Source organism: Dehalococcoidia bacterium, assembly GCA_035310145.1.
Taxonomy (GTDB): Bacteria; Chloroflexota; Dehalococcoidia; order CAUJGQ01; family CAUJGQ01; genus CALFMN01.
In genome coordinates this window covers 1-56,502 of sequence record DATGEL010000054.1, presented here as the reverse complement: position 1 = coordinate 56,502, position 56,502 = coordinate 1, and the positions used below count along the sequence as shown (strand labels likewise).

Below are 56,502 nucleotides of genomic sequence, written 5' to 3'. Positions count from 1 at the left end.
CGCTCACGATGAGGCACGCTCCAGGTATTCGCCGGTGCGCGTGTCGACCTTGAGCACGTCGCCTTCCTTGATGAACAGCGGCACCTGCACGGTGAGGCCGGTTTCCAGCTTGGCCGGCTTGTTGCCGCCGGTGGCCGTGTCGCCCTTGAAGCCCGGCTCCGTATCCACGACCTTCAGATTGACGCTGGTGGGCAGCTCCACGCCGATCGCGCTGTCGCCGTGCGTGAGCACGTCGACCAGCTCGTTCTCCTTGAGGTAGTAGAGCGCGTCGCCGACCTGGTCCTTGGTCAGGGCGATCTGGTCGTAGGTCTCGGCGTTCATGAAGTAGTAGAGGCCGTTGTCCTCGTAGAGAAACTGCATGGGCGAGCGGTCGATGTGCGCCCGCACGAACTTTTCCGAAGCCTGAAAGGTGCGGTCGATCGTGTGGCCGGCGCGCACGTCACGCAGCTTGAGCCGCACCTGGGCGCTGCCGCGGCCGACCTTGTTGTGCTCGTAGCTGAGCACGGTGTAGAGCTTGCCGTCCAGCTCGATCGCGATGCCGCGTTTGAACTCGCCGGGGGTAATCATCCGGAAACTCCTGTCACGCTGGTCAGATCTGAGACATGCAGCTTCGGGGCGTTGCTGAGCACGCGGCAGCGGCCGTTTTCGAGCACGAACAGGTCCTCGATGCGCACGCCGCCCCAACCGCTGAGGTAGATGCCCGGCTCGATCGAGAAGACCATGCCCTCTTGCAAGACCGATTTGGACGTCGCCTTCAGCCAGGGTTCCTCGTGCACCTGCAGCCCAATGCCGTGCCCGAGACCGTGGCCGAAGTTCTCGCCGTAGCCGGCCTCTGCGATCACTTTATGCGCGATCTTGTGCGCCAGCTCGCCGCTCATGCCGGGCTCGATCAGCTCCGCCGCCGTCTGCTGCGCGGTGAAGACGATGTCGTAGATCGCGCTGAAGCGGGCGTCGGGCGTGCCCAGGAAGAGCGTGCGCGTCATGTCCGAGCAGTAGCCGTCGAGCAAGGCGCCCATGTCGATCACCACGCCCTCGCCCTCGCGCAGCAAATCCTGCCCGGCGCGGGCGTGCGGCATGGCGCCGCGGGCGCCGCCGGCGACGATCGGCGTGAAGCTTGTGCCCTCGCCGCCGTGGTCCTTGATGTAGTTCTCGATCGCCCGGGCGGTTTGCAGCTCCGTCCCGCCGGCCTTCAGCTGGGCCGCCGCGTGGTTGAAGGCCGCATCGCCCAGGGCGACAACGCGCTCGAGCGCGGCGATCTCGCCCGCATCCTTCAGCGCACGCAACGCCTCAACCAGGCTCTCGGAGGAGACAAACCGCGGCCGCTCCGCCGCGGGCATCGCGTCGATGATCTTCACGATCTGCTGATAGTCGGCGTAGCTCAGGCTCGCCGCCTCGAAGCCGAGCCGCTGGCCGCCGAGGCCGAAGATAAGGCCGGGAAGCCAGTCCGCCATCGTCCCGACGGTCTGGTAGAGGCGGAACCGCGGACACTGCACCCCGGCCTGCTCCCAGTAGCGGAAGTCGGTGGCGATCACGGCCTCGCCGGCCGTGATCAGCAGGTGACCGGCGCTGCCCGTGAAGCCGGAGAGATAGCGGCGGTTGAACGGGTCGGAGACGAACAGCGCGTCGAACTGCTGCTCGGCGAGCTTCTCCCGCAACCGCGCCAGCCGTGCGTCGATCACCTCGCGTCTCCTTCCGACATCCTGAGATCGCGCGCCGGGCGATTACCCGTTCCGTCGCTCTTCCAGCATGCCGATCAGCGCGTCCAGCGCCGCCAGGTAGCCCCTCCAACCGAGACCCGCCACCTGCCCCAGCGCCACCGGCGCGATCACGGAGGTGTGGCGAAAGCTCTCCCGCGCGTGGATGTTCGAGAGATGCACCTCGACCAGCGGCCGCTCGCAGGCTTCGAGCGCGTCGCGCAGCGCATAGCTGTAGTGCGTGAAGGCGCCCGGATTGATCAGAATCCCGTCCGCTGCGGGCGCCTCGCGTTGAATGAAGTCTAGCAGAGCGCCCTCGTGGTTGGACTGGAAGGCGACGATCTCCGCGCCGAGCGCGGCCGCCCGCTCGCGCACCCGCGACTCGATCTGCGCCAGCGTGGTCGTGCCGTAGACCTCCGGCGCGCGCGTGCCCAGCGTATTGAGGTTGGGGCCGTTGATCAGCAGGATGCGCACGAGTGGCCTCACCCCCCAGCCCCCTCTCCAGTTCCTGGAGAGGGGGAGGCTGCGGTATGAGCTTTTGAAATGGGTCGGGAGGAGCGCCCGGCGTGGGAGGCTTCCTCCTGGTTCCTATTTTCTGTTTCCTTCTTCCTATTTCCCCGTCCTGGCTGCCAGACGTTGTAGAACGCCTCGGTGTAGACCTGGCGCTGGCGGGCCTCGGTGACGTGCGTGTAGATCTGCGTGGTGCCGGCGCTGGCGTGGCCGAGCAACTCCTGTACGACGCGCAGGTCGGCGCCGCCGTCGAGCAGGTGCGTAGCGAAGGAGTGGCGCAACAGGTGCGGATGCGCCGCCAGTGAGACGCCCGCCTGCACGCCGGCCTCTCGCACCATGATCTGCACCGCCCGCGCCGAGAGCCGGCCGCCGTCGCGGTTGAGGAACAGCGCCCGCTGCCGCTCCGGCTTCTCCGTCGCCTTCGCCAGCCCGGGCCGCGCCTCGCGCAGGTAGCGCTGCAACGCCTCGACCGCCGGCACGCCGAGCAAGACCACGCGCTCCTTGCTCCCCTTGCCGCGCACCGTCATCTGCGCCTGCGCGAAGTCCACGGTATCAAGGTCGAGCGCCACCAACTCGGCCACACGCACGCCGGCGGCGTAGAGCAGCTCGAGGATGGCGCGGTCGCGCAGGCCGAACGCGTCGTCGGCCGCAGGCGAAGTGACCAACGCGGCGGTCTCCGCTTCATCCAGCACGCGCGGCAGGCGGTGCTCGCGCTTCGGCGGCCGGGCGCCGTTGAGCGGGTCGTGCGGCAGGATCTCCTCGCTCACCAGCCAGCGGTAGAAGGTGTGAATCGTGCTGACCTTGCGTGCCACGCTGCCGCGCGACAGCCGCGCGTCCGCCAGCGTGGCGAGGTAGGCGCGGAACACCTGCCGGTCGATGGCCAGCAGATCGCGCCCCTCTGCCGCAAGCCAGCGGGCAAACGCGCCGAGGTCGCTCGCGTAGTTGCGCAGTGTCAGCGGCGAGCGCCGGTGCTCGGCGGCGAGCGCATCGAGGTAGCGTTCGATGAACTCAGGCGGCGGCGCATCACGCTGCGCCCGCTCGGCCGTACGCCCGTCGCCTGTGTCCGCGGCCAGTTCGGCAGCCAGATCGGAGAGGACTGACCCCGTGGCGCCGGTCCCCTCCCCTGTTCCTCGCTGTGGCAAGATCGCGCCCCGCGAGATGTTTCGCGACTGCCTATTTCCTATTTCCTGTATCCTATTTCCTCGTTCCCGCCGCTACGCCGAGACCTCCAGCGGTTGCGCGGCGTCATCGCTGCGGCGCTGCTCGCGGTGGCCGCACTTCAGGCACTTGACCGCGTTGGCGCCGTCGCTTGCCATGAGGTAGCCGCAGACCGGGCACTTCTCGCCCGTGGGCCGCGTCCAGCTCACGAAGGTGCAGGTCGGGTAGTTGCCGCAGCCGTAGAAGGTGCGCCGGCCCTTCGTGCGCCGCTCCACCAGCGGCCCGCCGTCTTCGGGGCAATCCACGCCGATCTTCTTCTGGAAGGTCTTGGTGCCCTTGCACTCCGGGTAGCGCTCGCAGGCGAGGAAGCGGCCGAAGCGGCCCATCTTCACCACCATGCCCGAGTCGCAGATCGGGCACTTCTCGTCGGTGACGGCCTGCTGCTCCTCCTGGCCGGCGAGCGGCCGGCTGTTCTTGCACTCCGGGTAGCCGGTGCAGGCCAGGAACTGGCCGAAACGGCCCCATTTCACCGCCATCGGCCGGCCGCACAGCTCGCAAACCTCGTCGGTCAGCTTCATCAGCGCCGGCGCCCGCTCGGCCTCGTCGAGCGACTTCTGCAGCGGCAGGTAGAACTCGTTGACCACGGGGCTCCAGGGCCGGTTGCCCGCCGCGATCTCGTCCAGCTCCTCCTCCATCTGCGCCGTGAACTTGAGATCCACGACGTTGGCGAAGTAGCTGGCGAGCAGGTCGTTCACGTCGCAGCCCAGCTCCGTCGGCTTCAGCGCCCGGCCGGCCTTTTCGATGTAGCCGCGGTCGGTGACGGTGGAGAGGATCGTCGCGTAGGTGCTGGGCCGGCCGATGCCGTTCTCCTCCAGCGCCTTCACCAGCGTCGCCTCGGTGAAGCGCGCCGGTGGCTCGGTGAAGTGCTGCTCCGGCAACAGCTCCCGCAAGTTCAGCGGCTCGCCGGCGGTCAGCTCCGGCAGGGCGCGGGTGTCGGCGTCCTCGTCGGCGCCCTCTTCCGTGCGCTCAAAGTAGACGGCGCGGAAGCCGGCGAAGCGCAGATGGCTCGCCGTGGCGCGGAAGAGGAAGCGTTCGCCGTCCGCCGGCGTGGCAATGATGTCGACGGCGGTTACGTCGAGCAGCGCGTCAGACATCTGCGAGGCGACGGCCCGCTGCCAGATCAGTTGATAGAGCTTCTGCTGGTCGGTGGTGAGGAACTTGCGGATGCGCTCCGGCTCGCGCCAGACGGAGGTCGGCCGGATCCCCTCGTGCGCTTCTTGCGCGCCTTTCTGCTTCTTCGTGTAGCTGCGCGGCTTCTCCGGCGCGAAGCCCTTGCCGAACTTCTGCGCGATGTAGTCGCGGATCTCGGTCTTTGCCACGTCGGCCATCGCCGTCGAGTCCGTGCGCATATAGGTGATCAGGCCGACCTCGCCCTCGGCGCCGAGGTTGCGGCCTTCGTACAACTGCTGTGCCACGGTCATCGTGCGCCGCGCCGTGAAGCCCAGCCGCCGCGATGCCTCCTGTTGCAGCGTGCTGGTGGTGAACGGCGGCGATGGGCGGCGCGCCTGCTGGCGCTTGCGCACGTCGGAGACCGCGTAGGCAGCGCCGCGCAGCCGTTCGACCAGGGCCGTGGTCTGCTCCTCGCTGCCCAGCTCCAGCTCACCGCGCTTCTTCTCGGCGAAGCCCTGCAGGCGGGCGCGGAACGACTCGGCCGCGTCGCGCTGCTGCGACAGGTCGGCTTCGATCGTCCAGTACTCGCGCTTCTGGAACTCCTCGATCTCGCGCTCGCGGTCCACAACCATGCGCAGCGCGACGGATTGCACGCGGCCGGCCGAGAGCCCGCGCCGCACCTTGTTCCAGAGCAGCGGGCTGATCTTGTAGCCCACCAGCCGGTCGAGCACGCGCCGCGCCTGATACGCGTCGACCAGCGGCATATCGATGTCGCGCGGGTGCTTCACGGCGTCGGTGATCGCATCGCGCGTGATCTCGTGGAAGACGACGCGCTGATGCGGCACCTTCTTCAAGTCGGCGGCCTCGAGCAGATGCCAGGAGATCGCCTCGCCCTCGCGGTCGGGGTCCGTGGCCAGGAAGACCGAGCGGGCGTTCTTGGCCGCTTTCTTGATCTGGCCGACGACGTCTGACTTGTCGCGCGGGACGATGTACTGCGGCCGAAAGCCGTGCTCCACGTCCACGCCGAGCTTGGATTTCGGCAGGTCGCGCACGTGCCCGATCGAGGCCTTGACGTCGTAGTCCTTGCCGAGAATGCTGGCCACCGTCTTCGCCTTGGCGGGCGACTCGACGATGACGAGATGCTTTTTTGCCTGTGCCATGTTATTTCCGTTCGCACCGCGGCGTTCCCGCGGCGTGTTCCCCTGCTCTATGGTTCTATCGGCCGTCAGGCGGAGTACGCCTGCCCAAGCTCCCGCAGCCGGACGTACTGCATGCCGCCCACCTGGCGGACGTATCCTTTCAACTCTAACAACGCCAGCCCGCTGCTGACTTCGGCCGCCGAGAGCCGGCTGGCCCGCGTCACTTCATCAATATGCGTCGGCTCGACGCCGAGCAGCCCGAGCAGCGCCGACTCCGCCGCCCCCTCGGGTACCGCGGCCGCGAGCTCGGCCTGCTGAACAACCGCGGAGAGATTCAGCTCCGACAGGATATCGTCCGCCGTGCGCACCAGCCGCGCCCCCTCCTGAATCAGGGCGTTGGCGCCGGCGCTCATCGGCGAGTAGATGCTGCCCGGAACCGCGAAGACGTCACGATTGTCATCGGCTGCCAGCTTTCCCGTCAACAGCGCCCCGCTGCGCTCCGGCGCCTCTGTGATGACGACGCCGAGCGAGAGGCCGGCGATGATGCGGTTGCGCCGCGGGAAGGCATCCTTGATCGGCCGCGTGCCCAGCGGCAACTCGCTGACCAGGGCGCCGTGCTCGACGATCTGCCGCGCCAGCCGTTCGTGCGCCGCCGGATAGACGATATCGACGCCGTTGGCCATCACCGCCAGGGTGCGCCCGCCTGCCCGTACCGCCGCGGCGTGCGCCGTGGCGTCCACACCGCGGGCGAGTCCGCTGATAATCGTGATCCCCGCACCTACCAGTTCCGGCACAAGCTGCTCAGTGACCTGCTGGCCGTAGCGTGACATCCTGCGCGTACCGACCACGGCGAGGGCCAGATCATCTTCCGGCAGCAAGCTGCCCCGTATGTATACCACCGGAGGGCGGTCAAAAGATTCCTTCAGCAGCCGCGGATAGCGATCGTCGTGCCAGGTGAGCGCCTCGACGCCCAGCCGCTGCAGCGCGGCCAGCTCGGCCTCGGGCGAGATGCGCGGTCGCTGCGCTTCGACGGCGGTCACGCTGCGCTCGTCCAGCCCGGCGGCGCGCAGCTCGCCGGATGAAGCCTCCCACGCGGCCGCGAGGGAGCCGAAGGCCCGTTCCAGCCGCTCGTAGCGCGCCCGGCCGATCGTGGAAATGCGGTTGAAGGCGACCCAGTAGGCGGTTTCTGTCAGCACCATCTGAGGAAACAGAGAACGTGGCCGGCTTCCATCGGAGCCTTGGGCGGCCGCGGCGCTCTGGCGCTCTCTTCCCTGTTCCCTGCTCCCTGTTCCATAACTTGGCGCAGTGTAACAGCCGGACCTACAATCCAACCATGATCCGCGGTCGCGGGCCACGCGGTCCTTTCGGCCGGCCCACATAACGCGGACAGGGTGGTCGGGGCCGGAAGGCAAGCGCGGGCGCCGGATGTGCATCCGCAACCCGGATCATCGGCGCCAGCGCGCAGCCGCGGGCGGAGCGGCAGGCCGCGCCACGGCTGGAGCGGCCCGCATGGAGCGCAATCCCTGGCTTCGCCTGCTGATCGTCCTGGGCTGCGCCTTGCTCGGCGTGCAGCTCTTCCTCGTGGTCTGGCACTTCGGCGCCCATTTCGCGCAGACGCTGCTGATCTTCTTCCTCGCCTGGATGCTGTCTTTCATCTTGAACCCCGCCGTCAACTGGCTGGCGCGGCGCTGGACGCTGGGCCGCGCGGCAGCGGTTGCGGCGGTCTATCTCGGCATGTTCGGCGTCGTGGCGCTGGCCGGCGTGCTGCTGGCGCCGCCGCTGGTGAACCAGGTCGAGACGCTGGGCAGAACGGTGCCCGAGTATCGCCAGAACACCGGCAAGCTGGTCAGCGACGTGCAGGACTGGCTGCACCACCGCGGCATCAACGTCGACCTCAGCGGCGTGAACACGGAAGACCTGAGCAAGCAGATCGACAAATCCGGCGCCCAGCTCGCACAGAACGCCGTGGGCCTCGCGCCGAAGATCATCGAAGGCATCTTCGACACAGTGATCATCCTGGTCGTCTCGTTCTACATGATGCTGGACGCGCCGCGGATCACGTCGGCGATGCTCGGCGTCACGCCGGAGCGCTACCGCCAGGACGTGCGCATGCTCTTCGCCAGCATCGATCACAGCTTCGGCGGCTACGTGCGCGCCTCGGTGATCCTGGCGCTGATCTATGCCGTGGGCACCGGCCTGACCATGTGGGCGACGGGCATTCCCTTCGCGCTGCCCGTCAGCCTGTTCGCCGGCTTCATGCTGATCATCCCCTTCATCGGCGACGTGGTTGCGGTGATCCCCACGATCGTGATCGGCGCCGTGACGGTGTCGCTGGTCAACGTGATCATCGCGGTGATCGCGATGGTGGCCCTGCAGCAGCTCGTCTTGCAGATCCTGCGGCCGCGCATCATGGGCAAGAGCGTCGGGCTGCACCCGCTCTGGGTGCTGGCGGCGTTCTTCATCGGCGCCGGCGCCGCGGGCATCTGGGGCGCCCTGTTCAGCGTGCCGATCGCGGCGATCATCCAGTCGGTGGTGCAGCTCTACTACTACCGTGTCACCGGTCGGCCGCAGCCGGCGGCGCTGATGGCGCTGGCGCGCGAATCGGGCGCCGAGCCGTATCCCCTGCGCCGCGAGCCGCGCCCGCACGCCGACGATCACGCGGCGCTCACCGCCGACGGCACCGCCCCCCCCGACGATCGCCCGGCAGCGACCGTGCGCAACCGCGAAAGCTAAGCCGGGCACACACGCGGCCCGGCCCTCGCCACCCCGGGCGTAGCAGAGAGCCGGGGAGCGAGGCATGAGCCTCGCTCCCCGGCCGATCCCGCCAAATCGTGATCCCGCAGCCCTGAACCTGCTTGCTCACGCCCCCGGCTCGGTCAGCGTTGCCGAGGCGTTGACGCAGATGAACACCGCATCCAGCCGGTTCACCGAGGGCAGGTCGGTCGCCTGCGTGGCGCCGGGGAAGAACGCCTTGTACTTCGAGGTCGCGGGGTCGCTCAGCTTCCAAATCCCCAGCAGCGCGGAGGCGGGGCTGATGCCGCTGGCCACTGTCGACGTCGGCGTGTTGTCGGGGAAGGTCAACGCCACGTTGTTGCAGCCCTGCACGAGTTGCACCGTGCGCGGACCGGTCGAGCCGCCGCCGCCGATCGACACGACCGCCGTCGCCGCCACGGCCACGCCGGTCGTGTCGGTCGCCGTAAGCGTCAGCGTGTAGCTGCCGCTGCTGGCATAGGTGTGGCTCGCGGTCTGGCCCGTCGCGGTGCCGCCGTCGCCGAAAGCCCAGACGTACGAGGTGATCGTGGCGCCCGGGTTGGTCGTCGTGGCCGTGCCGGTGAAGTTGATCGCCGTCCCGGCCGTGCCCGTGTAGGGCCCGCCCGTGTTGACGGTAACGCCGCGCTCGCTGTTCTGGCCGATGGTCGCCGTGCCCGAGCCGCCGCTGCTGGAGCCGGAACCGCCGATCGTCGCGGTCGTCGTGTTCGACGACGACTGGCCCGAAGAATCGGTCACCGTCAACGTCACGGTGAAGGTACCGGCGGCGGTGTAGGCGTGTTGCACCGACTGGCCGGTGCCCGTGCCGCCGTCGCCGAAGTTCCAGGTGTAGCTGGTGATCGACGCGCCGGCGTTCTGTGTGGTCGCGAAGCCGCCGAAATTGATCGCCTGGTTGACGGCGCCGGTGTACGGCCCGTTCGGCGCCACCTGGATCTTCGGGTTGGTGCTGCCGCCGGTGCCGCCGCTGCCGCTGCCGCTGACGACGACCGACGACGTGCCGCAGTTCGTGTGTCCCTGGTTGTCGGTCACGGTCGCCGTGACGCTGTAGGTGTTGCCCGAGGAGTAGCTGTGCGACGCCGTATTGGAGGCGGTGGCCGCCTGCGTCGTCCCGTCGCCGAAGTTCCAGGCGTAGGTCTGCGGTGTGCCGCCGCTGACCACGGCGACAAAGGTCACAACCTGGTTCACGCTGGCGCTCGCCGGCTGAGCGATCACCTGCACGCCGAGCGGATTGCCGGTCACGGGGTTCGGCGTACAGGCGCCTGTGCCGCCGCTGCCCTGCCCGATCGTCACCGAGAAGGTCGATGCGCCGGAGTCGCTGGACGGGGCGCAGCTATCGGTGGCGATCACGTAGCCGGCGCCGGTGGTGGTGAAGGCGTAGGAGATCGTGGGGCCGGTGCCGATCTGGGCGTTATTGAAGGACCAGGAAAAGGTGGTGGTCGTCGCGCAGGAGGCGCCGGAAGCCACCGCCCCGAGCTGGATCAACTGGCCCGCGGCGGCGGTGATCGTGTAGTTCGGCGCGTTGCCGCTCACGCCCACGCCGGAGATCGACACCGTAAGCGTGGCGGCCCGCGCGGGCGCCGCGGCCCGCACCCCGGCGGCGAGCAACACGATCGCCGGCAGCAGCAACGCCGTCCGTCGCAGCCACGCGCGCGGGACACCGGCGGCGGCCCGCCGGAGTGCCTGTCCCTGCCTCATTCGTCTCCTCCTGGTTCAGATCGGCGCCACGCGCCCGCGCGGGGCATGAGGGCCAGCCGCATTCCAGACCATCCGAGCCCGCGGCAGATACGCACCAGTTATAGCATAACAAGCGGTCGAGACAAGGGTGTTCTGACACCTTCGCCCGGATTGTAGACAAACGCCGCCGCGGTCGGGGATCATACCGCTGGAGTAGATTGCGGAGATGGCCGTGACCGACGAGCGGGAGGCAAGCGCCCAGGCGCGGTTTGCCAGCGTGCAGGCGCTGCTGGCCGCGCGGGAGCGCGCCCTTTCGCCCTTCGCCGCACGCAGCGCCAGCAGCCGCGGCCGCGAGCGTCCCGAGCCGCCCTCGCTGCTGCGCACGGAGTTCCAGCGCGACCGCGACCGCATCCTGCACTCGAAGGCGTTTCGGCGGCTGAAGCACAAGACGCAGGTCTTCATCGCCCCCGCCGGCGACCACTACGTCACACGCATGACGCACACGCTGGAAGTGGCGCAGATCGCGCGCACGATCGCGCGGGCGTTGAACCTGAACGAAGATTTAACGGAAGCGATCTCGCTGGCGCACGATATCGGCCACGCCCCCTTCGGCCACGCCGGCGAAGAGGCGCTGGCCGAGTTGTTGGGCGTGAGCTGGCGCCACAATGAGCAGGGCGCCCGCGTGGTGGAGAAGCTGGAGAACGACGGCCGCGGCCTCAACCTCACCTGGGAGGTGCGCGAGGGTGTGATCAAGAGCTCGAAAGTGCGCAAGGACATCTTCGCGGAGGCCTGGGGCACCGCCTCCACGCTGGAAGGTCAGATCCTCAAGATCGCCGACGCCGTCGCCTACCTCAATCACGACATTCTCGACGCGATCCGCGCCGGGATGCTCTCGGAGGACGCGCTGCCGCGCGAGGTGCATCGCGTGCTCGGCGCCAGCCACTCCGAGCGGATCAGCACGCTCGTCAACGACATCGTGCTCGCCTCCTGGGCCGCCACCGGCGAAGTCGCCGGCGTGACGGAGCCGCGCATCGCCATGAGCGACGAGGTGCGCGCCGTCACCAACGCGCTGCGTGAGTTCATGTTCGAGCACGTCTATCTGCTGGAAGACCGCCAGGCCGAGGTGCGGCAGGCGCGCGAGATTCTCGGCTTTCTCTTCGAGTATTACGTCGAGCATCCCGAGGAACTGCCCGAAGGCTTCTCGCTGCCCGACGACCCGCTTCGCCTGCGTGTGGCAGACTACATCTCGGGTATGACCGATCCGTTCGCCATTCGCCTGGCCGCGGGCATGGGCTGCGAGGCGGCGCAGCAGTGGCAGAGCCGCACCGTGCTTCCCTGAATCACTGCCGTTTCAGCCCATCTCGCGGCACTTCGCGGCCGAGGGCCATTCGTGACCGTCGCCCAACAGCGTATCCTGCTCGTCCTCGGCGGCGTAGTCGGCATTCTCGCCGTCTTCCTGATCGCGATTCTCCTCGTCGGCGCCGGCGGCGGGCACAACGCGCCGCCGGTGCACGTGGTCACGCAGAGTTCAACGCCTTCTGCTACGCCGACGCCCACGGCTGCCGCCACGAGCACGGCGGCAAGCCCCACGCCCTCCGGGATCAGCGCCCGCACGCGCGGCGCCGTCTCCGTCTTCGCCAGTCCCGATCCGCGCGCCGCCGTCGTGGCACGGCTGCCCGGCGGTCTGACCCTGGCGGTGGCCGGCCGCAGCGACGACGACCAGTGGTTGCTGGTCAACTTCAGCACGCAGCAGGGCGCGCCCAGCAACGGCACCGGCTGGCTGCAGGCCAGCGGCGTCGAAGTCAACGGCGACCTCGCGCAGGCGCCGATTCTCAGCTCGGCCGAAACGCCTTCGCCGTCACCAAGTCCGTCCCCGTCTCCATCGCCGTCGCCATCCCCTTCGCCCACGCCCTCGCCGAGCCCAATGCCAACGCCAGGCCCCGCGCCCACCCGGCCGAGCGCCGAGCTTCCGGACCTGGTGCTGCGCGACTTCAGCGTGTTGCAGAACGGCGCCGGCGCGGGCTCGCTCGTGGTCGAAATCGGCAACGCTGGTCGGGCGGCGCTTTCGCGCCAGCCGGTCGAGCTGATTGGGGTCGATCAGACCGGCGCTACGGTCTTCGACCTGACGACGGGACCGCTGAGCATCGAGCCGGGCGCCCTGCAGGAGATCCGCACGGCCTACAGGCCCACGGGCCGCACGATGCTGACGGTCGTGATCAACCCCAATCACACGATCGCCGAGTCCGACGCGCCGCCGGGCTTTCCCGACACCAATAATTCGTTGACCAAGGCCGTGTTTCCACCGAACCCGTAACTTTTCGCACCCTCACGGTGTTACTACGGGTGAGGGATGCTGCGTGAGCGACAACGCCGTCGAAACGGTGCGCGGGCAGGTGGATATCGTCGAGCTGATCGGCGAGCAGGCGCGGCTGCTGAAGGCGGGCCGCACCTTCAAGGCGCTGTGCCCGTTCCACAACGAAAAGACGCCCTCGTTCGTGGTCAATCCCGAGCGCCAGACCTGGCGCTGCTTCGGGCAGTGCGCCGACGGCGGCGACGTCTTCAGTTTCGTGATGAAGCGCGACGGTGTGGACTTCGTCACGGCGCTGCGCACGCTTGCCGAGCGCGCCGGCGTGGAACTCGGCCGCGGGCCGGACCCGGTGGCGCAAGCGGCGCACGAGCGGTTGTTCGCCGCGAACGAGGCGGCGATCGCCTATTTCAGCCAGGCGCTCGCGGGCAGCAGCGCCGGCGCCGAGGCGCGCGAGTACGTGGCGCGGCGCGGCTTCGACGCGGCGGCGATCGCCGGCTTCGAGCTGGGCTTCGCGCCGGAGGGCTGGGACAACCTGCGCGGCTACCTGCTGGGCAAGGGCTTCCGCGAGGAGGAGCTGCTCGAAGCGGGCCTGCTGACGATCGGCGAACACGGCTCGCCCTACGATCGCTTCCGCCGCCGGCTGATCTTCCCGATCCGCGACGAGCGCGGCCGTGCCGTCGGCTTCGGCGGCCGGGCGCTGGACGACGCGAAGCCGAAGTACCTGAACACGCCGCAGACGCCGCTGTTCGACAAGGGCGGGCTGCTGTTCGCGCTCGACCGGGCGCGCGAGGCGATCCGCGAGGCGGGCGAGGCCGTGGTTGTCGAAGGCTATGTGGACGCGATCACGGCGCACCAGTTCGGCTACAAGAACGTCGTCGCCACGCTGGGCACGGCGCTGACGCCGCGCCACATTCAACTGCTGCGCCGGCTCACCCGCCGCGTGACGCTGGCGATGGACGCCGACACGGCAGGCATCGAGGCGGCGATGCGCGGCGAGGAGGTCGCTCGTGAAGCCACGGGCGACGGCGAGCGCGGCGACGACATCGTGCGCTGGGACGGGCTGGTGCAGCACCAGGCGCGCTCGCCCGTCGAAGTCCGCGTCTTCACCGTGCCCTCGGGCAAGGATCCGGACGAGGCGATCCGCGAGACGCCTGAGGGCTGGACGGCCTGGGTCGGCGGCGCGGTCTCGCCGTTCGATTTCCGCCTGCGGCAGGAGCTGGCCCGCACCACTATGAGCGATCCGCGCGCCCGCATCGAGCTGGCCGACCGCCTGCTGCCGCTGTTGCTGAAGATCGACGATCCGGCGCTGCAGGCGGCCTATCTCTCGCGGCTGGCGCAGGAGGCCTCGGTTCCCGAGCAGACGCTGGCGCTGCACCTGCACGAGCTGACGCCGCGCAAAGATCGCGGCCAGCGTATCGTAGTTCGCGAACGTGTGCGGGATGCGCGGCCAGTCGACGAGCCGGCCGAGGCAGAGCCGGCGGTTCCGGCAGCGCGGCCCGATCCGGTCGAGGCGTTCGTGCTGGCCCTGCTGCTGCGCGTCCCCGAGCTGCGGCAGAGCGGCGAGGCGCTGGAGCCAGGACTGTTTCAGCGGTCCGTCTACCGCAGCCTCTTCGCCCTGTGGCTGGAGGCGCCCGAACTCGTGGATGAGCGCGTGCCCGTCGAACTGCGGCCGGCGCTGGATGAGTTGCGGCGGCAGAACCTGGCCGCCTTCACGCCGCTGAACGCCGAGCCCGCGCTGGCCGATGCCGCCGCAAAGCTGCGCCACCGCGCGTTGATCGAGCAGAAGCGGCTGCTGGACGCGGAGCTGGCCGACGTGCAGAGCCAGATCGACGAGGGCGCAGCCTTCCGGCTGATGCAGCAGTTGGCCGAGGCGGCGGAGACGCCGGACCTGGCCGACGTGCCCGAGCCGGTGATCGCGCACACCAACCACCTGCGCGCCAACCACTATTTGAGCCGCGAGGCGCTGACCGTGGAGTGGGAGCTGCGCACCGGCCAACTGCCGCGCTGGGCCGCCGCTGAACCGGAGAGCGACGCGACGGCGTATTGACGTACGAGCGACAATAGCTTCCCCTGGCGAGACGCCGCAGGCGCGGCGGGCGCGTCACTTGAACGGATGAACGGGTCGAACAGCTGAACGACGACATACGAGAGATCACGGAAGACGGCCTGCAGCGAGCGGCTGGAACGAGAGGCGAGGAACAGATGGCAAAGAACAACACCACCGCGCGGGGCGAGACCGCCCTGGCCCGGCCGGCCCGGTCAACCAGCAACGGCGCTGCGAACGGCAAGAACGGCCACGCCGCCGCCACGCCCGAGCAGGCGCTGGTTGCGGCCGGCGCGGCAACCGCGGCGGAACCGGGTTCGGCCGTCGGCGCGGCGCTGACGCGCGCGGCACGCCAGGCCTCGCTGGCGCCGTTGGACGAGGTGGCCGAGCCGGAGATCGCGGCGAAGCTGGAAGAGGAAGAAGAGGAAGAACCGGAAAAGGATCTCGAGGCCGGCCTGCCCGCCGAGGAGCAGGAGGGCATCGACGACCCGGTGCGCATGTACCTGCGCGAGATCGGCAAGGTCTCGCTGCTCTCCGCCGACGATGAGAAGCGGCTCGCGCGGCAGATGGAGGAGGGCAAGCACCTGCTGCGCCTGGCCGACACCTGGCAGATGAGCATGGGCCGCGTCGCCGGCTCGTCCGAGATCGGCTACATGCTCTTCATGGAGGTGGACGAGCTGCGGCCGATCATGCAGTCGATCTGCGAATACGCCGCCGTTGTGGAGACCGATCTCGCCGGCATCATCGGCAGCGCGGCCTTCCGCAAGGTCGTGGACGCCGAGATGGACCCCGAGGCCGCCGAAAAGGTACGCCAGGACCACGGCTACCCCAACGACGAGCAACTGATCGCCGAGCACAAGATCGTGCAGCTCTCGATCGTGACGCATATCCTCAACCCCGAGCTGGTGCGCCAAACCGAGGCGACCTTGCCGGAGGGCACGGCGATCCTGCCGCCGCCCGACGGCCTGGCGCAGCGCATCGCCGCTACGCCGGACGTGCTGCGCCAGTACGCCGACCTCTTCCGCCGCATCGACGACGAAGGGCGCAAGGCGGAGAAGCGGCTGACCGAGGCGAACCTGCGGCTTGTGGTGTCGGTGGCGAAGAAGTACATCGGCCGCGGCATGTCGCTGCTGGACCTGATCCAGGAAGGGAACATCGGCCTGATCCGCGCGGTGGAGAAGTTCGACTACCGCAAGGGCTACAAGTTCAGCACCTACGCAACCTGGTGGATCCGCCAGGCGATCACCCGCGCCATCGCCGACCAGGCGCGCACGATCCGCATCCCCGTGCATATGGTGGAGACGATCAACAAGCTCGTGCGCGTCAGCCGGCGGCTGGTGCAGGAGTTCGGCCGCGAGCCGACCAGCGAAGAGATCGGCCGCGGCATGGAGATCACGCCGGAGAAAGTCCGCGAGATCATCAAGGTTTCGCAGGAGCCGGTCTCGCTGGAGACGCCGATCGGCGAGGAGGAAGACAGCCACCTGGGCGACTTCATCCCCGACGATGCGGCGCTGGCGCCGGCCGATGCGGCCTCGCACCAGTTGCTCAAGGAGCAGGTGGAAGACGTGCTCGCCTCGCTCACCGGCCGCGAGCGGCGTGTGCTGCAGTTGCGCTTCGGTCTGGAAGACGGCCGCAGCCGCACGTTGGAAGAGGTCGGCCGCGAATTCGGCGTTACGCGCGAGCGCATCCGCCAGATCGAGGCGAAGGCGCTGCGCAAGCTGCGCCATCCCTCGCGCTCGAAGAAGCTGAAGGACTACCTGGATTAGGGAACAGGTGGCAGGGAACAGGGAACGGGAGCGTCGGGAGGGTGCCCGAGCGAGGGCCGGCGCCTTTTCGGTCGTGGTGCGAGCGCTTGCCGGAGTCGAGCTGCCTGCCGTGGAGCAGGCGCTCGGCTCCCCGGCGTATGCAGGACAGCACGCGCGGCGCTTCGGTTTTCAGCAGCGCGGCAAGGCGACGTATCTGATTGCCTGGCTCGGGGAGGAGCCGCTGGGGCACCTGCTCGTGCGCTGGGGCGGCGCCCCGCGCGACGATGTGCCCGCGGCGCTGCGCCAGCGGCCGTATCTGGAAGCCGCGGCGGTGCTGCCGGAGTTCCAGTCGCGCGGCGTCGGCACACGCCTGTTCGGGGCGGTCGAGGCGCTGGCGCCGGAGCGCGGCTTCTGCGAGCTCGGCCTCGCCGTCGGCGTCGAGAACGTGCGTGCCCGCGCGCTGTATGATCGGCTCGGCTACCTCGATGCCGGCAGCGCGCCCTTCCGGCTGACGTGGTCCTATACTGACGCCGAGGGCCGGCCCGGCATCGAGGGCGAAGACTGCCCGTACATGATCAAGCGCTTGCACGGCTGACCCGCGGCTTCTCGGCCGCGCCAGGGAGATACAGCGATGCCCGTTTACGAGTACTACTGCCCGACGTGCACCACGAAGTTCGAAAAGCTGCGCCCGATGGCGGCTGCCGACCAGCCGGTCGCCTGCGCCGCGGGTCACCCGAAGGCGCAGCGGCTGATCTCCATCTTCGCCAGGCCGGCGCGCGGCAGCGCGTTTGAAGAGCTGCCAATGGCATCGGGCGACGGCTGTGCCTGCGGCGGCGCCTGCTCCTGCGGCGGGCACTGATGGCGCGATCTGGTCGGGAGCGCTCGCCGTTGCGCCCGCCCTGTCCGCACTCAGGACGTGGGCTCACCGAACGTTTGGCCTGAACCAGCCGTCAGAGCTCGATGTGTGCAATGGATCCGGCGGAGACCTCCTTCTTTTCGAGGAGGTTGCTAGGAGACTCCTGCACGAGTGCGCAAGCTCTTTACCAACGCTGCCTGCAGCTGGCGCGTCCCCTCGCTTCAGAGGTTTCACGGATGCATCTGGCTCCCCGCAAGGCTGGGCCACGACGTAGGAGGCACGCGATGGATAGCGAGCAGCACGCCCGAGCATTCGACGCCTTCGAACAGGCCACTGAGCTTCCGATGCTGGTGCTCTCGGGCCTCTTTCTCGTGGTAATTGCCGTTCCGTTTCTCTTCTCCTTACCTCAGAACCTCCACACCCTCTTCGATACCGTAGACTGGCTAATCTGGGCAGCTTTTGCCCTTGAGTTGGCGGTCAAGAGCTATCTCTCGCCGCATCCAGGCCGTTATCTCTATACCCACTGGTATGAGATCGTCATCGTCGCCGTGCCCTTCCTGCGACCGCTACGTCTCGTTCGCTCTCTCCGAATTGTCCGGTCTCTAGGCGTTTTACGCCTCGGTTCGGCGAGTGCCGAGATTGTATCGACGGCTCGGCATGTGCTCCGACAACACGGTTTGCAGTACGCGATTCTGCTGGGCGGACTGCTGGTCGTGGCTGCAGCAGCCGCGGTAACATTCTTTGAGCACGACTCTGGCGGCACAATTACCGACTTCGGGACGGCACTCTGGTGGGCGGTATCGACGGTCACAACGGTTGGCTACGGCGATGTCTTTCCTGTCACGGCAGAAGGTCGCGGGATAGCGGTCTTTGTGATGCTCATTGGCGTTGGCCTCTTCAGCTATCTGACGGCGAGTATTTCGGCGTTTCTGGTTGCGCAGCGTCAAGACAAGGAACCAGTCACATTGCAAGATGTCATGATCCAGTTACAGCGCCTCGAAGCGCAGATTTCCCTGCTACGTCAGCAAGCCAGCAGTGCAAGGCCGCAGTAGATTGGACGCCGGCCCAGCTTATCCCTGGAGGCTTGCTCCAGGCGCGGAACGGCCCATTGCGTTCTCACGACCGAGCCTGGACGAGGCGTGATCTTGTCGCGACTGTCTTACACATCGAAGATTTGATGACGGGCGTGAACCGCTGCCAGGGCCTTCGTGCTCGTACTCAGGCCACCGGGTGCGCGATCTCTTCGGTGGGCTCCGCGGCCGTCGTTTCCTCGACCGCGCCGGGCGGCGCAACCGTGCTCAACGCCGGCTGCGGCCGCTGGCGGCGCAGGTAGAGCCAGGCGCCGCCGGCGATCAGCGCGGCCTGCGCCAGGATCAGCAGCACGATCAGGATGGTCGCGTCCCGCCAGAAGCCCTCGGGAAACATCTGGATCAGGTGATCGTGCAGCGGGTCGAGCTGCCAGTCGCTGTTGCCGGGAAACGCGATCTGGTGGAACTTGATGAAGGCCGCGTCGAAGCCGCCCGTTGCCGCCACGGCGCCGAACAGGATCAGTAAACCAACCGTCGCTGCCGAGCCGGTCAGCGCCCGCCGCGCCAGCGCCGCCAGGCTCTCCTCCCGCGCCCACAGCACCACGCCGGCGATGTACAGCGCCAGGAACGCCAGCGAAAGCTCCTGCAGGCCGTAGACCACCCGCACCAGGCGCTTCACGTCGCGCATGTGCAGGATCTCTTTGGTGTTGTACAGCGGCGCCACATTGCCGTCCGCGTCGTGCACGCGCGTGCGCAGGAACTGCTCGTCGTTGGTGAAGTAGGCGCGCAGATCGTGTGTGGCGGCGATCAGGTCGTCGTGGTCGATGCCCGTGCGCGTGGCGGCGTCGTAGTGGTCAATGGCGTAGCTGTAGACGCGCTGCTCGCTGAAGGCGACGCGCACGCTGGTCGTGATCAGCGCCAGCGGCAGCGCGATGTAGAACAGCGCCCGCGCCAGCAGGCGCAGCGACGGGCCGGCCGCCCGGGCGCGCGTCCCCTCGCTCCCCGCCTCCATCGCCGTTATCCTATCACACAGAGGCGGCGTCCCCATCCGGCCGAACGTTGCCGCCATGGACGACTAGATGACCATAACCGTTGTCGGCCTGGGCCCCGGCGACCCCGATCTGCTCACCCGCGCCGCCGAACGGGCGATCGCCGCCGCGCCGCAGCTCTTCCTGCGCACCGCGCGGCACCCCGGCGTCGCGGAAGTCGTCGGCGATCGCGCCTACGAGAGCTTCGACGCCCTCTACGATACGCTCGACAGCTTCGACGCCGTCTACGACGCGATCTGCGCCCGGCTCACCGCGGCCGAGCGCCGCACCGGCAGCATCGTCTACGCCGTGCCCGGCGACCCGCTGATCGCCGAGGCGACGGTGCAGCGCCTGCTGGCGGCGGCGAGCGACGGCGGCCCGGCGGTGCGCACCGTCGCCGGCATCAGCTTTTTGGAGCCGGTCTGCCACGCGCTGGGCCTCGATCCGCTCGCCGCGGGACTGCAGATCGCGGACGCGCTCGAACCGGGCGCGATCGACCCGGCGCGGCCGGCGCTGTTCGCGCAAATCCACGGCCGCCGCGCCGCCGCGCACCTCAAGCTGGCGCTGCTGGAACTGTATCCGCCCGCGCACGAGGTCACGCTGGTTTCGGCCGCGGGCATCGCCGGCGAAGAATGCATCGAGCGGCTGCCGCTGGCCGAGCTGGACCGGTCGGAACGGGCCGGGCATCTCTCCACCCTGTACGTGCCGGCCCTCCCGCTCGAAGCGAACCGGCGTAGCTGGGGCGGCCTGCAGGGCATCATGCACCGGCTCTACGCGCCGGGTGGCTGCCCCTGGGACCGAGAGCAGACGCACGCCTCGCTCAAGCAGCACCTGCTCGAAGAGGCCTACGAGGTCTTGCAGGCACTGGATGAAGAGGACCCACAAGCCCTGGCCGAGGAGCTGGGCGACCTGCTGCTGCAGATCGGCCTGCACACGGAGATCGCCGACGAGGCCGGCGAGTTCGGCTATGGCGACGTATTCGCGGCGATCAGCGGCAAACTGATCCGGCGTCACCCGCACGTCTTCGGCGACGTGACCGCGGGCAGCGCCGGCGAAGTTGTGGCGAACTGGCAGCGGATCAAGCAGGCGGAGAAGGCCGAAAAGGCGCGCCGCGGCGGCGACGAGCAGGAGTCGATCCTGGCCGGCGTGCCGCGGGCCATGCCGTCGCTTGCCTACGCGCAGGCGGTGCAGGACCGCGCCGCCGCCGTCGGCTTCGACTGGCCGCGGGTGGACGACGTGCTCGCCAAGCTGGCCGAGGAGGTCGAGGAGCTGCGCGGCGCCGAGTCGCACGACGAGCGGCTGGACGAGTTCGGCGACGTGCTCTTCGTGCTCGCCAACCTGGCGCGCTGGCTGAAGATCGACGCCGAGGAGGCCGGGCGGCGGGCGGGCCGCAAGTTCCTCCGCCGTTTCTCGGCGGTCGAGCGGCTGGCGCAGGCGCAGGGGCGCGCGCTCTCAGAAATGACGCTGGCGGAGATGGACAGCCTCTGGGATCGCGTTAAGCTGGAAGAGCGCGCGGCAGAAGCGTGAGCTGCCGCCCGCTTGCACCCCAGCGCCGTGAGGGAGAGCGATGCCGCCCGCGAGCAATCCGGTCGTCGAGGAGATCAGCGGCGTGATCGAGGCGGCGAACCCGCGCGGCTTCCTGCTCGCCGGGCGGGAGAGCTGGCTGAACCTCTCGCGTTACGCCGACCCGCCGCCGCAGGTTCCCGGCGAGGGCACGCTGGTGCGCGTCGGTCTCGACAAGGCCGGTTTCGTGCGCACGATCGAGGTCGAGGCGGAGGCCGATCGATCGTTCTCCTCATTCTCCGAGGCGGGCGCGCCCTACGCGGCGTCCTCCGGCGTGCGCGACACGCGCATCATGCGCCAGGCCGTGCTCAACACGGCGACCGCGATCCTCTCCAGCGGCGGGCGCGAGGCGGACGCCGAGGCGGTGCTGGCCCTCGCCGAGCGGCTGGAAAGCTGGGTAACTCGCTGACGTTGTCGCGCCGCCAGAATACTGCAAGGCGACTATTCCGCGTATAGCGGCTTACGTTTCGTTGCCGCCGTGGCTACACTGTCTGCGGCGGCCACGGGCCGGCCGGCGGCGTTGCATGTCGCGCGATATAGGACGGAGGAAAGCACAGTGGTAACGAAGCAGCAGGTGGTCTCACCCGAGCGGTACGCCTCAGCGTTGTCGTACGACGGCTTCATCGCCCAGGCGGAGAAGAACCTGGACGAGTTCAAGGACAACTACGAGAACACGAAGGTGTCGGACGCGGCGAAGAAGCGGCTGCAGGCGGTGGCCGCCAAGCCGAACGGGCCAAAGAAGCTGCTGGTGCTCGGCGAGGACTGGTGTCCCGACGTTTACCGCGGCCTGCCCGTGCTGGCGCGGCTGGCCGAGGCGGCGGGCATCGAGTTCAAGGCGCTGCCGCGCGACAAGAACCTCGACATCATGAACGCCTACCTCAACAAGGGCGAGTTCCAGTCGATCCCCTGCGCCCTGTTCTTCACCGGCAACATGGACCAGGTGCTGGTCTGGCACGAGCGGCCGGAGAAGGCGAACCAGGAGATCTCGCAGATGCGCGACATCGTCGGCACGCGCACGCGTGAGGAGGCCGCGGACGACCTGCGCAAGTTCCGCCGCGGCCCCGTCTGGGCGGGCTGGCGCGACGCCACGATCGACGAGATCACCGGCAAGTTGGAAGCGGCGACGAAGTAACGCACGCCGCGCCACGCAGCACCAGGGCCGTCCGTGCGGGCGGCCCTGGTGCTTTTCTCATTGGCACAGCCACCTGTGCGGCAGACGCGCCGCTCTCAGCCTGCTCTAAGGTTTTGAGGCTAGCGTGAAGCATGAAGCTTGCGATTTGAGACCGGGCACGCGGCGGTGAGGCGATGAGCACGGCACAACGCCCGGCGATCCTCGTGATCGATGACGACGCCAAGATCGTCAGCCTGCTGCGGCGGGCGCTGTCGTACGAGGGCTACAGCGTGCGCACGGCGCTGACCGCGACGGCGGGGCTGAGCGGCGCCCGCGACGAGCCTCCCGATCTCGTCGTCCTTGACCTGATGCTGCCCGATCTCGACGGCTACGAGGTTTGCCGCCGGCTGCGCGCCGCCGGCGAGACGCCGATCCTGATGCTGACCGCCCGCGACGAGATCGACGACCGCGTGCGCGGCCTGGATGAAGGCGCCGACGATTATCTCGTGAAGCCCTTCGCCTTGCAGGAGTTGCTCGCGCGTGTGCGCGTGCTGCTGCGGCGAGCCCAGGCGAACGCCGAGCCGCGCCAGTACAAGTTCGAAGACCTGATACTCGACACCGCCACGCGCGAGGCGGCGCGTGGTGAGCGCACGATCGCCCTCAGCACCAAGGAGTACCAACTGCTCTCGCTGTTCATGCGCCATCCCCGCCAGGTCTTGACGCGGGATGTGATCATGGACCAGGTCTGGGGCTACGATTACAGCGGCGAATCGAACGTGCTGGAAGTCTACGTGGGCTACCTGCGGCAGAAGCTTGAGGCCGCCGGCGAGCCGCGGCTGATTCACACGATGCGGGGCGCCGGCTATGTGCTGAAAACGCCCAGCGCGGAGAAAGTCCGCTAGCTCAGGAACCGCGATGTCGATCCGGCTGCGGCTGACGCTGCTGTACACGGCGGTGCTGGCAGTCACGCTGCTGGTGCTCGGCGGTGTGCTCTACTTCTGGACCGCGCGCAGCCTGCGCAGCGAGATCGACCGTTCGCTGCAGGCGCGCTCCGGCCGCCTCGCCTATGTCCCGTCGGCCGGGCCGCGCGCCGCCGACGGCGCCCTGCTGCTGCGCATGCCGCCGTTACCTCCCTCGAACTGCGGAGCGGGCACGCCGGCGACCGGCAGCGACGCGTCGCGAGCGGCCAGGCAGGCGCTGAGTTTTCTCGATGACCGGCTGGGCGATCCGACGATCCTCACGCAGATCAACGACAGCCAGGGCAATATCCTCTACTGCTCGGCCAATCTGAACGGCGAAAAGCTGCCGCCGCCGAAGCCGTCCTCACGGCGCTTCACGACGCTGACGGTCAAGGGCGTCGATCTGCGGGTATTCGTGCAACCGCTCAACGTCGCTTCCCGGCCAGCCGCCGGCGACGCCGCCCCCTCGGCGACGACGTCCTATGTCATTCAGTTCGCTCGCCCGCTCACGGATGTCGAAAAGACGCTCGGCCACATGCGCTTCATCCTGCTGCTGGGCTCGATCGCCGCGCTGGCGCTGGCCGCCGGCGCGGGCTATCTGCTGGCGCGCGGCGCCCTCAGACCGATCGACCGCCTGACGATGGAGGCGCAGCGCGTCGGCCGCAAGCAGGACTTCAAGCGCCGTGTCGCCTACCGCGGACCGGACGACGAGGTCGGGCGCCTCGCCAGCACCTTCAACACGATGCTTGACGGCCTGGACGCCGCGCACGAGCAGCAACGCCGTGCACTCGACGCGCAGCGCCGCTTCGTCGCCGACGCCTCGCACGAGCTGCGCACGCCGCTGACCACGATTCGCGGCAACGTCGAGCTGCTCTCGCTCGACGCGCCCGCCGCCAGCCCCGACCAGCAGGAGGCGCTGGCCGACATCGCCTCCGAGACCGAGCGCATGAGCCGCCTGGTCGCCAGTCTGCTGGCGCTGGCGCGGGCCGACAGCGGCCTGCACATCCAGAAGCGGCCGGTGGAGGTCCAGCCGGTGCTCGAGGAAGTGCTGCAGAAAGCCACGTGGCTCAACGGACATGTGCAGCTGGATCTTGCCGGCAGCGTCGCCGCGAAGGTCGCCGGCGACCGCGACCACCTGCTGCAGCTGTTCTTCATCCTCGTGGACAACGCGCTCAAATACACCCCGGCCGGCGGCCTGGTCACGATCGCGCCATCGTTCGAGCACGGCACGCTGCGCGTGGCCGTTAGCGATACGGGCGTCGGCATCGCCGAGGCGGATCAGCGCCGCATCTTCGACCGCTTTTATCGCGCCGATCCGTCGCGCCACGGCGAGGGCACCGGACTCGGCCTCGCGATCGCCGCCTGGATTGTGCACGAGCTGGACGGCACGATCGGGGTGGAGAGCCGGCCGGGAGCCGGCAGCACCTTCACGGTGACGTTGCCCGCGCAGCCCAGCCCGCCGGCCACCGCGGCTGCCGCGCAGCCCGAGCTGGTGGCCGGCGCCGACTGACGCGCCACGGCCGGCGCCCCGCCCCCAGAACTTACATCGCCTTAAGAAAATCTTCAGTCGCAACTCAGCTTCGCCGGCGAAGCTGCAGATGTGAGCTGCGAGCGCCGCCCGGAACGTGGCCATCACGCAGGGACGGGAGGCACGGCGCAACCTGGCGCAGCTCGAGGAGACGGAGGCAATGTTTAACGGCACGAGACGCTGGGCGGTGTTCGGTGCGGTCGCCGGCGTGGTCACCCTGGGCGCCGCGGTGATTGGCGGCGTCGCCATGGCGCAGACGGGCGGCGGCAGCGGCGCCGCTGCCCAGGCCTCGCCCACACCGGCCGCGGGCGCCCAGCGCAAGGCGCAGATGAGCCAGCGCGTCGACCAGTTCCTGAACGACCTGGCCGCGAACCTGCACATCGACCGCGCCACCCTCGACTCGGCGCTGAAGACGACGGCGAACCAGGAGATCGACAAGGCCGTGCAGAGCGGCCAGCTCACGCAGGCCGAAGGCGACCAGGCGAAGCAGGCGATCGCCAACGGCCAGTTTCCGATCGGCATCGGCGGCTTCGAGCGCGCCGGGGCCAGGGGCGCCATGACCGCGCTGCAGGGCTGCCAGACGCAGATCCAGCAGGCCGTGCAGAGCGTGACCGGCGAGACACCCGATCAGATCCGCAGCGACCTGCAGAGCGGCAAGAAGCTGAGCGACATCCTCTCCGCGAAGGGCAAGACCGAGCAGGATCTGCGCAATGCGGTGGGTGATGCGGTACAGTCTTGCCTCAGCAGCGCGGTGAGCGCCGGCACGATTACGCAGCAGCAGGCGACGGACATCGTCAACGGCATCAAGAACGGCCGCGGGCCGCTGCCCTTCGGGGGCTTCGCCTTTCGCGGTCCGCGCGGCGGCCACGGAGCACGTCCGAACGCCACCGCCACGCCGGCCGCGCAGTAGGCCGGAACGGCCCGCATAATCCCCGACCCCCGTCTCTCCCATACACGTTGGCGCCGAGATCTGCTTCGGATCGAGGGCTGTATGGAAGAGACGGGGGCGATGCTCTGGGCCAACGCAGTCCCTCGAGGCGCTGCGTGTCGCCCGTGGCGGTCGTGTAGTAGTACGCGCGCAGCGGATGCGGCTGCAGGGGCGTCGGTGCAACCTGCGAGAGGTTGAGCGTGGCTTGCTGGCCGAGCAGCCACACGAACACGTCTGGCTCGTGGTAGGGGCCGGGGGCAAGGTGAAGCCATCCTGCTTGGCGAACTCCTGCGCCCGGAGAGTGAAGTTCTCACCATCGACGAACAGCATCCACTTGAGCAGGTGTGGATTCGGCGGGGGGTGCAGGTAGATGGCGGAGTCTTCTCCAGCCAAGCGCATGTTCTCCCGTCACCGCAACCTTCAGCACTAGCTCGACGGAATCCCTATTGTGCGATCCGGCCCGCGTCCTCGCGACAGCTCGCTCCCGCTTTCGCTCCAGTGACGATCATGGTCGGCGGACAGCGCCGTTCTGTCATGCACAGCCACTCGACGCCCGTTTATGCCGCCGACGCTCAGCGCCGCTCTCACCGGCTGTGGGGCGCGTGGCGGCAGACAGGGGCGAATGCGGAGATCTTGGATAGCGGCTAAACGGGGCGTAACCATCGCTCAATACGCGTCCTTGCGCTGCTCGACCCAGATCACCGTGACCGTGCGCGTCCTGGGATCGCGCGTGAAGCCTGCCCGCCAGCCGCCGGAGCGCAACCGGAACTCACCTTCTTTGCCCTGCACCTTCAGGATGTTCAGCCGCTCGGTCGCATCGGCCGCGAGCAGTTCCAACCGGGCCTCCAAGGCCGGGCGGTCCTGGGCGAGCATCGCGGCCATCGCCTTCTCGGCCGGGCGGGTGAGTTGCAGTCGCCATCTGGCCCGGCTCACGCGGGGTGCGCGGGCTGCGCGGCGCCGTTCGTGCCCGCCAAGCTCTGCCGGGCCTCCTCCCAGGGCACGACCTCGCCGCGGGCCAGCGCCGCGTACCCTTCCGCCGCGGCGGTTGCCTCCTCCGGCGTCTCGGCCTCATCGTCGACCGGCACGTTGGCGAGCGAATCGTGGTCCGCGTCGTTGGCGGGGGCGCGCTGAGTCAGGCGCAGGGCGATGTCGATCGCGACGCCAACGGCGAGCACGCCGAGGAGCACGACGCCGCTGACGAGCCATACGGCGGCTGGCCCGGTGCCGCTGGCGCTTGGCGCCGAGCTGCTGGCAGGAAACCGTACGATGTTCGCCGGCATCGCTGGCCCGGACCAGCTCCCGCGCGCGAATCCTGTGCCGTTCATTGGCCTACCTCTTCCCCATGACGGTTCTCACCGGCCGAGCGCACGCGCAAGCTCCTCGTTGCTGATGCGGGGCTCGCCGCGATCGAGCCCCGCGATGGCTTCCAGCTCATCCGGTTCCGGGTCCGCCAGGGGCGAGTCCCTCAGGAACGCCGGCAGTGCCGGCTCCAGTAACTGCTCAATCGCCTCGTGCAGCTCGGCTTTCGTCACCATCAGGCACCGTCCGGGCGTGTGGTGCCCTCGGTGAGCACGCGGCGGATCTCCGACTCCGGGATGCGCCATCCGGCCCGCGTGCTGCCGATGCGGTAGCCCCGCATGCGACCGTCGTGCAGCCAGCGCCGCACCGTCTCCGGGTTCAGACGGAGCCGCTGGGCGACTTCGGGAATGGTGAGCAAGGGTTCGTCGGTCATGGTTGCCATCATAGCACCAGTGTAGCACAGAGTAGGGATTAGCAGGGTGCTGTCAGCCTATAACTGTTAAGATTAGTCGTGATTACGAGGATGCTGTAGGTATAGAAGGCAGACCGATCGGGTGCTGAGAACGCCCGATCGGCCCTAAGGAGAGGAAACCGGTCCGCAAGGCGCAGGGGTCGCTGGCGGTGAAGACGCGCTTGCACGTGCCGTGCGCGGGATGCCGTGGGGCAGGTCGCGGCAGCCGGCGCACCCGTGCTGGCGCGTCTCGCCAACGCCCGCGATCTCGTCCCAGGACGCGACGCCGCGGAGCACGGCGCCGCGTGCGATGGTGACGCGGCTGCGCCGCGGGGGCCGCTTCGTCCGCTCGACGCAGGGAGCAGGCGGGTCGGCAACCTGCTGGCTCCCCGCCCGGCGCACAGACGGCACCAGCGGTGCCTTCCAGACCAGCGTCCGGTCCCTCGGAGCCTGCCAGACTGCCTACCTCTTCCGTATAAGGTGCGTTGGCCCTGGCGCGATCCTCTGATGAACGAACGGGGCGGTGCCATCTCGACGCCGCCCCGAGATCTGTGTTCGAGTTCGGTCCACCCACCACACGGCGGCGCCGGCCGAGTCAAATCGACGATCCGATGCTCTCGAGGCGCCGGCGTTGAGCACAGCTAGATGCAGGCAGCCGCGCCCGGCCTGCGCCTTCTCCACAGCTTCGCCCTTCCCTCCCATCTGCTCTTCGTAGGTAGCCGTCCTCCCACACCCTGGTGTATGGGAGAGAAGGCGGGGTTATGAGGGCCGTGCTCGCTGGCGCAGGGCGGCGGCCTGTGCGGCCTGCGGCCGCGGCGGCTCCATCACGCCGGAGTGCTCCGGGTCACGCTGGGCCATACGCCGCACGACGAACAGCGCCGCGATCGCGAAGACCACCGTGCCCAGCGCGATGATCTGCGGCACGCTGACGCCGTCGGCCTTTGTCTCGTTCAGGCGCAGGGGCGAGTAGGCGAAGCGCATCAGCGCGTAAAGCAGCACAAAGACCCAGAACACGTAGCCAGCGACGTTGAGCCGTCGGTAGAGATACCAGAGGACACCGAAGATCACCAGCAGCGTCAGCGGCTCGTAGACGCCGGCGACGGGATGCACGGCCGGCGGGTTGAGTGGGTGCTGCGAGATCGAGCCACAGATGGCGGCCGTGTTGGTGTGCGGGTCGCCGTTGAGCGTGTTCGGGTTGGTGTAGCAGAAGCCCCAGGGCAGGCTCGTCGCCTTGGCCCAGTGCTCGCCGTTGATGAAGTCGCCGATGCGGCCCACGGCCAGGCCCACCGAAAGCCCCAGCGCCGCCGCGTCGGAGATGCGGCGGATGGCGAGATGCTTCCAGCGGGCGTAGGCGAAGCCGACCAGCGCGCCGCCGATGATGCCGCCATAGATGGAGATGCCGCCCTCGTTGACGGAGAAGACGCTGCCGATGTCGTTCTTGAACGTGTCGAAGTGCTCGATCACGTAGAGCAGGCGGGCGCCGACGATGCCGCCCGGCACCGCCCACAGCGCGATGTTGTAAATGTCGTCTTCCAGCAGGTTGCGCCGGCGGGCGAAGTAGGCGACGAGAATTACCGCCACGGCGATGCCCACGGCCGTAAAGACGCCGTGCCAGGTGATCTGGAACGGCCCGAACGTGCCGATGTTCGGGTCGATGTTGATGTTGATGTAGAGCAAGTTCAACGCGGGGCCTTTCTGCCAAACCTCACCGCCGGGCCACGCTCCGCCCGCCCGGCGCGTTCATTGTCGGGGCTGGAGGGCGGCTCGGGCAAGGCAAACGCGACCCGCAATACGGGGCCGCGCGCCCTCATTCCGCCTGCGCGGCCAGCGCCGGCGCGTCGGGTGAGCCGGCGGCCACGCCGATGCCGCGCATCTCCGCCGAGAAGTTGACCATCCAGTCCGCCACGCCGGCCAGATAGGTGCGCTGCGGCGTGATCTTCGCCCACAGGCGACGGCGCGGCAGGTAGAAGGTCACGCCGAGGCCGATCATCATCAGCGCCGTCGCCACCCAGATGAAGGTCGAGCCGGGGTCCTTGCGCACGGTGATGCCGGTGATCGTGCGCTGCCCCAGGAAGGTGTACTCGTAGCCGTTCATCGTCTGCGGCGCGTTCGGCTGCAGGTCGAGCCTGGAGGGCTGCTGCGTGGGGTCCGCCGGGTCGGCAGCCGCGCTGCCCGCGTCCGCGCCCTGGCCGCCCATGTCCAGCAGATCGAGGTACGGCGTGCCGTCGTTGGCGTGCGCAAGTTGCAGCATCGCCGCCTGCGAGACACCTGGAATGCCCTGCACGACGCTCAGCGGCACGCTGCCCAGCGTCGGGATCGAGAAGCTCAAGCCGCCCGCCTCGCCGCTCTGCCCCGGCTGCAGCGTCAGATCGAAAGCCGCGTCGCCTGGGTCGGCACCGGCAGGATGGTGCACCGCGACCGTCCACGCATTCCTCAAGCCCTGGGTCGCGGCCAGCAGCACGGGGATCGGCTTCGCCGCGCCGGGGCGCTGCAGCGGGATCAGCGCGAACAGCGATTGCTGATCAAAGGGCACGAGCACCACGTTGTCGTCGAAGAGTGATGCGCCGCTGGCGTCGCGCACGACGAGGTGCGGGTTGGGCGCGGAGCCTTCGGAGCCGATCTGGCTCACCTCTTGATACACCACCTGGCCCGTCTTCAGATCGCGCACGCGCAGCTCGGCGCCGTCGCCGGAGAAGGTCGTCTGGTGCAGCGTGTAACCGGCGCAGTGCATCGGGTTGTTGACGGTGCTGGTGCCGGCGCAGATCTGCTTGCCGTTGCGGAACACGGCCAGGTTGCTGAAGTAGCGGGTGGGGTTGCCATGGGCGTCGGGCGTGTCGCCCGCGCTCCGGTTCAGCACCTGCATCTGCCCGGCATGGATGGTTGGGAAGACCGGGGCGGTCTGCCCCTGCGGAATGGTCAGATCGACGCTGAAGCCGACGAGCTTGGTCACGATCGCGCCGGACATGAACAGGATCAGCGAGAGGTGCGAGACAAACGTGCCGAACTGCGCCCAGCCGAAGCGGTCGGCGAACAGGTACGTCGCGCCGTCGCGCTCCGTCACCTGGACGCGGTAATGCTGCCGGCGCAGCGCCTTGACGACCGACGCCGGCTCGGCCGGCGTGACGAACTCGGCGCGGTGGCGGGCCGAGGTGAAGAAGCGGTCGTTCACGCGGCGCACGGGCCGGCGCACGTTGCGCACGATCGGCGGAACGCGGTTGGCCGTGCAGACGGCCACGGCGAGCAAGACCACGAACAACAGACCGTTGAACCAGTAGGAGTGGAAGACCTCGAACAGCCCCAGGTGCCGCATCGCGTCGGTGAAGGCGCCGTAGCGCGTGCGCTGGAACTCGGTGTAGGCGGCATACGCCTGGGCCGAGGCCCGCACTTCGTCCGGCGCCTGCGGGAAGATCACGCCGAGCAAGGCGCCGAGCACGACGAAGCCGATCAGCAGCAGCGCCACGCGCACCGAGGTCAGCAGACGGAAGACGATGCGAAATGGATCGAAGGGAAACGAGACCCGCGCCCGGCCACGTGCGGCAACGACGTTAGCCATGCGCCGCTCCGCGGAGGGAACAGGGAACAGGGAATAGGGAATAGGCAAGGAAACGACAGGGCCAACGTTCCCCCTCGCCCAGGATTGGGAGAGGGGCCAGGGGTGAGGGCCCGCCCCGCGCATCAGCTGAACCAGGTCGCTCGCTCACTGCCCCAGTCCGCTCAGGTGCTGGTTGATGAAGTCTTCACTCATCGGCCCGTAGTGAATGTCCGTAACCACTCCCTTCGGGTCAAGCCAGAGGCTGGTGGGGAACTGCGTGCCGGCGCGGAACGTCTGCCCCACCTGGCCGGAGGTGTCGAGCGTGACCGGGAAGCTGATCTGGAAGGCATCGACCCACTTCTTCACCGTGGCCGGGTCTTCCTGCTCGTCGACCGAGACGACCTCGAAGCCATTGGCGTGGTTGGCATTGTAGGCCTTGACGATCTCCGGCATCTCTTCGCGGCAGGGGGCGCACCAGGTGGCCCAGAAGTTGATCAGCACCGTCTTGCCCTGCAGGTCGCTGAGCCGCACGCTCTTGCCGTCGAGCGTGTTCAGGCGGAAGTCCGGCGCGGCGCGGCCCTTCTCGGCGGAGGGTGGCTGGCCGGTGTGGTTGCGGCTCGCGTCCAGCGCCAGCACGCCGGTGCCCGATGCGGGCTTGGCGCCGCCGCCGTGGTCCTTCTGCAGATACCAGACCGCGCCGACGATCAGCGCCACCACGATCAGCGGCAGGCCCACGCTGCGCAGCGGGCCGGACCACTCCCGCCGCCGCTGCGGGCGCTCGTCGATCTCGCCCTCGCCGCCGTCGGAAGTGTGCTCAGCGGGCAGCCTCTCTTCGCTCATGGCAAGCCGTTCGCCTGCGAGGGGAGAACGGGGTGCGTCTCCCGGCTGGGACGCGAGCGTATCGCGCGCCGACATCGCCGCGCCCAGGGGTTCGGCGGCGACGCACTCAGTATAGGTAAGCCGCCGCGCTTGAGCGAATGGGCGGCGTCACATACGGCCCCGCGTCGACGCCGGCTGTGGTACAACCGTCAGTGCCGGCCTGCAGCAGCGCGGACGGCAACACGCCAGGAGAGCCGATCGTGAGCGATATGCGCGACCGCTACTGCATCGTCGGCGTGGGCGAGACGCCGTACACCCGCAACTCCGGCTGCACGACCCGCCAGCTCGCCGTCACCGCGCTGAAGAACGCGATGGACGACGCCGGCCTCGGCCCCGGCGAGATCGACGGCATGCTCAGCTATCACGGCGGCGACTCGACGACTTCGACCGCCGTGTCCGGCGATCTCGGCATCCGCCTCAACTTCTACATGGACTGCTCCGGCGGCGGCTCCAGCACCGAGGCGCTGATCGGCATCGCCCGCGGCGTGATCGAAGGCGGCATGTGCAACACGGTCGCCATCTTTCGCGCGATGAACGGCTACAGCGAAGTGCGCATCGGCGGCACCGGCGCCCGTGCCCGCGCCACCCCGCGCGAAAGCCAGTTGTTACGCATGCCCTACGGCTGGATGAGCGCCGGCCAGAACTTCGCCTTCACCTTCATGCGCCACATGATGGAGTACGGCACCACCAGCGAGCAGCTCGCCGCCGTCAAGGTCGCCGGCAGCAAGCACGCCAGCAACAATCCCAGGGCCTTCTACAAGCAGCGTGTGACGGTGGACGACGTGCTCAACTCGCGCTGGATCACCAAGCCGCTGCACCTGCTCGACTGCTGCGTCGAGACGGACAACGCCACCTGCATCATCGTGACCTCGGCCGAGCGGGCGCGCGACCTGCGCCAGCGGCCGGCGCATATCCTCGGCGTCGTCGGCCGCGTGAGCAAGCCGCGCGCCGACATGCACTATGTCCACGGCCCGATCACGCGCGTCGCCGGCTACTACGCCGCGCCGATGATCTTCAAGATGGCCGATGTCTCGCACGACGACATCGACGTGACCGGCTGCTACGACGCCTTCACCTTCACCACGATGCTGCAGATGGAAGAGTACGGCTTCTGTAAGAAGGGCGAGGGCGGCCCGTTCGTCGCCAGCGGCGCCCTGGAGCTGGGCAGCAAGCGGCCGAACAACACCAGCGGCGGCCACCTTTGCGAGGCGTACACGCACGGCATGAACCTGGTGATCGAGAACGTGCGCCAACTGCGCTGGCAGGCGGACGACTACTGCCCCAACTGGCGCAACGGCGAGCACACGTACGACTACTCGGAGGGCCACTGCCGCCAGGTGCGCGAGCCGAAGATCGCGATGAACATGGCCTGGGCCAACCCCGCCACCGGCAGCGCGTTAATCATGCGGCGGGGATAAACCGCTGGTAGGGGCCATCAGTGAACGGCCGGTCGCGGCGCCAGCCGCGAGCCGCCGAAGGCCAACCTTTCCCGACGCACCGCGCGGGCCCTTTTTGCGGAGCGGCCCCTCCCGCTTCCAATCAAACATTCCTCAATTCCCCCTCTCCAGCCCTGCTGGAGAGGGGGGCAGGGGGTGAGGCGACATGGCCGAGTACCGTGGCATGCAACTGCAGGTTGCGCCCAACGATCTGGAAAACCAGGGCTACTTCGACGCGGCACGCCGCCACCGCCTGGCGATGAAGGCCTGCGACTCCTGCAACCGCCTGCGCTGGGAGCCGGGGCCGGCCTGCCCCTGGTGCCAGAGTCTGAAATGGCACTGGCAGGAGGTGAGCGGCAAGGGCACGATCTACAGCTACCAGATCGTCTGCCAGGCGATTCAGCCCGGCTTCCGCGAGTGGGCGCCGTATCCGATCGTGCTGGTCGAGCTGGACGAGCAGCGCGGCGAGCCGACGCCGGACGAGGCGCTGCGCGTCGTCATGAACCTCGTCGACCCGAACTTCAACGCCGAAAAGCAAGAGAACGTCGCCATCGGCAAGCGCGTCGAGGTCACGTTCCTCGATCTCGAGGACATCACCCTGCCGCAGTGGCGCCTGGCCGCCGAACAGCCGGCGAGCGGCTTGTGGCAGTTCCCGCGCTGAGAGCACCTGAGCGCCCGCGTACGAGCGCACGGCACCTCGCCCTGCCCGCCGCGCTCGCCGGGGCGCTGCTCCTGGCGGCCTGCGGCGGCGGTTCGAACAAGGCCGGGCCGCGCATTCGGCCCCGGCTCGGCCGACGAGGCGCTGATCCGCCAGTTCATCGAGCGCAGCATGTGCGGCTACGACCCGCAGAACGCCTGCGGTCAGGACGCGCACGGCCTGCCAGCTCCTGCCGCGCGCTGACCCTCAGTGCACGGTTTCGCCCGCGACGCCAGGACTGGCTGCGCCGGTCAGGACCGCCGCGATGGCGCTCCCCGGCGCAGGGCCTCTAGCATGGGGCTATGTTTCCCTCGCAGATCCGGCGGCTGACCTGGGCTGGCTACTTCGGCTTCGTGCTGATCGGCGCCTACATCAGCGCAATCGGGCCGGGATTGCCCTCGATCGCCGCACGGGCACAGATGCCGCTGGCGCAGGCCGGCACCGTGCTCACCGCGATCTTCGCCGGCGGGCTGGTGATGTCGCCCGTGGCCGGCCGCGCGATGGACCGCCTGGGCCGCCGGCCGCTGCTGATCTTCGGCTGCGCGGTGCACGCCGGCGGCTGCCTCGGCCTGTCGCTCGCCCGATCGTGGCCGCAGGTGCTGGCGAGCGGCGTGCTGATGGGCGTCGGCGACAGTGTGCTCGTGGTCGGCTACCACGTGCTGCTGGCTGAGCTGTATCCGCACGAGGGCGGCGCGGCGCTGAACCGGCTCAATGTCTTCTTCGGCGTCGGCGCCTTGCTGGGTCCGGCGCTGGCCGCGGCCTCGCTCGGCCTTTTGGGCGACATCCGCTACGTCCTCTGGCTGGTGTCGGCCAGCCAGATCGGCGCCATCGCCGTGCTGCTCTCGCTCCGTGTGCCGGGGCGCGCGGCTCCGCCCGCGGTGCACGGCGGCGGGCTGGGCGGCGCTCTGCGGCGGCCGTTGTTCTGGTGGTTGGCGCTGCTGATCACGCTCTACGTTGCGCTTGAAGTGGGCCTCGGCAACTGGACGTTCACCTATCTGCATCGCGGCGGCGTGGGCGACACCGCGGCGTCGATCGTCACCTCGGGTTATTGGCTGGGCCTGATGCTCGGGCGGGCGCTCAGCCCGGCCGTGCTGAAGCGGCTGCGCGAGCCGGCGCTGCTGGCGGCGGTGTCGCTCGCCTCGCTGGCACTCTCGGCGCTGCTGTTCGCGGGGGCCGGCTGGCGCAGCGGCGGCGCCGTGGAGATCATGCTGCTGGGCCTCGCCTTCGGCCCGGTCTGGCCGCTCGCCTTCGCCGTCGCCACGCGCGAGTTCGCGGCGCAGGCGGGCGCCGTCTCGGGGCTGCTGGCAGCGGCCGGCTCGATCGGCGGCCTCGCCGGGCCGTGGCTGCTGGGGCTGCTGCTTGTGGAACACGGCGCCTACGCGGGCATGGTCCTCATCTGCGCGGCCAGCGCCGGCATGGCGGGCTGCGCCCTGCTGGCGTTGCGCGGCCTCAGCGTGACGCGCGCCCCGGCCCGGACGGCGGCGATCGCACACGGCGAATGGTAGACTGGCGCCGGCACCCCGCTGGCCGGAAAGCGTTGGGAACCGAGGAGCGCACAATGACCGCCACGCAGGACGTCCGCGCTACGCAGAGCACGACCAGCCGCGTCGTCACCCGCACGGAGGCGCGGGGCACGGGCGGCATGGTCACGGCCAAGCACGCCGCCGTAGCCGAGGCGGGCCTGCGCGTGCTGCGCGACGGCGGCAACGCGGTCGATGCCGCGGTCGCCATGTGCTTCGCCACCGGCGTAGCCGAGCCGATGATGAGCGGCCTCGGCGGCGGCGGCTTCATGACGGTGCGCCTGGCCGACGGCCGCGAGGCGGTGGTCGACTACCAGGTGCGGGCGCCGCTGGCCGCGCACGAGACAATGTACGAGTTGACGCCCGACTTCCACGCCGACGCGCAGGGCTTCGTCGGCGTGAAGGACGACGCGAACTACAGCGGCCCGCGCGCCGCCGCCGTGCCCGGCCTGGCGAGCGGCCTGGCGGCGGCGCGCGATCGCTTCGGCACGCGGCCGCTGGCGGCGCTGCTGGAGCCGGCGATCGCCCTGGCCGAAGAGGGCGTGGAGGTGGAGTGGCCGCTGACGCTCTCGCTTGCCGTCAACCTCAAGCTGCTGCAACGCTTCCCGGCGAGCGCGGCGATCTTCCTCGACGAGGGACGGCCCTGGGCGCCCGCAGCCGCCGCGCCCGTGCTGCTGCGCCAGCCGGAGCTGGCCGCGACGCTGCGCCGGATCGCCGCCGAGGGACCGGACGGCTTTTACCGCGGCCCGACGGCGCGGGCGATCACGGCCGAGATGGAACGGGCCAGCGGCCATATCTCCGAGGCCGACCTGGCACAGTACCAGGCGAAGGTCATCGAGCCGCTGACCGGCAGCTACCGCGGCGACCGCATCGTGGCGCTGCCGGGGCCGGCGAGCGGCGCCCTCCAGCTCGAAACGCTCAACATCCTCGAAGGCTGGCAGCTCGGCGCGCTCGGCTTCAACTCGGCGGAGACGCTGCACCTGACGATCGAGGCGATGCGCCGCAGCCACGCCGACCGTCTCGAATACCTCGGCGACCCCGAAGTGCGCGACGTGCCCTGGGCAGTGCTGACCGGCAAGCCGTACGCCGCCGTCCGCCGTACCACGATCGACGCGCGTCGCCACACGGAGGCCACGCCCGGCGACCTGCTCACCATCGCCGGAGCAGGCGCCGCCGTCGCGCCGGCCGGCAACCACGGACCCGAGGCGCATACCACGCACCTCTCGGCCGTGGACAGGCGGGGCAATGCCGTGGCGGTGACGCAGACGCTGACCTCGGCCTGGGGCTGCGGCGTCGCCGTGCCGGGCACCGGCGTGCTGCTGAACAACGCGATGACACTCTTCGACCCGCGGCCCGGCACGGCCAACTCGATCGCGCCGCGCAAACGGCCGGCATCGAGCATGGCGCACGCGATCGTTGTGCGCGACGGCGAAGTCGTGCTGGTGGCCGGGGCGCCGGGCGGGCGCCGCATCCTCGACACGGTGACGCAGGTGCTGCTCAGTGTGCTCGATCACGGCCGCGGCATCCAGGACGCGGTCTCCGGGCCGTTCATCGACAGCAGCGCGGCGGAGACGGGCATCGACGAGCGCGTCGATCCGGCGGTGATCGCGGAACTGGAGCGCCGCGGCCACCGCTTCGTCCTGCGCCGGGCCGACTTCCACCCCGGCCACTTCGCCCGGCCGGCGGGCATCACGCGCCAGCCGCACACGGGCGAGCTGCGCGGCGGCGCCGACCCCTACGCGCACGGTGTGGCCAGCGGCTTCTGAGGCGGCCGCGGGCAGGCGCCGGCTCGGCCGGAGGCGCGGGAATCAGCGCAGGTGCAGCTCGGCGCGAGCCGCCTGCCACGTATGCCCGCAGCGCGGACAGTGGAACTCCAGCTGGTCGATGTGCCGGCCGGAGGCGTCGCGCTTCCAGATGGTCCGCGCCGGGGCCACATGCGAATCGTCTGTCGGGCAGGCGGCGTACAGCTCATGGTGGAAGCCGTGCTCATCGGGAACGCTGAGCTGGCCCGTCTGCAGCGCCTCGGCGATGAGCTCCGCCTCGGGCTTCCGTGCGCTCATCATCGCGTTGCTCCCCCCTGCTCGACCGGGCGCGAACGCCGTTCGCGGCCAGAATGACCTTACGGCATCAGGACAGACGGATGCCGGCCTACGCGCGGCCGAGTGCCGGTATCTCACCACGCCGGGGAGCCGTGTCCATCCCTCGCGGTAGCTATTTCTGCGCTCATGGCCGCGGTCCCGTCACGCTTCGCCGACAACCGCCGTCGCCTCGATCTCGACCAGCCACTCGGGGTCGAGCAGGCGGCCGATCTCCAGCATCGTCGCGGCCGGGCGCACGGCGGCAAACGCTTCACCGTGGGCGCGGCCGACCGCCTGCCAGTCGGCGGCGTTGGTGAGAAACAGGCGCGTGCGCACAACATCGCTGAGCGAGCCGCCGAGTTCCGCCAGCGCCCGCTCGATGATCGCGAAGATCGCCTTCGCCTGCGCGTACGCGTCGCCGGGCGCGATCGTCGAGCCGTCGGGCGCGGTCGGCGCCGTGCCGGAGACCTCGATCACGTTGCCGATGCGCACGGCCCGACTGAAGCCGACCTGCGCCTCCAGCGGCCGGCCCGTGCCGTGGTTCCTGCGCATCGCCCTGTATCCTTCACCGGCCGCCACACACGGCCTTCAGGCGCCGCCTGAGCCGGCGGCCGGGACAAACTCGTGCTCGATCGGGTCACCGTCGTGCCAGTGCGGCACGACACGGTGGAAATACTCGACGCTGAGGAAGGCGCGGCGCAGCTCCGGCGAAAGGCGGTCGAATGGCATGTCCGGCGGCAGTTGCGTCGCGTGCTTGCGGCCCGATTCCACCTTCAGCTCTTCAAGGCCGGAAACGTCGATCTCGGTGGTGACGGAGAGGCGCGGCAGATCGCGCGCCGCCTCGCGTAGGTCGTCGCTGCCGAACTGAATGCCCTGGCTGCGCAGCTCGGCCTCCATCTGCTCGAACAGGTGCACCGGCAGCGCCATGTAGTACAGCGCCCGCGGCCCGTCCAGCCGCGCCGCCTCCCGCTGGAAGGCCGCGGTGGCGTGGCGATGCACCGCCAGGTGATCGGGATGGCCGTAGCCGCCGCTCGGATCCCAGGTGATCACCAGGCTCGGCCGCACATCGCGCATCTGCGCCGCGATCGCCTCGACGGCGGCGGCCGGGGCGGCGTTGCAGAGGGCGCGCGGGTCGGCGTTTTCCGGCGTGCCGGCCATGCCGGAGTCGCGGAAGTCGAGAAAGCGCACGTCCTCGACGCCGAGCACGGCGCAGGCCTCGCGCAGCTCGCGCTCGCGGACCTGGCCCAGCGTCTCCGGCGTCGCCAGCATCGGATCGCTGATTTCGCCCACTTCGCCGCGCGTGGCGCAGAGCAGGGTGACCGGCCAGCCTGCGCGGCGCAGGCGCGCCATGGTGCCGCCGATGCCGAAGGATTCGTCGTCGGGGTGCGCGATCACGACCAGCAGCCGTTGCATATCAGCCGGCATGATGCGGAACTCCAGTGCCTTGTGCCATGGTGCTGCATTCCGGAAGCGAGGCTCAGCGCAGCCCGTCGAGCGGCTGGCCGTTGAGCAGGATGGTGACGCTGTCGATCGTCTTGAACTGCGTCAGCGTCCAGGTGATCGCCATGGCCATGCGTCCCTGGGAAAGGTCGCCGAAGAAGCTGATGGGCTGCACGATGTCCACCGTGGCCACGCCGTTATCCAGCGCGATCGTGAAGACCTTGCCGTCGCTGATCGCGCCGGTGTCCACGTCGGGGAAGAAGCCGGCGGCAGCGATCTCCGGCGGCGGGCCTTTGAAGTACTGCTCCAGGGTGAAGGTGGCGATATCGGCGCGGTTGGAGAACATCAGCACCGGCGCCAGGCCAAGCGGGTTGTTCGGGTCGAACGGCGCGTTGACGTTGCCCCAGTAGACGATCACGTGCGCGGCGGCGCCGCCATCCGGCGCCTGCGCCAGGACCGGCGCGTTGCGGACCAGGGCCAGGCTCGTTATCAAAACAAGCAACAGGAGCAGGGGTGTGGCGCGTCGTCTCATCGTGCGAGGCATGGTATCCGGGCGGTTGGCAACCGGTCAAACGGCGGCGCGGCGGCCGCTCTGCTCGCCGCGCAGTTGACCGCAGGCCGCGGCGATCTCGACGCCCTTCTCCACACGCACGGTGACGTTGGCGCCGCCCTCGCGCAACACCCGCTCGAAGGCGAGCACACGCTGGCGCGAGGGGCGCCGCATGCGGCCGTTCGCCGTGGGATTCAACGGGATCAGGTTGACGTGGCACGGCCGGCCGCGCAGCAAGACGGCGAGATCTTTTGCCAGCGCCAGGCTGTCGTTCGTGCGGTCGATCAGCGCGTATTCGACGGAGTAGCGGCGGCCGGTCCCGACCGTGTACTCGTCAGCGGCGGCGAGGATCTCGGCGATCGAGGTACGCGCCGTGGGCACCAGCTCGTGCCGCAGGGCGTCGTCCGGGCTGTGCAGCGAAACGGCCAGCCCGATCTGCAGCCCTTCGGCCGCGAGGCGGCGCATCTGCGGCACCAGGCCGACGGTACTGACGGTGATGCGGCGCTGTCCGAGGGCGAAAGCCAGTGGATCGCTGAGGATACGCACCGCTCGCAGGGTCGCCGCGTAGTTCGCCAGCGGCTCGCCCATGCCCATGAAGACGATGTTGCTGAGGCGCTCGCCGCTGCTGTGCAGCTCGCGGGCGAAGTGCATCACCTGCTGTGCGATCTCTCTCGTCGCCAGGTTGCGCAGGAAGCCCTGCTGGCCCGTGGCGCAGAAGACGCAGCCCATCGCGCAGCCGGCCTGCGTCGAGACGCAAACCGTGGCGCGGGCGCGGCTCTGCTCTGTCGGGTCGTACTGCATCAGCACCGACTCGACCGACGTGCCGGCGTCGAGCTGCAGCAGCGCCTTGCGCGTGCTGCCGTCGCGCGAGTACTGCTCGGCGAGCACCGGCGCCGTCGCCAGCGGCAGCTCGACCGCGAGCCGGCCGCGCAGGCGCGCGGGCAGGTCCGTCATCTCCTCGTAGCCGCGGGCGAAGCGTTGATACACCCAGCGGCAGAGCTGGTCGGCGCGGTAGGCCGGCTCGCCAAGCTCCGCAAGGCGCTCGCGCAGATCGGCCGGCGTGAGGTCCCAGAACGCACGTGCTGTCATCGAACGGAGTGTATCAGCCGGTCTTCGCTTCGCTGCAAGCGCGCTGAATCGGCTCAGCCAAGCACGCTGCCGAGCAGCTCGCGCGCTCCGCGGGCGAACTCCGCCGCCGAGGCGGCGCCGCGGCCGGCGCGGCGCACGCGCAGCGGCGCCAGCAGGCCCGCGCCCGTGGCCACCGCGAACGCCGCCTGCCCGCGCTGCTCATCGCTAAGCGCGGCGTCCACCGGCAACGTCAGCACCGTACCCGGCGTGGCGCCCGGCGCGGTGTCTCCCAGCGGCCAGGCCTCCAGGATCTGCAGCGGCTCGCCGCGCAGGCGCGTGCTGCTCACCGGCCAGGGATAGTAGGCCCGCACCTCGCGCCAGAGCCGGAGCGCCGGCTTCGTCCAGTCGAGCGTGCCGTCTTCCTTGGCGATCGGCGGCGCCAGCGTCGCGTGCGACTCGTCCTGCGGCACGGCACGCAAATGACCGGCGATCCAGCCGGGCAGCGTCTCGATCAGCAGCTCGGCGCCGATGCGGCTCAGACGATCGGCCAGCGTGCCGGTGGTGTCGCCATCCAGCACGGGCGTGCTGCGCCGGCCGAGCACGGGGCCGGTGTCCATGCCCGGATCGATCTGCATGATCGAGACGCCGCTCTCGGCGTCGCCCGCCAGGATCGCCGCCGCCACGGCCGAAGCGCCGCGGTGCCGCGGCAAAAGCGAAGCGTGCACGTTGAGGCAGCCGAAGCGCGGCAGAGCGATCACCGCCGGCCGCAGGATCTGGCCGTAGGCGGCGACGACGATCAGGTCGGGCCGCAGCTGCTGCAACTGCTCGCGCGCCTCGGCGGTGCGCAGCCGCTCCGGCTGCAGCACCGTCAGGCCGTACTCCGCCGCCACCCGCTTCACCTCGGGCGCCACCAGGGCACGGCCGCGGCCGGCGGGCCGGTCGGGCTGCGCGTAGACCGCGACGATCGGGTAGCCGGCCTCGACCAGCGCCCGCAGCGCCGGCACGGCGAAGGCGGGCGAGCCCATGAAGATCGTGCGGATCTCGTGCGGGTTCATGGCGCCGGCACGCTCACTTCCAGGCCGACGCCGGCTGCGAGTGCGTCGGCGGCGCTGCCGTTGGGCAGGGCGATCTCAAGATAGCCTCCGCTGCCGATCAGCGCACACAGCTCGCGCTGGTCGCCGTAGGTGCGCACCAGCGGCAGACGCCGCCCCGCCGCCGCCACGGCGGCCACTCCCGACGGCAGATCGGCGGCGCGGATCGAGGTGATCAGGTTGCCGAAGCGATCGACGTGCACGACGACGCCACGCGGGCCGGCGGCGGTGCTCTGCGCCCGCGCCACGGGCAAATACCACACACGCTCCAGCTTCGGCCCCAGCTCGGCGAAGGGGAAGCCGGTGGCGAGCCAGGCGGCCGCCGGGCCGAAGATGTCCCGCCCGTGGAAGGTCGCGCTCGGCCCGCCGCGGATCACGCGATCGGAGCGAAGCTCCCGCGCCTCACAGCCGCCGGGTACGGATAGAAGGCGCGGTTCGACGCCGCCGGCTTCCTCTCCGCTCACCGCGCCGTCCAGCGCGGCGCTGAGCACACCGTTGTCCGGCCCCACCGCGTAACCCCGCGGCGTGCGCAGAGCAACGGCCGGACGCTCGGTGCCCACGCCGGGATCGACCACCGCGAGATGCACGGCGCCGTCGGCAAAGTACGGCCACGCCTGCCGCGCGAGGAAGACCGCTTCCGAGACGTTCTGTGGCGTCACCGCGTGCGTGACGTCAACGATCGCGCAGTTCGGGCAGATGCCGAGGATCACACCCTTTACCGTGCCTGCGTATGGATCGAGCAGGCCGAAATCGCTGAGGAAGCTGATCAGCGGGCGGGCCGGCGGCATCAGCGGCGCCGCGCGGCCAGCGACCACTCCTCGACGTCGGCGAAGCGGTCGGCGGTGCTGCTCAGCAGGCTCAGGTGAACGCCCGCGAGCGACTGCGGCACGGCGTAGACGTAGCGCGGGAAGAAGAGGATCACGGCCGGCACGTCCTGCCGGAACAAGTCGATGAAGGCGCCGTAGATCGCGGCGCGCTGGTCGGGGTCGGCCGTGAGGCGGGCGGCCTCGAGTAACTGGTCGGCGCGGGGGCTGGCGTAGTTGCTGAGGTTGCGCCCCTCTTCGCCGCGCTGCGAGCTGTGCCAGGCTGGGAAGGGGTCCGGGTCGGGGCCGGGATCCCAGCCGTAGAGCACGGCCTCGTACTTATGCGGCAGCAGCACGTTTTGCAGCAAGTCGCCTTCGGCCAGCGTTTGCACGCGCGCCTCGACGCCGATCGCACGCCACTCGCGCGCCAGCTCGTTGGCCAGCGCCGTGCGCTGCGAGTCGTTCGTCGTTTGCAGCGCGAAGCTAAGGGTGATCCCTTTCTGTTGCAGCACGCCGTCGGGGCCGGGTTGCCAGCCGGCCGCCTGCAGGAGGGCCCTGGCGCCGTTCACATCTGCCGTGCCGCTGGTGTCCGCCCCGGCCCAGGTGCCGGGCGGCAGCGGCGCGTCTGCCGGCGTCGCCTGCCCGTCCATGATCGCCTGCGTCAGGGTGTTGCGGTCGGTCGCCATGCTCAGGGCGCGGCGCACGACCGGATCCTGGAACTGGGCGCTGTTGAGGTTGAGGTAGACCAGGCTGTACGCCGGGCGCAGGCCGCCGATCAAGGTCTTACCCGACGCACGCAGGCGGTCGAGATCCTCGGGCAGCAACGGCGGCGGCAGCAGGCCGCTGTCGAGACGCTTCTGCTCGAGCGCCTGCAGCAGCGAGCCGCCGTCCGGCAGGAAGCGCAGCGCGATGCCTTTCAAGTACGGCGGCGCCAGGTAGTAGGCATCGTTGCGCCGCAGCTTCGCACCGCCGGCGGAGAGGGCGGTGAGCTTGAAAGGTCCGGTGCCGATCGGATGCTGGTTGAAAGGGTCGTTGATCAACTGCTGGGGTGTGTCACCGCCGAGGATGTGGCTCGGCAGGATGCCGGCGGAGCTGTAGGCGAGGAAGGGTGAAAACGAGGCGTCGAACTGGAAGGTCACGGTATACAGGTCGCGCACCTGCACGCGAGCGCGGCGCCAGACCTCAGCCATCGACGGATCGGCCTTCACACCCGGCGCGGAGAACGCCTGCTGCGTGAACAGTACGTCTTCGGCGGTGACGGGCTTGCCGTCCTGCCAGAGCACGTTGCGGCGCAGGACAAAGGTGAAGCTGGTGGCGTCGGTCGAAACCACCCAGCTTTCCGCCAGGTCGGGCTGCGGATTGCCGTCCGGACCTGGCCGCGTGAGGCCGGAGAAGACGAGCGCGGCGAGGTCGCGTTCGCTGGGACTGTCGGAGAAGAGCGGGTTGATCGTGCGCGGCGCCGGACCGACGACGCCTTCGGTCAGCGTGCCGCCTTCTGCGGGCAGGCTGCCGGAACGGGCGGCGGCGGCGGCGGTCCAGCCCGCCAGCAGCAGCGGCAGCCCGGCGACGAGCAGTGCCAGCGGCCAGACGCCCGGCCGGCGAAAGCGCTTCAACCAGGCCCAGGTGCTGATCGCTGCTTGCCGCCGGCTGGCGCTCACGCGGGTACCCCCGGACGACCGGGCCGCCGCGTCGCTACTGCGCGGCGCGCACGCTGAGGATCGAGACGCCCACGAAGATGATCACCAGCACGATCGTGAGCTGGAAGAGCGTCTTTTCCACGCCGCGCCGGGTACGGAAGACGGAGGTCGAGCCGCCAAGCCCGGCGCCGAAGCCGGAACCCTTGGCCTGCAACACCAGCACGATCGAGAGGGCGATCGCGACGACAAGCTGGGCGATGTTCAGTGTATGGAAAAGACTGAGCGCGAGGAGCATGCGCGGAAGCGTCCTTTGCCGGGTGCGGGGGCTAGTCCACGAGGACGGGGCTGCCGAACTCTTCGACCCTGGTCTCCCTGGTGGAATGGTACAGTTGCAGGATCGCGTGGGCAAGCTTGGTGTGGTCGTGCTTGTAGCGGTTCTCCTCGCTTATGACATCCATCTCCACGATGCGCGGGTCGCGCTCCTCGTCGGGCCGCAGCGCCACCGGCGCAGAGTGCCAGTCCGCCGGCAGGTCGTCCTGCACGTTGCTGTTGGCGATCACCAGGTCGAACAGATGCCGCCCGACGTGGTTTTCGAGGGCGCGGATGTGGTCGGAGACGCTGAAGTGGTCGGTCTCCCCGTGCTGCGTCGCCACGTTCGCCACGTAAATCTTGAGCGCGGGCGAGCGCTTGATCGCCTCTTGAATGCCGCGCACCAGCAGGTTGGGCAGGATACTGGTGTAGAGGCTGCCGGGACCGAACACGATCAGGTCGGCATCCAGGATCGCCGCGATCGCGTCGGGGTGGGCGGCGGCATCGGGCGGCTCGATGAAGACCTCGCGGATCGGCTTCTCGCTGTGGCCGATCGTCGATTCGCCGTAGATGCGATCGCCGTCCTTGGTGATGGCGGAGAGCGTCACGTCGGCCAGGGTGGAGGGCACGATCTGGCCGCTGGTGGCGAGCACGCGGCTGGTGGCGCGGATCGCCTCCTCGAAGCTGCCGGTGACGGCGCTCATCGCCACGATGAAGAGGTTGCCGAAGCTGTGGCCCTCCAAATCGCTGCCTTCGGAGAAGCGGTACTGGAAGAGGCTGCGCAGCAGCGGCTCGGTGTCGGAGAGGGCGGCGATGCAGTTGCGCACGTCGCCGGGCGGCAGCACGCCGAAGTCGCGCCGCAGGCGCCCAGAGCTGCCGCCGTCGTCCGCCACGGTGACGATCGCGGTGAGATGCGGCGAGACCTCTTTGAGGCCGCGCAGCAGGTTCGACAGCCCCGTGCCGCCGCCGATCGCGGCGATGCGCGGCCCCTTCGTGGGAAAGCGGTAGGCGTGCAGGCGGTCGACGAGGGAGCCGGACTCTTCGCTCTGATACGGCGCCAGCAACGCCATGCTCCAGCGCCATAGCCCGACGCCCAGGCAGGCGAAGGCGAGCACGATGAACAGGGCGCCGCGCCAGTAGCGCGGGATGAACTGCAACGTCAGGTAGTAGAAGGCGCCGGGAAAGCGGTAGCTCAGGTACGCCTCGCGCAGCACGTAGGCGATGCCGAGGCCCAGGATCGCCACGCCGATGACCTGCAGCGCCAGCCAGCGCTTGATATGCATGCCGGGCTTGAGCAGCTTCACGTACGGGGTGCCGCGCACCAGGCGCATCGTCGTCCGTCCAGTCCTCGCCGCAGTTCTCGGCCGGGGTGGGGCGGTTTCGTTGCTCAGCCCTCGTCCAGCAGCCGCTTGAGCGTCGCCTCCGCCAGCGCCGGGTCGGCGCGGCCCTTCGTTTCGCCCATCAGGCGCCCCTTCAAGGCGTTGATCGCCGCGGCTTTGCCGCTCCGGTAGTCGGCAACGGCCTTCGCGTTCGCCTCGATCACGCGGCGGGCGGCGGCGTCGATCGCCCCGGCGTCGCTGATGCGCGTCAGCCCCTTCGCCTCGACGATCGCGCGCGGCGAGCGTCCCTCGGCGAACGCCTCTTCGAAGACGTCCTTCGCCGCCTTGCCGGTGATCGTGCCGGACTCGATCAGGTCCACCAGCTCGGCCAACTGCTGCGGCGTCAGCTTCGCGTCCGCGATCTCGATGCCGCCGGCGTGCAGCAGCCGGGCGAAGTCGCCGTTCAGCCAGTTGGCGATGGCGCGGGCATGGGCGGCGCCGTTGGCGCCGGCAGCCTGCACAGCGGCCTCGTAGTAGTCGGCGCGGGCGCGGGTCTCGGTCAAAAGCTCGGCGTCGTAGGCGTGCAACCCGTACTGCTGCTCGAAGCGGGCGCGGCGGGCGTCGGGCAGCTCAGGCAGCTTCGCGCGGATGGTCGCGACCTCGGCGGCGGTGATGTTGAGCGGCGGCAGGTCTGGTTCGGGGAAGTAGCGGTAGTCGTGGGCAAACTCCTTGCTGCGCTGCGAAACGGTGCGCGCCTGGTCGTCCACCCAGCCGCGCGTCTCCTGGGCGATGCGCTCGCCGCGGTCGAGCATCTGCGACTGGCGCTTGATTTCGTACTCCAGCGCCCGCGCCACGGAGCGGAAGCTGTTCATGTTCTTGATCTCGACCTTGGCGCCAAGCTGCGGGTCGCCGAAGCGGCGCAGGCTGATGTTGGCGTCGCAGCGGAAGTTGCCCTCCTCCATGTTCGCCTTGCTCACGCCGATGTAGCGCAGGATCTGCTGCAGCTTGATCAGGTACTGCCGCGCCTCTTCGGACGAGCGCAGGTCGGGCTCGCCCACGATCTCCATCAGGGCGCAGCCGGCGCGGTTCACGTCGATCAGGCTGTAGCCGTCACCCTCGCCCCCAGTACCCGCGGCGCCGTCGAAGTGCTTCGAGGTCGCCGTGTCCTCTTCGAGGTGCACCCGCGTGATGCCGGGACGCTTCTCGCCCGCCTCGGTGCTGATCGTGAGGTAGCCGTTCAGGCAGAGCGGCATGTCGTACTGCGAGATCTGATAGCCCTTCATCAGGTCGGGGTAGGGATAGTTTTTGCGGTCGAACTTCGAGTGCTCCGGGACCGAGCAGTGCAGCGCCAGACCGGTCATGATCGTGTACTCGACGGCCTGGCGGTTGATCACGGGCAGCACGCCGGGCATACCCATGCAGATCGGGCAGACATGGCTGTTGGGCGCGGCGTGCGCGTACTCCGCGGAGCAGCCGCAGAACATCTTGCTGTGCGTGAGCAACTGGGCGTGCACCTCAAGGCCGATCACGACCTCGTAGGCGACTTCCGTGGCGGCGGTCATCGTAGCCTCACTCCTGTCAGCAGAAACGCGGATTCCGACGCGTGGTTGCACGCGTGCACTACTTCTCAGTGGATCGAGCGGCCGTCCCGCCGGCTTCGACTGCCTGCCGGAGCAACTGCGGCAGCTCGGCCATGAAGCGCGAGCGCGGCACCACGAGCGAGCAGCCCGCGGCTCGGCCCGCCGCGCCCAGCTCGCGCTGCACGTGCGGGAAAAAGCCGAGCACGAACAGGGCGGCGTCCAGGCGGCGCAGCGCCGCGACCGTCTCGGCCAGCGCCAGCCCGGGCGCGGCCAGGTCGATCACCGCGGCCACCGGCGCCGCCTCCGCGACGATCCCGGCCGCCGCCGCGGCCGATTCGGCCGTGCGCAGGCGGCAACCAAGCGCCACCGCGACGCCCTCGACACGCACGGCCAGCATCAGGTCCGGCGAGCAGAGCACGATCAGCGGTACAACTTCGGTCACGATCTAGCTCCGCGGACAACCGGCGGCTTGCCGTTCCGCGCACCATTGTAGACCGGAACGAACATCCGCCGGCGGGCCGCCTCACCCCGCAGAACGCGAGCGTTCGTCTCTGCGGGGAGTCTCCGTCTGCTCCGGGCGCACTGCGCCCCTCTGGAACCGTTGCGCTGCGCGCTGGCCCGCGGGAGGGGTGGACCGGAGGTACCCGGGGCGGGAGTCGAACCCGCATGCCTTGCGGCGACGGATTTTAAGTCCGCTGCGTCTGCCGTTCCGCCACCCGGGCGCGCCCGCCTCAAACACGACGAGGCGCCCCGTACAGAGCGCCTCGCAGACGGTGCGGTTGGAGGCGCCGACCGGATTCGAACCGGTGGTGGGGGTTTTGCAGACCCCTGCCTTACCACTTGGCGACGGCGCCGGGGAGGAAGCGTGCCGGGCGGACGATCTGGAGCGGAAGACGAGATTCGAACTCGCGACCCCCTCCTTGGCAAGGAGGTGCTCTACCACTGAGCCACTTCCGCAAAGCGCCGGCTCGCGCGAGCCGGCCGGTTCGGGTGCCGAGGAGGAGATTTGAACTCCTACGCCCGTAAGGGCACCACCCCCTCAAGATGGCGTGTCTGCCTATTCCACCACCTCGGCAGGCGGTCCGCGCACAACGCCGGTGCGGCAGGAGTGGAGGGACTCGAACCCCCGACCGGCGGTTTTGGAGACCGCTGCTCTACCGGCTGAGCTACACTCCTGTGTGCGGCCAGAAGCCTATGTTATCAGCAGCCCCATTCCCCGGCAACCCGAACGGGCCCGCGCCGGACGAGCGCGGAGGCGATGCGCCGGCCGCGGCGCGCGCGCAAGCGGCGTTCGAGGCGCTCGTGCAGGCGGCGCGGGCCTGCCGCGCCTGCCCGGCGATGGAAGGCCGCCGCCGCGTGCTTGGCCCGGCCAACGGCAGTCCGCCGGCGTGCGTGCTCTTCCTGGCCGAGGCGCCGGGCCGGCTTGGCGGCGAGCTGACCGGCGTGCCGCTCTCCGCCGACCAATCCGGCCGCCGTTTCGAGCGGTTGCTGCGCCTGGCCGGCCTGGCGCGGGCGGAGGTCTTCATCAGCAACGCGGCGCTCTGCAACCCCCAGGACGCACGCGGCCGCAACCGCCCGCCCGTGCGCGCCGAGCTGGCCAACTGCGCCGGCTGGCTGGCCGAGACACTGCGCGTCGTCGATCCAGCGGTGGTCGTCACACTCGGCGCCACGGCGCTGGCCGCGCTCGACCGGCTGGAGCCGCACGGCCGGGCGCTGCGCGGTTCCGTGGGCTGTCCCGCGCGCTGGGACGGGCGCTGGCTCTATCCGCTGTATCATCCCTCGCCGCGTGCCGGGCTCAGCCGGCCCTATGCAGAGCAGGACGAGGATTTTCGCCGGCTGGGCGCATGGCTGCGGCGCGCCGGGTTTGCCCGGCCGGGCGGCGCTGCGTAGCATGATTTGTGCAGCAGCGCACAAACCCGCTCGCTCCGCCTGGGCCGCATGAGCATCGATTCGCTGCCCTACATGGTGTTCCTCGTGCTGGTGGAGTTCACCGTCGGCGGCACGCTGGTGCTGTTCGCGGCGCACCTGCGCGGTCTGGTAACGCGCGGCTTCCTGAAGATGGGCGCGGCCACGGTGCTGGCGAGCGGACTGCTGGCCGTCTGGGTCGGTTTCAGCCTGGGCGGCCTCGCCGATGTGGGCGGCTACCCGCTGGATGATCGCTTGCTCAACCCGGCGCGGATCGCCCTGCTGCTGCTTGCCGGCCTGCTGGCGCCGTACACACTGTTGGTTTGGCAGGAGCGCGAGCCGGCCGGCAGGCTCTGCGGCGCGGCGGCGAGCGCCGTCTCGCTCGGTGCGCTGGGCATCTGTGCGGCCGTCTTCCGCCTGCCGGCCTGGGGCTACGCCGGCGTGCTGCTCAGCCTGCTGGCCGGCGCGCTCAGCCTGGGCGCGGTGACGATGGGCATGGTGCTGGGACACTGGTACCTGGTGACGCCGCGCCTGCCGGAGCAGCCATTGAACGAGCTGACGCTGGCGCTGATCGCCGTGCTGGCGGTGCAGGCCGTGATCGTGCTGGTGAACCTCGCCATTCCGGTGAAGCTGACGCCGGACAGCGCGGCGGGGCCGCTGATCCAGAACCCGGCGCTCTGGCTGCGGCTGGGTGTGGGGCTGGCCTTCCCGATCGTGCTGGCGGTGATGGCGTGGCGTTCGAGCGTGGTTCGCGGCATGATGTCGGCGACGGGGCTGCTGTACGTGGCGATGGGCGCCGTGCTGGCCGGCGAGGCGCTGGCCCGCGGCCTGCAGTTCGTCACGGCAATCCCGTTCTGAATTGGCTCTCACCCCCTCCCCTCGCCCACTCGTTGCACGATGAGCGAGGGGCGATCGGGCGGATCTGGTACGAGAGGGCGCCGGGTTAACCGAACACTGATCGGAACGCTGCATGTCGGATCGCCTCCTTCTCCCAGGATTGGGAGAAGGAGGAAGGGAGGATGAGGGCCGATGGACCGCAACCAGGCCTGGGAGCTGCTCTGCGAATACACCAAGACCGACCAGTTGCGCCGCCACGGCCTCTCGGTCGAGGCGGTGATGCGCGCCGCGGCGGTGAAGCACGGCGAAGACCCGGACCGCTGGGGCATCGTCGGCCTGCTGCACGACTTTGACTACGAGAGCTTCCCCGACCAGCACCCCACGGCCGGCAAGCCGATCCTCGAAGCGCACGGCTATCCGGCAGACATCGTGCGCGCGATCCAGTGCCACGCCGACTTTTTGGGCCTGACGCGCGAGACGCCGATGGAGAAGATGATCTTCGCCGTGGACGAGCTGACGGGCTTCATCATCGCCTGCACGCTGGTGAAGCCGACGAAGAGCCTCTCGGAGATCGAGCCGAAGAGCGTGCGCAAGAAGCTGAAGGACAAGGCCTTCGCCCGCGCCGTGCTGCGCGACGATATTTATAAGGGCGCCGACGAGCTGGGTGTCGATTTAGACGAGCAGATCGTGTTCGTCGCCGAAGCGCTGAAGCCGGTGGCAACGGAGATCGGCTTGAATCCATAGGGGATGGGCAGAGTCATGTGTAAGGCATGCCCAATTAGTCCACGGGGTGGCCATGCCCGCGACTGCCGCTGGATTTGCTTACGCCATCGACCGCCTGCGTCGAACTGTGCGGCCCCCGATTACCGTGACACCTTCACCGGCCGGCGTCCGCTTCCTCCGCGACGTGCCGATACCCATGCGAGACGGCACCATTCTGCGAGCCAACGTCTGTCGGCCGGCAACCGGCGGTCGCTATCCCGTCCTCATCTGCGCCCATCCCTACCGCAAGGATAACCTGCCGCACCGCTGGCGCTTCGGCTACAGGCTGCCGCTTCAGTACCGCCTCGTGCGGGTAAGCGGTTCGGTCACGCTATCGGCCTGGACCGGGTGGGGAGGCACCAGACCCGGCATTCTGGGTGCCGTGTGGCTATGTGGTCGTCAATGTAGACCTGCGGGGGTTCGGCCGTTCAGACGGTGAGGGCTCGCTCCTCTCCGACGCCGAGGCGCGGGATTACTACGAGATCGTCGAGTGGGCGGCGGCCCAGCCGTGGTCCAGCGGACGGGTCGGGCTGAACGGCGTCTCCTATCTCGCCCTCAGCCAGTGGATGGTCGCGGCGCTGCAGCCGCCCCACCTCTCAGCGATCTGCCCATGGGAGGGCTTCAGCGACGTGTACCGGGATTTTGCCCGCCCGGGCGGGATCCAGGAGGACGGCTTCTTCCCGCTCTGGAGCGCGCAGTCGTGGCGGTCTGGCCGGCTGCGCGACGATCCCCGCAGGGAGCAGCTCGCGCGGCCGCTCTGGGATCACTGGTGGGCCGCTCTCACGCCCGCGCTGGAGCGGATCGTGGTCCCCGCACTCATCTGCGCGAGCTTCTCGGACCACTGCCTCCATAGCCGCGGCTCGTTCGCCGCGTTTCAGCGCATCGCCTCGGCGCAGCGCTGGCTGTATACCCATCGTGGCGGCAAGTGGGCGACCTACTATTCGCCGGAGGCGCAGGCGTTTCAGCTCCGCTTCTTCGACCACTTTCTAAAGGGCGCAGAGAACGGCATGCGGGACGTGCCGCCCGTGCGATTAGAGGTGCGCGAGACCGGGAAGGCGGTGCACGCGGTTTGCGAGGAGCGCACTTGGCCGCTCCCCGCGACCCGGTGGACGCCGCTGCACCTGCACCCGGACGGCACGTTGCGGGAGCGACCGGCGGCGGCCGGCGCACGGCGCTTTGCGTCCCGTGGCGGTCGAGCCTCCTTTGCCTGGGCCGTCCCTTACGACCTCGAACTGACCGGACCGATGGCCCTGCGGCTCTGGGTGGAGTGCTGCGGCGCGTCGGACGCGCACCTCTTCGTCGGCGTGCGCAAGCTTCGTGGAGAGCGGGAGGTGGTCTTCGAAGGTTCCTACGGGTTCGACCACGACCTGGTGACCCGCGGGATGCTGAAAGTCTCGCACCGAGAGCTCGATGTGCAGCGGTCAACCCCGTGGCAGCCCGTGCACCGGCATGAGCGTGCCGAATCGTTGCAGGTCGGTCAGGTGGTACCGGTCGACATCGAGCTGTTGCCGTCGGCGACGCTCTTTCGGCGGGGCGAGACCTTGCGGCTGGATGTGCAAGGGGAAGCGTTCTTCCGCTGGAACCCGCTCGTGGGTCAGTTCCCGGCTCGCTACGAGCCGAGCTCCCGGAGCACCATCGTCTTGCATTGCGGCGGCCGCTACGAGGCACGGTTGCTGGTCCCCGCGGTACAACCCGAGGGAGCCGGCCCCGGAACCCCGGACGCGGGAGTGAGTGGAAGCGCGCCGCACTGAGTGGCGGGGCGCTCCGTAGCCTGGCAGCGGGTCAGGCCGGACGGTAGATCTTGCTGCCGCTGTCTCGGAACTCCTGCGCCTTCTCCGCCATGCCGACGGCCAGCACCTGGTCCTCGCTCAATCCCTTCTGCTGGGCGTACTCGCGCACGTCCTGGCTGATGCGCATCGCACAGAAATGCGGCCCGCACATCGAGCAGAAGTGCGCGACTTTGGCCGGCGCGGCGGGCAGGGTCTCGTCGTGCATGCTGGCCGCTGTTTCCGGGTCCAGCGAGAGGTTGAACTGGTCCTGCCAGCGGAACTCGAAGCGGGCCTTGGAGAGCGCGTCGTCGCGCTGCTGGGCGCCGGTATGCCCCTTCGCCAGGTCGGCGGCGTGGGCGGCGATCTTGTAGGTGATGACGCCGTCCTTGACGTCCTGCTTGTCCGGCAGCCCCAGGTGCTCCTTCGGCGTGACGTAGCAGAGCATCGCCGTGCCGTACCAGCCGATCATCGCCGCGCCGATGGCCGAAGTGATGTGATCGTAGCCGGGGGCGATATCCGTGGTCAGCGGCCCGAGCGTGTAAAACGGCGCCTCGTGGCAGACCTCGAGCTGCAGCTCCATGTTCTCCTTGATTTTGTGCATCGGCACGTGGCCCGGCCCCTCAATCATCACCTGCACGTCGTGCTGCCAGGCGATCTCGGTCAGCTCGCCCAGCGTGCGCAGCTCCGCAAACTGAGCCTCGTCGTTGGCGTCCGCCGTGCAGCCCGGACGCAGGCCGTCGCCCAGCGAAAAGGCGATGTCGTAGCGGCGCATGATCTCACAGATCTCTTCGAAATGGGTGTAGAGGAAGTTTTCCTGGTGGTGCGCCAGGCACCACGACGCCATGATCGAGCCGCCGCGCGAGACGATGCCCGTGATGCGCTTCGCCGTCAGCGGAATGTGCGCCAGCCGCACGCCGGCGTGGATGGTGAAGTAGTCCACGCCCTGCTCCGCCTGCTCGATGATGGTGTCGCGGTAGACCTCCCAGCTCAGGTCCTCGGCCTTGCCGTCCACCTTCTCCAGCGCCTGGTAGATGGGCACGGTGCCGATGGGCACGGGGCTGTTGCGCAGAATCCACTCGCGCGTGGTGTGGATGTTCTTGCCCGTGGAGAGGTCCATCACGGTGTCGGCGCCCCAGCGGGTCGCCCAGGTCATCTTCTCCACTTCCTCCTCGATGGACGAAGCGACCGCCGAATTGCCGATGTTGGCGTTGATCTTGACCAGGAAGTTGCGGCCGATGATCATCGGCTCGCTCTCGGGGTGGTTGACGTTCGACGGGATGATGGCGCGGCCGCGGGCCACCTCTTCGCGCACGAACTCCGCGGCCACGCCCTCGCGGATGGCGATGAACTGCATCTCGGGCGTGATCATGCCGCGCCGCGCATAGTGCAGTTGCGTGACGTTCTTGCCCGCGCGGGCGCGCAGCGGCTGCCGCCGCAGGCCGGGGAAGACCGCCAGATTCGCCCGCGGGTCGTCCGGACGCAGGCCGTTGTCTTGCGGCTGGACGTCGCGACCGGCATACGCCTCGACATCGCCGCGCTCCAGGATCCACGGTCGACGCAACGGCGGCAGCCCCTGGCGAACGTCCACCTGCACAGTCGGGTCGGTGTAGGGTCCGCTCGTGTCGTAGAGCTGGACCGGCGGATTCTCCTCGTCGCCGAAGCGGCCGGAGGTTGGGGCAAGCGCGACTTCGCGAACCGGCACCTGCAGGTCGGGGCGCGGACCGGAAAGATAGGTCTTGCGGCTGCCGGGGAAGGGAGCGGCGCCAGCGAGGCGTGGGTCGTCGGCCAGCTGTGTCATGAGTGTTCTCCTGGTGCACGGCACGGCGCCGGGAGAACCGCAAACCACCACCCGGCTGGATGGTGGTTGGAATAGTGTGCTGGCCATCGCTCCCTGCGCCGGCATTACCCGGGTCAGGTTCGAACGGTCGGCGGCGGTCTGGCCACCCTCTCAGCCCGGCGTGCCCGAGCTCCCGTGTCGCCTATTCAGTTGGTGGCTCGACCATAGCCCGCATCGCCGCCGCCGGTCAAGGGTGCACGGCGGCGGAATGGCTGGCGGAGTAGCGCATCGAGGAACGTCGCCCCCATGCCCGAGCGCACGATGTCGCTGCACCGATCGGGAGGCCAGAACCGCCGGGCGCAACCACGCCTCTGCCCTCAGTCCAACGAGGCAGCCACGAGCGCGCCGAAGCGGCCCGTCGGAACGCCTTCGCGGCGGTGCGAGTAGAAGAGGTCGAGGCGGCAGGCGGTGCAGAGGTCGGCGCAGTCGATGCCGGCCTCGGGCAGGCCGGCGGCAAGCAGCTGGGCGCGCAGGGCCGTTTCGAGCGAGAGATGCGGGCGTTCACCGTGCGAGCGGTCGACGATGCCGGCAGCGCGGCCGCTGGCCGCTGCCACCGCCTCGGCCACCTCTTCACCCACCTCGTAGCAGCAGACGCCGATCGCCGGGCCGATGCCGGCCACGAGCCGCTCTGGCCGGGAGCCGAACAGGCGCTGCATCGAGGCGACCGCCTCGCGTCCGACGCCCGCCGCGGCGCCGCGCCAGCCGGCGTGCACCACGGCCACGGCGCGCTGCGCCGGGTCAACGAGGACGATCGGGGCGCAGTCCGCGGCCTGCACCAGCAGCGGCACGCCCGGTGCACGCGTGGCCAGCATGTCGGCTTCGCAGAGCGGCACGCCCGGCTCGCCCGGCGCCTCTGCCAGCGCCGCCTGCACGCCGTGCACCTGCTTTACCGTTGCCGGGTGTGCCCCCGCAACAACGAGGTCCGCGGCCAGCCTCCGATTTTCCAGCACCGCCTCGCGCACATCGCCCACGGTCAGGCCGAGGTTGGCTGAGCTGTACGGCCCGCGGCTGACGCCGCCGAGACGCGTGGTAAGCGCGTGCCGCACGCCGGGTACGGCGTCGAGCAACGAGAAGCGCAGGCAAACCACACCCGCGCCGCGGTCGAGGCGCATCACTCGGCGCCGTTGCGCCGGGCGCCGCCGCTCAGCGATGCCTGCGCCTGGGCGGGCGCGCGGCCGAGATCGTGCAGGAAGTCGAGCAGCAGGCGGTTGCAGGCCTCCGGCTGCTCCTCCAGCGGCAGGTGGCCAGCCTGCTCCACGACTTCCAGCCGCGCGTGCGGGAGCTGTTCGGCCAGGCGGCGGCCGACCTTCAGATCGACCACGCGGTCGCCCTCGCCCCAGAGCAGCAGCGCGGGCGCCGCGATCTGCGACAGGTCCAGCCGCGCGTCCTTCGCCGCATCCCGCAGCACTTTGCGCACGGCGGCGGCGGAGCCCGGCAGCCGTGACGATCGCGCATAGCCTTCGACCACGTCGTCGGTGATGAACGCTGGGTCGAAGGCCGAACGTTGCGCGAACCAGCGCATCGCGCCATGCCGCGGCATCACCCAGGCCTGCCCCAGGCGGTACAAGCGGCGGCTGCCCCGCGGCGGCAGCCGCGGCGGCTCGGCGGCGGAGGTCGAGCTTACCAGCACCAGCCGCTCCACCAGCTCCGGGTGTTCGAGCGCCAGCCGCTGCGCCACGCCGCCGCCCAGCGAGTGCCCCAGCACCACCGCACGCTCGATGCCCTGCCGGCCCAGGAACTCGGCCAGCAGGCTCACCCAGTTGCTCGCCGAGTACTCGATCTGGGCGCCGCGGTCCGAGTAGCCGAAACCGGGGAGATCGACGGCCAGCACGCGAAACTGCGCCGCCAACGCCGGCATCGTGTGGCGGAAGGAGAAGGTTGAGCCGAGAAAGCCGGGAATCAGCAGGACGGGGAAGCCTTCGCCCTGCTCCTCGAAGTGCAGGGCAACGCCGCGCACCCAGAAGCGCTGACCGGGCAGTTCGGCCGTGTCGGCATCCAGCGTTTCGAAGCGGGCCAGCGCCCGCTGCGCCAGGCGATCGGCCAGCACGGCGCCCGCCCCCAGCGCCGCCAGGCCCGCGCCCGTCAGCAGCAGCTTCGTGTTCATCGGCGTCCTTCGGCGCTCGGGCCGGCGAGAGCGCCCGCGGGCTCGCCCTCGCCGCAAAGCAGCCCGGCAAACAGCCGCAGCGCGCCGGCGATGCGCGGCCCGTACCAGGTCAGCGCCTTGCCGTCGACGAGATGGACCCGCCCCCGCGCGACGGCGGGCACCGCGGCGTAGGGCGCGAAGTCGGCCAGGTGGCGGGCGGCGAAACGATAGGGCTCGTCCGGCAGGAGGATGACCTGTGGCGCCGCGGCCGGCAGCCCGGCAAGCTCGACGGAGAAGTAGTGCGCCGGACCCTCGTCTGGAAAGACGCTGACGCCACCGGCCAGCGCCAGCAGATCGGCCACGTACGTGTCGCGCCGCGCCACCATGTACGGCAGTCGCCAGATCGGG

The 56,502-nt window shown here is 69.5% G+C and carries 52 protein-coding genes, 5 tRNA genes, 1 pseudogene and 1 riboswitch; of the genes and pseudogenes, 22 read left to right on the top strand and 36 right to left on the bottom strand.

What is annotated here, in order from left to right:
• Positions 1–3 precede the first annotated feature (3 nt).
• The 6 genes from efp to dprA form a co-directional block, all read right to left on the bottom strand.
• Complete coding sequence (gene efp, locus VKV26_11275; GenBank protein HLZ70471.1) at positions 4–567, bottom strand: elongation factor P; 564 nt, start codon at positions 565–567, stop codon at positions 4–6.
• A complete protein-coding gene (locus tag VKV26_11270; protein ID HLZ70470.1) occupies positions 564–1,679 on the bottom strand; it encodes a Xaa-Pro peptidase family protein in 1,116 nt (371 codons plus the stop codon). The genes efp and VKV26_11270 overlap by 4 nt, the downstream gene beginning before the upstream one ends.
• Positions 1,680–1,721: 42 nt before the next feature.
• The gene (gene aroQ / locus VKV26_11265) at positions 1,722–2,168 is read right to left on the bottom strand and encodes a type II 3-dehydroquinate dehydratase (protein HLZ70469.1); all 447 of its coding nucleotides are present in this window, start codon (positions 2,166–2,168) and stop codon (positions 1,722–1,724) included.
• 8 nt (positions 2,169–2,176) lie between these two features.
• Positions 2,177–3,346, bottom strand: a complete 1,170-nt coding sequence (locus VKV26_11260) for a tyrosine recombinase XerC (protein HLZ70468.1) — start codon at positions 3,344–3,346, stop codon at positions 2,177–2,179.
• A gap of 72 nt (positions 3,347–3,418) precedes the next feature.
• Positions 3,419–5,692: a type I DNA topoisomerase gene (gene topA, locus VKV26_11255; GenBank protein HLZ70467.1), complete on the bottom strand. Its 2,274-nt coding sequence runs from the start codon at positions 5,690–5,692 to the stop codon at positions 3,419–3,421.
• Positions 5,693–5,757: 65 nt separating this feature from the next.
• Positions 5,758–6,870, bottom strand: a complete 1,113-nt coding sequence (dprA, locus tag VKV26_11250; protein ID HLZ70466.1) for a DNA-processing protein DprA — start codon at positions 6,868–6,870, stop codon at positions 5,758–5,760.
• 310 nt (positions 6,871–7,180) lie between these two features.
• Between dprA and VKV26_11245 the strand changes: the two genes are divergently transcribed.
• The gene (locus tag VKV26_11245; protein HLZ70465.1) at positions 7,181–8,404 is read left to right on the top strand and encodes an AI-2E family transporter; all 1,224 of its coding nucleotides are present in this window, start codon (positions 7,181–7,183) and stop codon (positions 8,402–8,404) included.
• Positions 8,405–8,530: 126 nt separating this feature from the next.
• On the opposite strand, the gene VKV26_11240 is transcribed toward VKV26_11245, so the two are convergent.
• Positions 8,531–10,135, bottom strand: a complete 1,605-nt coding sequence (locus VKV26_11240) for a PKD domain-containing protein (GenBank protein HLZ70464.1) — start codon at positions 10,133–10,135, stop codon at positions 8,531–8,533.
• 211 nt (positions 10,136–10,346) lie between these two features.
• On the opposite strand from VKV26_11240, the gene VKV26_11235 reads away from it, so the two are divergent.
• From VKV26_11235 to VKV26_11205, 7 genes are all read left to right on the top strand, one after another.
• The gene (locus VKV26_11235) at positions 10,347–11,453 is read left to right on the top strand and encodes a deoxyguanosinetriphosphate triphosphohydrolase (protein HLZ70463.1); all 1,107 of its coding nucleotides are present in this window, start codon (positions 10,347–10,349) and stop codon (positions 11,451–11,453) included.
• A gap of 51 nt (positions 11,454–11,504) precedes the next feature.
• Positions 11,505–12,428, top strand: coding sequence for a hypothetical protein (locus tag VKV26_11230; GenBank protein HLZ70462.1), 924 nt, complete (start codon positions 11,505–11,507; stop codon positions 12,426–12,428).
• A 43-nt stretch (positions 12,429–12,471) separates the two neighbouring features.
• Positions 12,472–14,469, top strand: a complete 1,998-nt coding sequence (dnaG, locus tag VKV26_11225) for a DNA primase (GenBank protein HLZ70461.1) — start codon at positions 12,472–12,474, stop codon at positions 14,467–14,469.
• A gap of 155 nt (positions 14,470–14,624) precedes the next feature.
• On the top strand, positions 14,625–16,232 hold the full coding sequence (rpoD, locus tag VKV26_11220; protein HLZ70460.1) for an RNA polymerase sigma factor RpoD: 1,608 nt from the start codon (positions 14,625–14,627) through the stop codon (positions 16,230–16,232).
• Between the two features lie 73 nt (positions 16,233–16,305).
• Positions 16,306–16,806 (top strand): GNAT family N-acetyltransferase, encoded by a 501-nt coding sequence (locus VKV26_11215; protein ID HLZ70459.1) that lies wholly within the window; start codon positions 16,306–16,308, stop codon positions 16,804–16,806.
• A gap of 36 nt (positions 16,807–16,842) precedes the next feature.
• On the top strand, positions 16,843–17,070 hold the full coding sequence (locus VKV26_11210) for an FmdB family zinc ribbon protein (protein ID HLZ70458.1): 228 nt from the start codon (positions 16,843–16,845) through the stop codon (positions 17,068–17,070).
• A 281-nt stretch (positions 17,071–17,351) separates the two neighbouring features.
• On the top strand, positions 17,352–18,119 hold the full coding sequence (locus VKV26_11205; protein HLZ70457.1) for an ion transporter: 768 nt from the start codon (positions 17,352–17,354) through the stop codon (positions 18,117–18,119).
• 166 nt (positions 18,120–18,285) lie between these two features.
• Here VKV26_11205 and VKV26_11200 read toward each other — a convergent pair whose 3' ends face one another.
• Positions 18,286–19,107, bottom strand: coding sequence for a TIGR01906 family membrane protein (locus tag VKV26_11200; protein HLZ70456.1), 822 nt, complete (start codon positions 19,105–19,107; stop codon positions 18,286–18,288).
• 67 nt (positions 19,108–19,174) lie between these two features.
• Between VKV26_11200 and mazG the strand changes: the two genes are divergently transcribed.
• The 6 genes from mazG (at position 19,175) to VKV26_11170 (ending at position 25,194) form a co-directional block, all read left to right on the top strand.
• The gene (gene mazG, locus VKV26_11195; GenBank protein HLZ70455.1) at positions 19,175–20,650 is read left to right on the top strand and encodes a nucleoside triphosphate pyrophosphohydrolase; all 1,476 of its coding nucleotides are present in this window, start codon (positions 19,175–19,177) and stop codon (positions 20,648–20,650) included.
• A 40-nt stretch (positions 20,651–20,690) separates the two neighbouring features.
• Positions 20,691–21,095 carry a hypothetical protein gene (locus tag VKV26_11190; GenBank protein ID HLZ70454.1) on the top strand — a complete coding sequence of 135 codons (405 nt, stop codon included), beginning with the start codon at positions 20,691–20,693 and terminating at the stop codon, positions 21,093–21,095.
• 147 nt (positions 21,096–21,242) lie between these two features.
• The gene (locus tag VKV26_11185; protein HLZ70453.1) at positions 21,243–21,818 is read left to right on the top strand and encodes a thioredoxin family protein; all 576 of its coding nucleotides are present in this window, start codon (positions 21,243–21,245) and stop codon (positions 21,816–21,818) included.
• 173 nt (positions 21,819–21,991) lie between these two features.
• Entirely contained in the window at positions 21,992–22,699 is a 708-nt protein-coding gene (locus VKV26_11180) for a response regulator transcription factor (protein HLZ70452.1), read from the top strand.
• A gap of 13 nt (positions 22,700–22,712) precedes the next feature.
• Positions 22,713–24,266 (top strand): HAMP domain-containing sensor histidine kinase, encoded by a 1,554-nt coding sequence (locus VKV26_11175; GenBank protein HLZ70451.1) that lies wholly within the window; start codon positions 22,713–22,715, stop codon positions 24,264–24,266.
• A gap of 178 nt (positions 24,267–24,444) precedes the next feature.
• Entirely contained in the window at positions 24,445–25,194 is a 750-nt protein-coding gene (locus tag VKV26_11170) for a hypothetical protein (GenBank protein ID HLZ70450.1), read from the top strand.
• 684 nt (positions 25,195–25,878) lie between these two features.
• On the opposite strand, the gene VKV26_11165 is transcribed toward VKV26_11170, so the two are convergent.
• From VKV26_11165 to VKV26_11135, 7 genes are all read right to left on the bottom strand, one after another.
• Positions 25,879–26,094, bottom strand: coding sequence for a hypothetical protein (locus VKV26_11165; protein ID HLZ70449.1), 216 nt, complete (start codon positions 26,092–26,094; stop codon positions 25,879–25,881).
• Positions 26,095–26,141: 47 nt separating this feature from the next.
• Entirely contained in the window at positions 26,142–26,537 is a 396-nt protein-coding gene (locus VKV26_11160; protein ID HLZ70448.1) for a hypothetical protein, read from the bottom strand.
• A gap of 27 nt (positions 26,538–26,564) precedes the next feature.
• Positions 26,565–26,747, bottom strand: a complete 183-nt coding sequence (locus VKV26_11155; protein HLZ70447.1) for a hypothetical protein — start codon at positions 26,745–26,747, stop codon at positions 26,565–26,567.
• Positions 26,747–26,944 (bottom strand): helix-turn-helix domain-containing protein, encoded by a 198-nt coding sequence (locus VKV26_11150; GenBank protein HLZ70446.1) that lies wholly within the window; start codon positions 26,942–26,944, stop codon positions 26,747–26,749. Before VKV26_11150 ends, VKV26_11155 begins: the two co-directional genes overlap by 1 nt.
• A gap of 777 nt (positions 26,945–27,721) precedes the next feature.
• A complete protein-coding gene (gene lgt, locus VKV26_11145) occupies positions 27,722–28,645 on the bottom strand; it encodes a prolipoprotein diacylglyceryl transferase (protein HLZ70445.1) in 924 nt (307 codons plus the stop codon).
• 124 nt (positions 28,646–28,769) lie between these two features.
• Positions 28,770–30,515, bottom strand: coding sequence for a cytochrome c biogenesis protein ResB (locus VKV26_11140; protein ID HLZ70444.1), 1,746 nt, complete (start codon positions 30,513–30,515; stop codon positions 28,770–28,772).
• 144 nt (positions 30,516–30,659) lie between these two features.
• Positions 30,660–31,334, bottom strand: coding sequence for a TlpA disulfide reductase family protein (locus tag VKV26_11135; protein ID HLZ70443.1), 675 nt, complete (start codon positions 31,332–31,334; stop codon positions 30,660–30,662).
• A 239-nt stretch (positions 31,335–31,573) separates the two neighbouring features.
• Between VKV26_11135 and VKV26_11130 the strand changes: the two genes are divergently transcribed.
• The 4 genes from VKV26_11130 (at position 31,574) to ggt (ending at position 36,792) form a co-directional block, all read left to right on the top strand.
• On the top strand, positions 31,574–32,791 hold the full coding sequence (locus tag VKV26_11130) for a hypothetical protein (GenBank protein HLZ70442.1): 1,218 nt from the start codon (positions 31,574–31,576) through the stop codon (positions 32,789–32,791).
• A 184-nt stretch (positions 32,792–32,975) separates the two neighbouring features.
• Positions 32,976–33,470, top strand: a complete 495-nt coding sequence (locus VKV26_11125) for an OB-fold domain-containing protein (protein HLZ70441.1) — start codon at positions 32,976–32,978, stop codon at positions 33,468–33,470.
• Positions 33,471–33,808: 338 nt separating this feature from the next.
• A complete protein-coding gene (locus VKV26_11120) occupies positions 33,809–35,011 on the top strand; it encodes an MFS transporter (GenBank protein HLZ70440.1) in 1,203 nt (400 codons plus the stop codon).
• 53 nt (positions 35,012–35,064) lie between these two features.
• Positions 35,065–36,792 (top strand): gamma-glutamyltransferase, encoded by a 1,728-nt coding sequence (gene ggt, locus VKV26_11115; protein ID HLZ70439.1) that lies wholly within the window; start codon positions 35,065–35,067, stop codon positions 36,790–36,792.
• A 42-nt stretch (positions 36,793–36,834) separates the two neighbouring features.
• Here the strand turns inward: ggt and VKV26_11110 are convergent, their stop codons facing one another.
• The 17 genes from VKV26_11110 to VKV26_11030 all read right to left on the bottom strand — a co-directional run bounded on the left by VKV26_11110 (position 36,835) and on the right by VKV26_11030 (position 48,077).
• On the bottom strand, positions 36,835–37,089 hold the full coding sequence (locus VKV26_11110) for a hypothetical protein (protein ID HLZ70438.1): 255 nt from the start codon (positions 37,087–37,089) through the stop codon (positions 36,835–36,837).
• Positions 37,090–37,266: 177 nt separating this feature from the next.
• Complete coding sequence (locus VKV26_11105) at positions 37,267–37,656, bottom strand: RidA family protein (protein ID HLZ70437.1); 390 nt, start codon at positions 37,654–37,656, stop codon at positions 37,267–37,269.
• Positions 37,657–37,692: 36 nt separating this feature from the next.
• Positions 37,693–38,529: a PIG-L family deacetylase gene (locus tag VKV26_11100; GenBank protein HLZ70436.1), complete on the bottom strand. Its 837-nt coding sequence runs from the start codon at positions 38,527–38,529 to the stop codon at positions 37,693–37,695.
• A gap of 52 nt (positions 38,530–38,581) precedes the next feature.
• Entirely contained in the window at positions 38,582–39,037 is a 456-nt protein-coding gene (locus VKV26_11095) for a GerMN domain-containing protein (GenBank protein ID HLZ70435.1), read from the bottom strand.
• A 75-nt stretch (positions 39,038–39,112) separates the two neighbouring features.
• Positions 39,113–40,183 (bottom strand): 23S rRNA (adenine(2503)-C(2))-methyltransferase RlmN, encoded by a 1,071-nt coding sequence (rlmN, locus tag VKV26_11090; GenBank protein ID HLZ70434.1) that lies wholly within the window; start codon positions 40,181–40,183, stop codon positions 39,113–39,115.
• 53 nt (positions 40,184–40,236) lie between these two features.
• Positions 40,237–41,217: a methionyl-tRNA formyltransferase gene (gene fmt, locus VKV26_11085; protein HLZ70433.1), complete on the bottom strand. Its 981-nt coding sequence runs from the start codon at positions 41,215–41,217 to the stop codon at positions 40,237–40,239.
• On the bottom strand, positions 41,214–42,041 hold the full coding sequence (locus VKV26_11080; GenBank protein HLZ70432.1) for an SAM-dependent chlorinase/fluorinase: 828 nt from the start codon (positions 42,039–42,041) through the stop codon (positions 41,214–41,216). Before VKV26_11080 ends, fmt begins: the two co-directional genes overlap by 4 nt.
• Positions 42,041–43,714, bottom strand: a complete 1,674-nt coding sequence (locus tag VKV26_11075; protein ID HLZ70431.1) for a peptide ABC transporter substrate-binding protein — start codon at positions 43,712–43,714, stop codon at positions 42,041–42,043. The genes VKV26_11080 and VKV26_11075 overlap by 1 nt, the downstream gene beginning before the upstream one ends.
• Before the next feature lie 34 nt (positions 43,715–43,748).
• Complete coding sequence (secG, locus tag VKV26_11070; GenBank protein ID HLZ70430.1) at positions 43,749–43,988, bottom strand: preprotein translocase subunit SecG; 240 nt, start codon at positions 43,986–43,988, stop codon at positions 43,749–43,751.
• 31 nt (positions 43,989–44,019) lie between these two features.
• Entirely contained in the window at positions 44,020–45,324 is a 1,305-nt protein-coding gene (locus VKV26_11065) for a gluconeogenesis factor YvcK family protein (protein HLZ70429.1), read from the bottom strand.
• 65 nt (positions 45,325–45,389) lie between these two features.
• On the bottom strand, positions 45,390–46,883 hold the full coding sequence (gatB, locus tag VKV26_11060) for an Asp-tRNA(Asn)/Glu-tRNA(Gln) amidotransferase subunit GatB (GenBank protein ID HLZ70428.1): 1,494 nt from the start codon (positions 46,881–46,883) through the stop codon (positions 45,390–45,392).
• A 58-nt stretch (positions 46,884–46,941) separates the two neighbouring features.
• The gene (locus VKV26_11055; protein HLZ70427.1) at positions 46,942–47,343 is read right to left on the bottom strand and encodes a hypothetical protein; all 402 of its coding nucleotides are present in this window, start codon (positions 47,341–47,343) and stop codon (positions 46,942–46,944) included.
• 199 nt (positions 47,344–47,542) lie between these two features.
• Positions 47,543–47,623 (bottom strand) — tRNA-Leu (locus tag VKV26_11050).
• Positions 47,624–47,681: 58 nt separating this feature from the next.
• A tRNA-Cys gene (locus VKV26_11045) sits at positions 47,682–47,755 on the bottom strand.
• A gap of 28 nt (positions 47,756–47,783) precedes the next feature.
• Positions 47,784–47,858: transfer RNA gene (locus tag VKV26_11040), tRNA-Gly, on the bottom strand.
• Positions 47,859–47,892: 34 nt separating this feature from the next.
• Positions 47,893–47,976 (bottom strand) — tRNA-Leu (locus VKV26_11035).
• A gap of 28 nt (positions 47,977–48,004) precedes the next feature.
• Positions 48,005–48,077 (bottom strand) — tRNA-Trp (locus VKV26_11030).
• 18 nt (positions 48,078–48,095) lie between these two features.
• Here VKV26_11030 and VKV26_11025 point away from each other — a divergent pair.
• The 4 genes and pseudogenes from VKV26_11025 to VKV26_11010 all read left to right on the top strand — a co-directional run bounded on the left by VKV26_11025 (position 48,096) and on the right by VKV26_11010 (position 52,156).
• Positions 48,096–48,791 (top strand): uracil-DNA glycosylase family protein, encoded by a 696-nt coding sequence (locus tag VKV26_11025; GenBank protein ID HLZ70426.1) that lies wholly within the window; start codon positions 48,096–48,098, stop codon positions 48,789–48,791.
• Positions 48,792–48,839: 48 nt separating this feature from the next.
• Positions 48,840–49,664 carry a hypothetical protein gene (locus VKV26_11020; protein HLZ70425.1) on the top strand — a complete coding sequence of 275 codons (825 nt, stop codon included), beginning with the start codon at positions 48,840–48,842 and terminating at the stop codon, positions 49,662–49,664.
• 171 nt (positions 49,665–49,835) lie between these two features.
• On the top strand, positions 49,836–50,387 hold the full coding sequence (locus VKV26_11015) for an HD domain-containing protein (GenBank protein HLZ70424.1): 552 nt from the start codon (positions 49,836–49,838) through the stop codon (positions 50,385–50,387).
• A 52-nt stretch (positions 50,388–50,439) separates the two neighbouring features.
• Positions 50,440–52,156 (top strand): annotated as a pseudogene (locus VKV26_11010) (CocE/NonD family hydrolase).
• Between the two features lie 31 nt (positions 52,157–52,187).
• Here the strand turns inward: VKV26_11010 and thiC are convergent.
• From thiC to VKV26_10990, 4 genes are all read right to left on the bottom strand, one after another.
• Complete coding sequence (gene thiC / locus VKV26_11005) at positions 52,188–53,972, bottom strand: phosphomethylpyrimidine synthase ThiC (GenBank protein ID HLZ70423.1); 1,785 nt, start codon at positions 53,970–53,972, stop codon at positions 52,188–52,190.
• A gap of 71 nt (positions 53,973–54,043) precedes the next feature.
• A riboswitch (TPP riboswitch) is annotated at positions 54,044–54,158 on the bottom strand.
• A 170-nt stretch (positions 54,159–54,328) separates the two neighbouring features.
• A complete protein-coding gene (gene pgeF, locus VKV26_11000) occupies positions 54,329–55,123 on the bottom strand; it encodes a peptidoglycan editing factor PgeF (protein HLZ70422.1) in 795 nt (264 codons plus the stop codon).
• Positions 55,123–56,115 (bottom strand): alpha/beta hydrolase, encoded by a 993-nt coding sequence (locus VKV26_10995; protein HLZ70421.1) that lies wholly within the window; start codon positions 56,113–56,115, stop codon positions 55,123–55,125. Before VKV26_10995 ends, pgeF begins: the two co-directional genes overlap by 1 nt.
• Positions 56,112–56,502: helical backbone metal receptor (locus tag VKV26_10990; protein ID HLZ70420.1), on the bottom strand; the 391-nt coding region annotated here is incomplete at its 5' end. The genes VKV26_10990 and VKV26_10995, both read right to left, overlap by 4 nt.

Bases quoted from the DNA above. Each gene is read 5' to 3' on its own strand.
- topA (HLZ70467.1), bottom strand. From the start codon at position 5,692: ATGGCACAGGCAAAAAAGCATCTCGTCATCGTCGAGTCGCCCGCCAAG.
- secG (HLZ70430.1), bottom strand. From the start codon at position 43,988: ATGCTCCTCGCGCTCAGTCTTTTCCATACACTGAACATCGCCCAGCTT.
- VKV26_11245 (HLZ70465.1), top strand. From the start codon at position 7,181: ATGGAGCGCAATCCCTGGCTTCGCCTGCTGATCGTCCTGGGCTGCGCC.
- VKV26_11100 (HLZ70436.1), bottom strand. From the start codon at position 38,529: ATGCCGGCTGATATGCAACGGCTGCTGGTCGTGATCGCGCACCCCGAC.
- VKV26_11160 (HLZ70448.1), bottom strand. From the start codon at position 26,537: ATGAACGGCACAGGATTCGCGCGCGGGAGCTGGTCCGGGCCAGCGATG.
- ggt (HLZ70439.1), top strand. From the start codon at position 35,065: ATGACCGCCACGCAGGACGTCCGCGCTACGCAGAGCACGACCAGCCGC.
- VKV26_11180 (HLZ70452.1), top strand. From the start codon at position 21,992: ATGAGCACGGCACAACGCCCGGCGATCCTCGTGATCGATGACGACGCC.
- rpoD (HLZ70460.1), top strand. From the start codon at position 14,625: ATGGCAAAGAACAACACCACCGCGCGGGGCGAGACCGCCCTGGCCCGG.
- VKV26_11190 (HLZ70454.1), top strand. From the start codon at position 20,691: ATGCCGCCCGCGAGCAATCCGGTCGTCGAGGAGATCAGCGGCGTGATC.
- VKV26_11135 (HLZ70443.1), bottom strand. From the start codon at position 31,334: ATGAGCGAAGAGAGGCTGCCCGCTGAGCACACTTCCGACGGCGGCGAG.
- VKV26_11170 (HLZ70450.1), top strand. From the start codon at position 24,445: ATGTTTAACGGCACGAGACGCTGGGCGGTGTTCGGTGCGGTCGCCGGC.
- VKV26_10995 (HLZ70421.1), bottom strand. From the start codon at position 56,115: ATGAACACGAAGCTGCTGCTGACGGGCGCGGGCCTGGCGGCGCTGGGG.
- VKV26_11080 (HLZ70432.1), bottom strand. From the start codon at position 42,041: ATGCCGCCGGCCCGCCCGCTGATCAGCTTCCTCAGCGATTTCGGCCTG.
- VKV26_11200 (HLZ70456.1), bottom strand. From the start codon at position 19,107: ATGGAGGCGGGGAGCGAGGGGACGCGCGCCCGGGCGGCCGGCCCGTCG.
- efp (HLZ70471.1), bottom strand. From the start codon at position 567: ATGATTACCCCCGGCGAGTTCAAACGCGGCATCGCGATCGAGCTGGAC.
- VKV26_11150 (HLZ70446.1), bottom strand. From the start codon at position 26,944: ATGACCGACGAACCCTTGCTCACCATTCCCGAAGTCGCCCAGCGGCTC.
- VKV26_11175 (HLZ70451.1), top strand. From the start codon at position 22,713: ATGTCGATCCGGCTGCGGCTGACGCTGCTGTACACGGCGGTGCTGGCA.
- gatB (HLZ70428.1), bottom strand. From the start codon at position 46,883: ATGACCGCCGCCACGGAAGTCGCCTACGAGGTCGTGATCGGCCTTGAG.
- thiC (HLZ70423.1), bottom strand. From the start codon at position 53,972: ATGACACAGCTGGCCGACGACCCACGCCTCGCTGGCGCCGCTCCCTTC.
- VKV26_11125 (HLZ70441.1), top strand. From the start codon at position 32,976: ATGGCCGAGTACCGTGGCATGCAACTGCAGGTTGCGCCCAACGATCTG.
- fmt (HLZ70433.1), bottom strand. From the start codon at position 41,217: ATGAACCCGCACGAGATCCGCACGATCTTCATGGGCTCGCCCGCCTTC.
- mazG (HLZ70455.1), top strand. From the start codon at position 19,175: ATGACCATAACCGTTGTCGGCCTGGGCCCCGGCGACCCCGATCTGCTC.
- VKV26_11120 (HLZ70440.1), top strand. From the start codon at position 33,809: ATGTTTCCCTCGCAGATCCGGCGGCTGACCTGGGCTGGCTACTTCGGC.
- VKV26_11155 (HLZ70447.1), bottom strand. From the start codon at position 26,747: ATGGTGACGAAAGCCGAGCTGCACGAGGCGATTGAGCAGTTACTGGAG.
- rlmN (HLZ70434.1), bottom strand. From the start codon at position 40,183: ATGACAGCACGTGCGTTCTGGGACCTCACGCCGGCCGATCTGCGCGAG.
- VKV26_11020 (HLZ70425.1), top strand. From the start codon at position 48,840: ATGAGCATCGATTCGCTGCCCTACATGGTGTTCCTCGTGCTGGTGGAG.
- VKV26_11025 (HLZ70426.1), top strand. From the start codon at position 48,096: ATGTTATCAGCAGCCCCATTCCCCGGCAACCCGAACGGGCCCGCGCCG.
- VKV26_11210 (HLZ70458.1), top strand. From the start codon at position 16,843: ATGCCCGTTTACGAGTACTACTGCCCGACGTGCACCACGAAGTTCGAA.
- VKV26_11240 (HLZ70464.1), bottom strand. From the start codon at position 10,135: ATGAGGCAGGGACAGGCACTCCGGCGGGCCGCCGCCGGTGTCCCGCGC.
- VKV26_11165 (HLZ70449.1), bottom strand. From the start codon at position 26,094: ATGGCCGCGATGCTCGCCCAGGACCGCCCGGCCTTGGAGGCCCGGTTG.
- VKV26_11110 (HLZ70438.1), bottom strand. From the start codon at position 37,089: ATGATGAGCGCACGGAAGCCCGAGGCGGAGCTCATCGCCGAGGCGCTG.
- dprA (HLZ70466.1), bottom strand. From the start codon at position 6,870: ATGGTGCTGACAGAAACCGCCTACTGGGTCGCCTTCAACCGCATTTCC.
- pgeF (HLZ70422.1), bottom strand. From the start codon at position 55,123: ATGCGCCTCGACCGCGGCGCGGGTGTGGTTTGCCTGCGCTTCTCGTTG.
- VKV26_11105 (HLZ70437.1), bottom strand. From the start codon at position 37,656: ATGCGCAGGAACCACGGCACGGGCCGGCCGCTGGAGGCGCAGGTCGGC.
- VKV26_11140 (HLZ70444.1), bottom strand. From the start codon at position 30,515: ATGGCTAACGTCGTTGCCGCACGTGGCCGGGCGCGGGTCTCGTTTCCC.
- VKV26_11205 (HLZ70457.1), top strand. From the start codon at position 17,352: ATGGATAGCGAGCAGCACGCCCGAGCATTCGACGCCTTCGAACAGGCC.
- VKV26_11015 (HLZ70424.1), top strand. From the start codon at position 49,836: ATGGACCGCAACCAGGCCTGGGAGCTGCTCTGCGAATACACCAAGACC.